Origin of the sequence: Actinopolyspora mortivallis, assembly GCF_003001495.1 — a bacterium.
In the GTDB taxonomy this organism is placed as follows: Bacteria; Actinomycetota; Actinomycetes; order Mycobacteriales; family Pseudonocardiaceae; genus Actinopolyspora; species Actinopolyspora mortivallis_A.
Window position 1 is genome coordinate 114597 of record NZ_PVSR01000003.1, and the last position, 56695, is coordinate 171291.

Consider the following 56695-nt stretch of genomic DNA (forward strand, 5'->3'; position numbering starts at 1 on the left):
GCCGTCCAGCGAACAGGCCCAGCAGGTGGCCGCGGAACTGCTCTCCGAGGAGGAACTCGGCGGCACCGAACAGGCCCGCAGGCAGCTGGACGAGGACTGAAACGACCGGACCAGCACGCGGCAGACCTTCCTGAGCTGCGGATTCGATCATGCGGCTGCTGAAGGGGAACCCGCTGTCGGGCCGGATGAACGGCCACGCTAGGATGGGAGTCGTTGTTCCGGTGAACACCGGACAGCACGGTGGGTGTAGCTCAGTCGGTAGAGCACTGGGTTGTGGTCCCAGGAGTCGCGGGTTCGAATCCCGTCACTCACCCGGCCGAAAGCGGCCCGAGGTCGATCCTCGGGCCGCTTTTTCGTCGGGGAGCCGCGTGCCCCGCACGGGGCACGACGGTCCGGAACGAGGCCCGCCCCGTTCAGTTCTCCAGAGTGTCCTCCCGGAGCATCCTGCCCAGTTCCCGGCTCAGTTCCAACGCCCTCCGCGCCCACCGGGGGGAACTGCCGGCCAAACCGCAGGCGGGAGCGGGCAGCACCTGCTCGGCCAGGATCCGTTCGGGAAAGCCGAGTTTGCGCACGAAGTCGCGGGCGGGTTCGGCGAGTTCCCGAACCCCCGGCGTTGCGCTCGGCTCCGTGGTGGGCACCATCCCGAGCATCAGGGTCAGGCCCCGGTCCCAGGCCTCGCCGAGCTCCTCCACCAACCCACCGGAGGCCGAGCCGAGCACGGCGGCGTCCACGCCGATCACCCCGGCACCGGCCCGGTGCAGCAGTCGCACCGGTGGACGCCGGGCGCAGCAGTGCACGAACACCGGCCCGGGCCGGTCCTCGCCCAGTCTCCGGATCACCTCGGTCAGCACCCGCTCCGCCTCCGGCTCCGGCACGGCGGGCACGTTCTCGTAGCCGGAAGGGGTGGGCAGGTCCCCGGCCAGCACGGCGGGCAACGTCGGCTCGTCGAGCTGGACGAGCACCCGGGCACCGGTGCGGGAGGCCAGTTGCGCGACGTGCTCGCGCACCCCCTCCACCAGCGACTCGGTGAAGTCGCGCAGCGCGCCGTGGTCGGTCATCACGCGGTGGCCGCGTTCGAGCTCGATTCCCGCCGCCAGCGTCCAGGGGCCCGCCACCTGCACCTTCACCAGACGGGACTCGGCCTCCGCCGAGATCACCGCCTCCATGGCGTCCAGGTCCCACCGCAGCAGGTCCACCGCACGTCGGTGGTCCCGCCCGGCCGCCCGCGCCACGCGGTAGCCGGAGGGGACCACGTCCACCGCCAGGTCACGCAGCATCCCCGCCGTGTGTCCGATCACGTCGGCACCGACCCCCCTGGAAGGCAGCTCCGGCACCGGGGTCAGCTCGGGCAGTTCCCCCGCCACGATGCGAGCGGCTTCCAGCGAGTCGGTACCGGGCATGGAACCGACAGCGGTGGCAGTACCGGGTTTCCAAGGCTGTTGCGTCACGAGGTCATTCTCGCAACCGGCACACGCCGTCCACGAACACGTGGCGACCGACCCCACGGCGGAGGAACGGATCCGCGCCCGCCCACGACGGCATGGTCGCGGGCGAGCCCCCACTCACCGGGTCGCGGAGATCTTGGCGCTGCCCAACACCAGGTCCCCCTCGTCCTCCGGGCGGTAGAGCACCACGGACTGACCGGGGGCCACACCGCGCATCGGCTCGTGCAGCCGCACCCGGAAGCCGTCCTCGGTCATCTCGGCCACGGCACGTCCGGTCTCCCCGTGCGCGCGGATCTGTGCCACGCACTCGGTGGGTCCGTCCAGTGCCCGTTCCGAGGGCCACACCGGTCGGGTCGCCTCGATCTCGGTGACACCCAACCGGTCCGCCGAACCCACCGTCACCGTCCCGGAAACCGGCTCCAGGGACAGCACGTAACGCGGGCGCCCGTCGGCAGCGGGCTTGTCGATCCCGAGCCCCTTGCGCTGCCCCACGGTGAAACCGTGCACCCCGGAGTGCTGTGCGAGCACCTCGCCGGAGTCGGCGTCGACCATGTCACCGGGCCGCTGCCCCAACCGGGACTCCAGGAAGCTCCTGGTGTCACCGTCGGGGATGAAACAGATGTCGTGGCTGTCCGGTTTGCGCGCCACCGCCAGGTCCCGCCGTTCGGCCTCCTCGCGCACCTCGGACTTCAGCGAGTCCCCCAGCGGGAACATCGCGTGCCGCAGCTGTTGCGGGGTCAACGAGGCGAGCACGTAGGACTGGTCCTTGCTCTCGTCCCTGCTGCGCCGCAGCTCGGGAACACCGGACTCGTGCGAGAGCCGGGCGTAGTGGCCCGTGGAGACGGCGTCGAAGCCCAGGGCCACGGCCTTCTCCAGCAGCGCCTCGAACTTGATCTTCTCGTTGCAGGTCATGCACGGGTTCGGGGTCCGTCCCGCCGCGTACTCGCCGACGAAGGTCTCGATGACCTCCTCGTTGAACCGCTCGGCGAAGTCCCAGACGTAGAACGGGATCCCCAGCATGTCGGCGGCCCGGCGCGCGTCCCTGGAGTCCTCCACCGTGCAGCAGCCCCGTGCTCCCTTGCGCAGGGTTCCCGGTTTCGCGGACAGCGCCAGATGCACCCCGGTCACGTCGTGGCCCGCCTCGACCGCTCGTGCGGCCGCCACGGCCGAATCCACCCCGCCGCTCATCGCCGCGAGTACTCGCACCCTCACACCTCCGTAGGCGCGGTGGCCGTTCCCACCGAACTCTTGCTCAGACCGGAAAGGCCGGCGCTGCGGGCACGCCGCACTGCCGGTTCCAGCGCCTCCAGAAACGCCCGCACGTCCTCGGCCGTCGAGTCGTGTCCGAGGGTCAGCCGCAACGACCCGCGGGCCACCCGCACGTCCGTTCCCATGGCCAGCAGCACGTGACTCGGTTCGGCCACCCCGGCGGTGCACGCCGAACCCGTCGAGCACTCGATGCCCTGGGCGTCGAGCAGCATCAGCAGACTGTCACCCTCGCATCCGGGAAAGGTGAAATGCGCGTTTCCGGGCAGACGCCCGCCCTCGACGGTACCCGGGTCCCCGTTGAGCACCGCCTCGGGCACGGCGGCACGCACTCCCTCGACCAGCTGGTCCCGCAGCCGCGTCAGTTCGGCGGCGTGCCGCTGTCGGTGGTCCACCGCCTCCCGCAGGGCGCTGGCCAGGCCGAGCACCGCGGGAACGTCGAGGGTGCCGGACCGCACCTCGCGCTCCTGTCCCCCACCGTGCAGCAGCGGGGTACAGGAGACCTCGCGGGACAGCACCAGCACGCCCACTCCGTAGGGACCGCCGATCTTGTGACCGGTCATGGTCAGCGCCGAGACGCCGCTGTCCTCGAAGTCCACCGGCAGCGTGTCGACCGCCTGGACCGCGTCCGTGTGCAGCGGGATGCCGTACCGCTCGGCGATGCCGGCGATCTCGGAGACCGGATTGACCGTGCCGACCTCGTTGTTGGCCCACATCACCGTGGCCAGCGCCACGTCCTCCGGCGCCTGGAGGACGGCCCGTTCGAAGGTCTCGGGGCTCACCCTGCCGTGGGAGTCGACCTCCAGCCAGGTGACCTCGGCCCCCTCATGCTCGGCCAGCCACTCCACGGTGTCCAGCACCGCGTGGTGCTCCACGGAGGAGGCCAGCACGCGGCGACGTCTCCCGTCCGCGTCCCGGCGGGCCCAGAAGATGCCCTTGACCGCGAGGTTGTCGCTTTCGGTGCCTCCCGCCGTGAAAAGCACCTCGGAGGGGCGGGCCCCGAGCGCGTCGGCGATGTCCTCCCGCGCCTCCTCCACGGCGCGCCGTGCTCGCCGCCCGGAGGTGTGCAGGGAGGAGGCATTGCCGAGCGTGCCCAGCGCCTCGCTCATCGCCGCGATCGCGCGGGCCCGCATCGGGGTCGTTGCCGCATGGTCCAGGTACGTCATCGCCCGTCCAGGATAGTCCTTCACCGACGGCTGGTGACCAGGTGCGCACCCGACAGCCCCACGGCGATCAGCACGACCGCCAGCACGAGCACCCCCGAAGTGGGTTCGCGGGTGTCGGCCACGAGGTTGACCAGCGCGCCTCCCAGGCCGATCAGCAGTGCCTGCCCGAGCATGTCCGAGATCTGTAGCGCGGCCGAGTTGAATCCGCGTTCGGTGGTCTCCGAGCGGTCGAGCACCCCCACGGCGGTGCTGGTCACGGCTATGCCCATTCCCGCCCCGGCCAACGACCACAGGAACAGGATCGTCCACCCCGGCGACCAGACCGGAGCGATCGCGCCGACCCCGAACACACCGGCGGTGACCAGCAGGAAACCCCGCGAGATCAGCGTGTGCCTGCCGACGTCCACCCAGCGGCTCTGCAACCAGGCCCCCAGGCTCCACCCCAGGGAGGCCAGCGTGAGAGGGATACCGGCCAGCGCGGGCGAGTAGCCGTGCACCACGGTCAGCACCAGCGGCACGAACGCCTCGGCGGTGAAGAACACTCCGGCCAGCAGGCCGCGCGCCAGTACCAGCACCGGGATCCCGCCACGGGCACGCAGGGTGCCCCTGGGCAGCAGCACCAGGAAACACCGCCACAGCACCACCACGGAAACCGCCCCGAGCACCAGGGCCGGAACACCGGGGTGCTGCGCGGCCCAGTTCACGCCCACCGTGGCCGCCCCGGCCCCCAGGGCGGCGGGCACGAGCCCGGGTCTGCCCGCAGGCTGCCCGGACGTGACTCCGCCCGAGCGCAGTACCGTGGAGGCCAGAAACACCGCAGCCAGCAGCACCAGCGGCACCAGCCCGAGGAACACCCACCGCCAGTGCAGGTACTCGGTGACCGTTCCCGAGACGGCGGGCCCGAGCAGCGAGGGCAGCACCCACGAGGCCGACATCAGCCCGAACGCCCTCGGCCGGTGGCTCTCCGGGTAGACCCGGGCGATCAGCACGTAGAGCGGGACGGCCACACTGCCCCCGCCCAACCCCTGCACCGCCCGGGCCACCAGCAGCACGGCCATGTTGGGAGCCGTTCCCGCGAGCACCAGCCCGAGCGCGAACAACGGGAGGGAGACCAGCAGCGGCAACACCGGCCCCCGCCGGTCGGAGACTCTGCCCGCGAAGACGGTTCCGACGGCGCTGGCGGCCATGAACAGTGTGAAGGACCACGAGTACCAACGCTGGCCGTCCAATGAGGAGGCTATGGTCGGCAGCGCCGTGGCCACCCCCATCGCCTCGAAGGCGACGAGGGTGACCACGATGACCATGCCGCTCGTGAAACTAAGGTAGCGTCGACTCCACAACGACTCCCGTGGTTCCGGCGTCGGTGTCGCGTCGGTCGCGGGGGGTTCGCTCGATGCGCTCACCCGACGATCCTGCGATTTCGAGTCCGCTACAAGTCCAGCCTCCCCCGAGGGGCGGTTCGTGCGCCGCGAGCGACTCCGTCACCGCCGCGCACCGCGCGGCCAGCCGCCGACGCGGACCGGCGCGCCCCTCCCCGAATCCCCGCTCGTCCGCGCGGCCCTCCTGCGCGACGCTTCGCGCGGTCAAGGGAGCGCCCAGGAACAGTTCGACGACCAGTCCGTGCACCGCGAGTACGCGACACAGCGAACGCAGCAGGGTCTCCTCGCCGACGAAGGCGGCGACGGTCGTCGGTTCCGGGCCCAGCCGGTACCGCAGCGTCACGGGACGGATCTCCGCGTCGGCCTCCAGCGCCGCCTGGAACAGCGCCGGGCGGTACCGCCCCGGGGCACGTCCACACCGGGTGGTGCCCTCCGGGAAGACCCCGACGGTCGCGCCCGAGCGCAGCGCGTCCGCGACTCCGTCCACCACTTCCGGGAGAAGGCGCAGTCGTGCCCGGTCGACGAACAGGGTGCCGCAGCGGGCCGCGAGGCTGCCCAGCAGCGGCCATTCGCGTACCTGGGCCTTGGCGAGCATGCGCACGGGCCCCATCGCCTGCAGTGCCACCACGTCCAGCCAGGAGACGTGGTTGCTCACCACCAGGCTTCCTCGCCCACGCGGGGCGAGGTTCCCTCGGACCCGCAGCCGCACACCGAGTGCGGTGAGCAAGCCGTGGCACCAGATCCGGCCGAGGTACCCACGGGAGGGGGCGGGCAGTAGCGGGAACGCCCCTGCCAACAGAACTCCGCAGCCGAGCAGGGCCGCCACCACCGCCAGTCGTCGTATCCGGCACAGCGGTCCCGCCCGTGGCAGGTTGCCGAGGTGGGGCAGGCAGTGTGTTCCGCACGGCGAGGCGGGGAACCACGCTCCGAGCTCGCTCATCCGTGCGACCCCAGGAACCGTTCGAGGTAGCGGTGGTCCATCCGCGCGGTGTCGAGCAGGACGAAGAAGTCGGCGACGTCGAACTCACGGTCGTGGGCGGGAGGGCCGCACACCCACGCCCCCAGCCGCAGATACCCCCGTAGCAGCGGGGGGAACCGGACGCGTTCGTCGTGCTCGGCCGAATCCGGCGCCCACCGTTCGTGGGGGGTGACCCGACGGTTCTCCGGGGCGTAGCAGCGCCGCCGCACGTTCCGCCACACTCCGGCGGCGGTACGGCCCCCGTCCCGGAGCGGCACCGAGGCGCACCCGCCCAGCCAGCGGTAGCCGTGCACCAGCATGTACCGCGCGATGCCCGCCCACATCAGACCGACGACCGCCCCGTTGCGGTGCTCCGGATGCACGCAGGAGCGTCCGGCCTCGACGAGGTCGGCGAGCAGGGGTCGCAGCCGGGCGAGGTCGAACTCGCCGTCGGCGTAGAGCCCGCCCACGGCCCGCGCCCGGCACGGGGGCAGCATCCGGTAGGTGCCCACCAGTTCTCCCGAGACGTCGTCGCGGACGAGCAGGTGGTCGCAGAACTCGTCGAAGAGGTCGCTGTCCGTTCCGGCGGACCCACCACGCACCGTGGCGCCCATCTCCATGGCGAAAACACGGTGCCGCAACCGTTGTGCCGAGTTGATGTCGACGGTTTCCCTGCTCAGCCGCAACGAGTAGCGGCCGTTTCCCAGCCGGGTCGCCGCGCCCGCCGGCAACTCCGAGTCGGATCGCCCTGTTTCGACCATGCCCGAGGTGTAACCGCTGCCGCACCACGGCTGGTAGGCACGCCGGTGGACCGGGTCGGGAACTTTCGATGAATACCCGCTGTACGCCTCGTCCCCGCGCACGGGACTCCCGCGACCTCGGGACGGGGCTCTTCCGCGTCCACGAAAAGGGCGGGCCGGACGTGACGCCGACCCGCCCCGGGGGAGACCCCGTCTCACCCCTTGCGCTTGCCGACCTCCTCGGTCAGCTGCGGGGCCACCTTGAACAGGTCGCCGACGACCCCGAAGTCGGCGATCTCGAAGATCGGCGCCTCGGGGTCCTTGTTGACCGCCACGATGGTCTTGGAGGTCTGCATCCCGGCGCGGTGCTGGATCGCACCGGAGATTCCCAGCGCGATGTACAGCTGCGGCGAGACCGTCTTACCGGTCTGACCGACCTGGAACTGGGCGGGGTAGTAGCCGGAGTCGACGGCGGCGCGCGAGGCGCCGACGGCGGCACCGAGCGAGTCGGCCAGCTTCTCGACCACCTCGAAGCTCTCGGCGCTGCCGACGCCGCGACCCCCGGAGACCACCACGTTGGCCTCGGTCAGCTCGGGACGGTCCCCGGACTCGGCGGGCTGCCTGCCGGTGATCGCACCGCTCTTGGCCGTGTCGGTGCCCGGCACCTCCACCGCCTCGGTGGTCGCCGTGCCCTGGGCCTGTTCCGGCTCGACGCTGCCAGGCAGCATCGAGATCACCGGCATCCCGGAGGCGGCCTTGGCGGAGGCCTGGTACGAACCGCCGAACAGGGAGTGGGAGGCCACTCCGTCGGCGTCGACGTCGACGGCCTCGGAGAGCAGTCCGGAACCGGTGCGTACGGCCAGCCTGCCCGCGATCTCCTTGCCGTCCACGCTCGCCGAGGTCAGCACCGCGGCGGGGGAGACCCGCTCGACCAGACTCGCCAGCACGTCCACCTGGGGAGTGACCAGGTAGTTGTCGATGTCGGCGGACTCGGCCGTGTAGATTTTCGTCGCCCCGGAGGAGGCCAGCGCCTCGGCCACCTTGTCGGTGGATCCGGGCCCGCCGGTCACCACGGCGGCGGGTTCGCCCAGCCGGCCGGCGGCCGTGAGCATCTCGTACGTGACCTTTTTGACCTCGCCACCCGCGTGGTCGACGAGGACCAACACCTCAGACATGGATTAAGCCCCTTCTCAAACGCGACCCGAACGAAGCCGGGTGAAGACCACACCCGAAACGACTCAGACGAGGTTCTTTCCGGCCAGGAACTCCACGATCCGCACGCCACCCTCGCCTTCGTCGGTGACCTGCTGGCCCGCTTCCTTCGGCGGGGCGGGCGCGGACGAGACCATCTGGGTGGCCGCACCGGACAGGCCCACCTCGCTCGGGTCGATGCCCGCGTCGGCCAGGGTCAGGGTGGTGACGGGCTTCTTCTTCGCGGCCATGATCCCCTTGAAGGAGGGGTACCTGGGCTCGTTGATCTTCTCCGTCACCGAGACCACCACGGGCAGCTCGGCACGGACACTGGTCACTCCGGCGTCGGTCTCGCGCTCGATGGACGCGGTCGACCCGTCGACCGACAGCGAACGGGCGTAGGTCAGCTGCGGCCAGCCGAGCAGCTCGGCCAGCATCGCGGGCACCGCACCGCTGCGTCCGTCGGTGGACTCGTTGCCGGCGATCACCATGTCCACCGACTCCAGGGTGCCGATCACCTTGGACAGGGCCTTGGCCGTGGACACCGCGTCCGTTCCGTGCAGTGCCTCGTCGGACAGGTGGACGGCCTTGTCGGCCCCCATCGAGAGCGCCTTGCGGATCGCGTCGGTCGCGCGCTCGGGGCCCATGCAGACCACGGTCACCTCTCCACCGTGGGCTTCCTTGGCCAGCAACGCCTCCTCAACGGCCCGCTCGTTGATCTCATCCAGCACCGCATCCGCGGACGCCCGGTCCAGGGTGTGGTCCGAGTCGGACAGCTTGCGCTCGGACCACGTGTCGGGCACCTGCTTCACCAGGACGGCAATATTCATGGGTCCTCTCCGACCTCCTGCGGACTGTTGACGGCTTCCCGGCTGGGTCATCCCGGCGCGGCATGTCCCCGGGAAGGTTGACCTTGCCACGTGGCCCCGTGGAAAGCACAGTGACACCAACCACCAAGGATGTTACCGACCGGTAGCCCCAGCGTAACCCGGGCACAGGAGTGACGGTACTCACTTCGCGCCGACGGGGGGACAACCACTCCGAATTTTTCGCCCGTCAGCGACACAGCTCACTCTCTCCGGGGTGATCATCCGGAAGAATGAGTATGATTAATCTGAAAGTATGAAGCCACGCGTCGCCATCGTCACCGACTCGACCGCCTCGGTACCCGACCACATCGCCGAGAGGCTCAACATCTCGGTCGTGCAGCTGGAACTCACCGTCGACGGGCAGAGCAACGACGAGCGACGCGTGCCGCGCAGCGAACTCGGCGAGGCCATGAACGCCGGCACGGAGGTGAGCACGGCCGCTCCCCCCGCCCCCGCGTTCTTCTGGAACTACTCGGACGCGGTCAACGAGGGAGCCGAGGAGATCGTCTCGGTGCACATCTCCTCGGAACTGTCCGAGACCTGCGAGTCGGCGCGCGCCGCGGCCGCGGAGTTCGAAACCCCCGTCCACGTGGTGGACTCCCGCACCTGCTGCCTCGGACTCGGCTACGCGGTGATGGCCGCGGCCGAGACGGCCGCCGCCGGCGCGGACGTGCGGACCGTGCTGGACGTGCTGCACCACCGGCTGGACGGAAGCAGCGAAACGGTCTACGTGGACACCCTGGAACACCTCCGCCGCAGCGGACGGATCGGCTCCGCCCAGGCCACCCTGGGAAGCGCCCTGTCCCTGAAACCCGTGCTGGGGCTGCACGAGGGCGTGCTCACCCAGCTCACCAGAGGGGTCGGCGCGGAACGCGCCCTGCGCAAGGCCGTGGACCACGCCGCCGAGACAGCCGGAACACGGCGGGTCAACATCGCCGCCGAGCACTTCCTCGCCGAGCGGCGGGCCCGTGAGGCCCTCGACGCGCTGAAGGGCAGAGTGGAGCTGGCCAACGAACCGCTGCTCGCCGAGACCAGCGCGATCATCGGCGCGCACACCGGCCCCGGCTCGGTCGTGCTCTCGGTGGCCCCGGCCTGAGACGGGCCGGGAACCAGCCCGAACGACGGAAGGGTCAGCCGCCGACCGCGTCCATGGCGCGGTGGATCCGCTTCTCCGAGACCGGGTGGGGTGTGCCCAGTTCCTGCGCGAAATAGCTCACCCGCAGTTCCTCCAGCATCCAGCCGATGGACCAGAGCCGCTCCCCCACCGGTTTTCCGGGGGGCACCGAGTCCAACAGCTCCTGGTAACGCTGTTCGACCATCCCCACCCGGTCCATCAACTCCCGGTCCCGGCCAGGCCGGTGCGGAACCTTGCTCAGCCGGTAGGAGATCGCGCGCAGGTACCGCTGGAGATCGGGCAGTCTCCGCGCGCCGGTGGCCGTCACGAAACCCGGGTAGACCAGATTGGACAACTGCGTGCGGATGTCCTCGGCGGCCTCGCCGGACAGGGCGCGGGTCTCGGCCATCTCGGCCTCGACGTCCTGTTGGGCGCTCAGCACCTGTTCCACCCGGGAGACAACCTGCGCCGAGGTCGCGTTCAACCCCGCACGCACCCGCTCCACCAGGCGGTCGAACCCGGCCCGCTCGGTCACCGGTCCCCCGGACTGCCGGATCAGTTCGTCGGCGGCGCAGGTGACACAGTCCTCGAACAGCTCCTCCTGTCCGCCGTGCGGGCTGCTGGCGAAGACCACTCTGGCCCTGGTGCTCACCTGTTTCCGCAGGGACTTCACCGGGGAGGAGACGTTGAGCAGCACCAGTCTGCGGATGCCGCGCCACTGTTGGCGACGCTGTTCCTCGGCCGAGTCGAAGGCGCGGATGCCCACGCTGTCGCCCTCGTCCACCAGGGCGGGATAGGCCTTGACCACCTGGCCGTTGCTCCGCTGCTCGAAAGTGCCCGGCAGCTCGCCGAAGTCCCACTGCCGCAGCCCGTGCCGTTCGATGGTCTCGGCCGCCGCCGAGATCTCGGCACGCAGCTTGGGACGCAGCCGCTCGGCCAGCTCGGCGAGGTCCTTGCTCTCGGCGAGGACGTGCTCGTCCCCCGAGGAGTCCCGGCCCTGCACCACACGGAAGGTCATTCTCAGGTGGTCGGGAACGCGCTGGAGGTCCCAGGAGTCCCGCGGTACGGTCACCCCCGTCATCCGCCGCAGTTCCTCCGAGAGCGCCTCCAACAACGGCTTCTCCCTGGGGCGCAGCCGAGCCAGCACGGCCCTGGCGTGGTCCGGGACCGGGACGAACTCGCGTCGCAGCTGCTTGGGCAGCGTTTTCAGCAGCGCGGTCACCAGCTCCTCGCGCAGCCCCGGGATCTGCCACTCGAATCCCTCCGGGTCGAGCTGGTTGAGGGCCGCCACCGGGACGTGCACGGTGACCCCGTCGGCGTCCGTGCCGGGCTCGAACTGGTAGCTGAGCGGCAGACGGTGCCCGTCCTGCTCCCAGAAGTCCGGGTAGTCGCTGTCGCTGACCGAGGTCGAGGTCTCGTTGAACAGCAACGACCGGGGGAAGGTCAACAGGTCGGGCTGGCTGCGGCGGACCTTCTTCCACCAGCTGTCGAAGTGCCGGGCCGAGACCACCTCGGAACCGACCCGCTGGTCGTAGAACTCGAACAGTGTCTCGTCGTCGACGAGGATGTCCCTGCGCCGTGCCCGCTGTTCCAGTTCCTCCACCTCGGCCAGCAGCGCGCGGTTGGTGTGGAAGAACTCGTGGCGGGTGTCCCAGTCCCCCTCCACCAGGGCGTGTCGGATGAACAGCTCGCGACACAGCTCGGGCTCGATCCGCCCGTAGTTGACCTTGCGGCCCGCGACCAGGGGGACGCCGTACAACGTCACCCGCTCGTAGGCCATGACCGCGCCCTTGTCCTTCTCCCAGTGCGGCTCGCTGTAGTGGCGTTTGACCAGATGGCCGGCGAGGCGCTCGATCCACGAGGGCTCCACCCGGGCCACGGTGCGGGCGAAGAGCCTCGACGTCTCCACCAGTTCCGCCGCCATCACCCACTGGGGCGGCTTCCTGGCCAGCGCCGAACCGGGGAACACGGCGAACCTGGTCCCACGCGCCCCCAGGTACTCCGTGGGACCGCGCCGTCCCGAGTCCGACCTGCGCTCGGCGTCCTTCAGTCCGATGTGCGACAGCAGCCCCGCCAGCAGGGACTGGTGTATCCGGTCGCCGTCGGCGGGCTGGTCGTTGATCGGGATCTCCAGGGTGTTGACCATCTGCCGCAGCTGGGAGTAGAGGTCCTGCCACTCCCGGATCCTGAGGTGGTTCAGGTACTCGTTGCGGCACATCCGACGGAACTGGTTGGAGGACAGTTCCGCCCTGCGGTCGCGCAGGTACTGCCACAGGTTCAGGTAGGAGAGGAAGTCCGAGCTCCTGTCGGTGAACCTGGCGTGCTGCTGGTCGGCGGCCTGCTGGTGTTCGACGGGCCGTTCCCTGGGGTCCTGGATGGACAGCGCGGCGGCGATGACCATCGTCTCGTGCACGCAACCGTTGCTCTCGGCCTCGACGATCATGCGCCCCAGCCGGGGGTCGATGGGCAGCCGTGCGAGCTTCTGCCCCACCCCGGTCAGTCGCCGGTTGCCCTTGCGGTCGGTGCCGTCCAGCGCGCCGAGCTCGTGCAACAGGTTCACCCCGTCGGTGATCTGCCGCTTGTCGGGGGGCTGGACGAAGGGGAAGGAGGCCACCTCCCCCAGGCCGAGCGAGGTCATCCGCAGGATGACCGAGGCCAGGTTCGTCCGCAGGATCTCCGGGTCGGTGAACTCCTGCCGGGCCAGGAAGTCCTGCTCCGAGTACAGCCGGATGCAGATCCCCGGTGCCTCCCGGCCGCAGCGGCCCTTCCGCTGGTCGGCCGAGGCCCGCGAGACGGGTTCGATGGGCAGCCGCTGCACCTTGGTGCGGTAGCTGTACCGCGAGATCCGTGCCGTGCCCGGATCGACGACGTACCTGATCCCCGGGACGGTCAGCGAGGTCTCGGCCACGTTCGTGGCGAGCACCACACGACGTGTGGAGTGGCGTTGGAAGACCCGCTGTTGCTCGGCGGAGGAGAGCCGGGCGTACAGCGGCAGGATCTCGGTGTTCGGGGGTTTGCGCTGTTCCAGCGCCTCGGCGGTGTCCCGGATCTCGCGTTCCCCGCTGAGGAAGACGAGGATGTCGCCGGGTCCCTCCGCGCACAGCTCGTCCACCGCGTCGGCGATGGCCGTGGTCTGGTCGCGCTCGACGTCCTCCTCCTCGTCGGAGGTGTCCACCAGTGGGCGGTAACGCACCTCCACCGGGTAGGTGCGCCCGGACACCTCGATGATCGGGGCCCCACCGAAGTGCTCGGAGAACCGCTCCGGGTCGATGGTGGCCGAGGTGATGATCACCTTGAGGTCCGGGCGCTTGGGCAGGATCCTCTTGAGGTAGCCGAGCAGGAAGTCGATGTTGAGGCTGCGTTCGTGCGCCTCGTCGATGATCAGCGTGTCGTAGCGCCGCAGCAGCGCGTCCCGCTGGATCTCGGCGAGCAGGATCCCGTCGGTCATCTGCTTGACCAGGGTGTCGTCGTCCGCCCGGTCGGTGAACCGCACCTGGTAGCCCACCGGTCCGCCGACCTCGGTGCCCAGTTCGGCCGCGATGCGTTCGGCCACCGTGCGCGCCGCCAACCTGCGCGGCTGGGTGTGGCCGATCGAGCCGAACACCCCGCGTCCCAGCTCCAGGCACATCTTCGGCAGCTGCGTCGTCTTGCCGGAGCCGGTCTCGCCGGCGACCACGACCACCTGGTTGTCCCGGATCGCGGCGAGCAGGTCCTCGCGGCGCCCGGTGACGGGCAGCTCCTCCGGGTAGCTGACCTCGGGAACCCGCTCGCGGCGCCGGACGACGCGTTCCCGCGAGGCCGCGACGTCCGCGGAGATCTCCTCGACGACCGAACGCAGCGCCTCGGGGTCACTGATCTTGCGGGCACCGTCGATGCGACGACGCAACCGGTTCCGGTCCCGCGTCATCAGCTCGGACAGGCTCTCGCGCAGTTCGGACAGGGTGGGCGAAACGGGTGCAGTGGCCATACGTCCCCCAAGCATAGATATCCCGGCCTCGTCCACGCCTCCGTGTTTCGCCGGATTCACATCGACCGCCCGCCGGAGAACCAGCGGGGCACCGGCCCCGCCCCGGCCACGGCGGAAGTCCGTGGGCGGCCAACGGCCCGACCCGGGCAGGAAGCCCCGCCGTCGACTCAGGTGAGCTCCGCCCGGCACAGCAGCGCCGTGGGCGCGTCCCCAATCCGGGTGAGCACCAGCGTGGCCTCCTCGGTACCGGAGAGCTTCATCCGCCGGCGCAGCGCGTCCGGGTCCACATCCAACCCGCGCACCAGGATCTCCAGTCTTCCCACCTCGTGGCGACGAAGCAGGGTCCGCAGGTTCTTCTCGCCGTAGCCGGACTGTTCGAGCACCCGGAAGGCCCGCACTCCCGGAGGGGGAGCGTCACCGGTCAGATAGGCGATGCGGTGGTCGAGCTGGCCCAGACCGTGCCGCGCGGCGTACTGCCGGACCAGCCCGGCCCGGACCACGGCCCCGTCCGGGTCCACCAGCCACCGCCCCGGAGCCCGCACCGGGCAGTCGTCGGGCTCGGCGTCGGTGACCCGCAGCACGGGAACACCGTCCACGCCCAGCACGGTGGCGGCTCTGCCGACCCCGGGTGTGGCCAGTCCGCCCAACCACACCGAGGCCTCCCGCACCTGCCCGCCCAGCGAGACCAGCTCGACCTCAGCCGTGTCCGGGAGCGCGTCGAAGTCCAGCCCCGGGGCGCACTTGACCACCAGGTCACGCCCCCGGTACGTGGCGAGCAGCTCCCGCAGGGGAGGCTCCAGCGCCTCGGGGTCCCACCGCCTGCGTCCGGAGTCGTCCCGCCTGCCCGGATCGGCGACCACGGCTGCCGTCGTGGTGACCGGGTGCAACGCGTCGGCCCGCACCAACCCGGCCTCGGTACCCCGGGCCTCCAGGTTGGCGCGAGCCATCAACAACCGAACCCCGTCACGGTCCGAACCGAGACAACGCCCGGCGACCGGGGCCAGTTCCACCAGGTCCGCTCCGATCGAGCAGGTGACGTCGTGCACGTCCCGCCCCGCCAACCGGACCGCACGGTGCCGGGCCACCGGTGTCGCCGTGGCCTGCTGCAACGCCGAGTCGGTGAACAACCACCGCCCCGCGTCCTCCAGCTTCGCCGCGGCACGACGTCGCAGCGCCACCGTCTCCAGCACCGCCGGAGCGAAACGCCGCCCCGCGACAGCACGGGCCGTGCCCGTGTCCGCCAACCTGGACGAGGAGGTCAACGGAAGCTCGGCCACCTCGTCCAGCGCACGGACCCCCTCCGGGGAACGCAGGAAGGCGACGTCCTCGGCGTCGAACGCGTAAGCCACGGTGCACCAGCCGGATCAGTTTCCGGTGAACTCGGCCTTGCCCGGCCCGTTCTCGATGAACGAACGCATCCCGATCTTCTGGTCCTCGGTGGCGAACAGGGAGGTGAACAGGTGGGTCTCGATGCGCAGTCCGGTGTTCAGGTCCGTCTCGAGTCCCTCGTCGATCGCCTGCTTGGCCGCCGCCAGGGCGTGGGCCGGGCCGTTGACGAACTGCTCGGCCCAGCGGCGCGCGGTGTCGTAGACCTCCTCCGTGGCGACCACCTCGTCGACCATGCCCAGGGAAAGCGCCTCGTCGGAGTCCACGAAACGACCGCTGAAGACGATGTCCTTGGCCTTGCTCGGGCCGACCAGCCGCGCCAGGCGCTGGGTACCGCCCGCGCCGGGAATGACCCCGAGCAGGATCTCCGGCTGTCCGACCTTCAGCCCGTCGGCAGCCACCCGCCGGTCGCAGGCCAGCGCCAGCTCGAACCCGCCCCCCAGCGCGTAACCGGTCAGAGCGGCCACCGTGGGTTTCGGGATCGCGGCCACCGCGCTCAACGCGGCCGAGAGCCCGTCGCGCTCCTTGGCCGCCATCTCGGGAGCGGAGCGCTCGGCCATCTCCTTGATGTCGGCACCGGCGGCGAAGACCTTCTCCCCGCCGTAGACGATCACGGCCCGCACGTCCGCCCGTTCGGCCGCCTCCTCGGCGGCGGCCCGGATCTCCCGCTCGACCTGACTGTTGAGCGCGTTCATCTTGGGCCGATCCAGCCTGATCGTCCCGATCCTGTTCTCGACCTCGAGTCTGACGAACTCACCCACGCCGCAACCTCCTCGTCGCATCACGAACGGTGCCGCACACTATCGTGCACGGCCGCCCGCGGAACCTGTGGCACTGATCTCACCGACGGGGATTCCCGCCGCCACGGGCTCGCCCACGAGGGCAGCCACCTCGTCGGCACCGGCCGGAGCCCCCGGATTCAGCGTCTGCGCTGGGCGAAGTAGCGCCCGCCGTCGCTGTGCAGCTCCAGGTCCTGGTCGAAGGTCTTGGACAGGTTGTCGGCGGTGAGCACGTCGTCGAGCAGTCCCTGGGCGACCACTCCGCCCTCACGCAACAGCAGGGCGTGGGTGAACCCCGGCGGGATCTCCTCGACGTGGTGGGTCACCAACGTCATGGCGGGCGCGTCGGGGTCCATGGCCAGATCCGACAACCTGGCCACCAGGTCCTCGCGTCCACCGAGATCCAACCCCGCGGCGGGTTCGTCCAGCAGCAGCAACTCGGGGTCGGTCATCAGCGCCCGGGCCAGCAGCGCCCGCTTGCGCTCCCCCTCGGAGAGGGTGCCGAAGGAACGGTCGGCGAGGTCGGCGATCCCCATGGCCGCGAGCAGCTCCTCGGCCCGCTCGGTGTCCATGCGCTCGTACTCCTCGCGCCACCTGCCGACAACGGCGTAGCCAGCGCTGACGACGGCGTCCCGCACGAGCTCGTCCTCCGGCATCCGCCCGGCCAACGCCGCCGAGCAGAGACCGATGCGGGGTCGCAGCTCGAACACGTTGGTGTTGCCCAGCCGCTCCCCCAGCACGTCGACGGTGCCGGTGCTCGGGTACAGCTCGGCCCCGGCGAGTTTGAGCAGGGTGGTCTTGCCCGCGCCGTTCGGGCCGAGCACCACCCAGCGCTCGTCCAGCTCCACCGACCAGTTCACGTCGGTCACGAGCGTGTTCGACGCCCGCCGGACACCGACGCCATCCATGCGGATGACCAGGTCGTCCACGTCTACCTCCCAGCCGGACCGGCCCTCGTTGGCGTGCCGGTCGGCACGCTGTCGCCTCCTCGTGGATCCCGGACTCGAACGATCCACACCTGTCATTCTCCCGACCCGCGCGGCGGGCTCGTCGCCGGGACGGGCCGCCGGCGGGCCACACCGGGACGACGCCGGCAACACCTCCCACCGCCGTCCTTCCCTCGTGGAGAACCCCGGGTCCGCGCGGCCGGGAGAGGAGCCCGCCCGACTCCCGCCGTGGCCGGTTCCGGCGGAGGCTATCCCGCCAGCACCACCCTGCCCAGTTCCGCCGGAGTGGACAACAGACGATGCTTCGGCAGCACACGCACGGTGTATCCGGCGGGGCCGGTGTGCGGCAGGGTCACCGTGGCCTGGTATCCGCCGTCGGCGACGCAGCGCATCGAGGTGGTGACGAAGTCGCGCAGCTCGTCCGCGTCGTCCACCCGCCCGACGACCACCTCGACGTCCACGTCGGAGTCGTCCAGACCGGCGAGCTCGACGAGCGCCCGCACCGTCACCTTTCCCCCCAGCAGCGGGGTCGTGCCGTCCTCGACGGACATGTAGGTGTCCGTGATCCGCACCTGATCCCAGGCCTCGTCCAGCCGCCTGCGGTAGGCGGCCATCTCCTTCGCGCCACGGTAGTCGTCGGCGGCCGCCGCGTGCACCGAGCGCACCGCCGGGGAGTAGAAGTGGTCCACGTACTCGCGCACCATGCGGGAGGACTGCACCTTCGGTCCCAGGGTGGCCAGGGTGTGGCGCACCATCGCCATCCAGCGGGTCGGCACGCCGTCGCGGTCGCGGTCGTAGAACAGGGGGGCGACGTGCTCGCCGATCAGCTCGTACAGCGCCCCGGCCTCCAAGTCGTCCCTGCGTTCCGGATCGCTCACCCCGTCGGCGTTGGGGATGGCCCAACCGTTGTGGCCGTCGTACATCTCGTCCCACCAGCCGTCCCGCACCGACAGGTTCAGCCCCCCGTTGAGCGCGGACTTCATTCCCGAGGTGCCACAGGCCTCCAACGGCCGGACCGGGTTGTTCAGCCAGACGTCGCAGCCCGCGTAGAGGTAGCGTGCCAGCGACATGTCGTAGTCCGGCAGGAAGACGATGCGGTGGCGGACCTCGGGATCGTCGGCGAAACGCGCGATGCGCTGGATCATCGCCTTGCCGCCCTCGTCGGCGGGGTGCGACTTGCCCGCCACCACCACCTGCACCGGGTGGTGCGGATCGAGCAGCAGGGAACGCAGCCGCTCGGGATCGCGCAGCATGAGGGTCAGCCGCTTGTAGGTGGGGACGCGCCGCGCGAAGCCGATGGTGAGCACGTCCGGGTCGAAAACCGAGTCGCACCAGCCCAGTTCGAGTTCGGAGGCCCCGCGTTGCAGCCAGGCGTGTCGCAGCCGCCGACGCACCTCCTCCACCAGGCGCTGGCGCAGCGAGCTGCGCAGTTCCCACAGCAGCGAGTCGCTGACCGGCTCCACCCCGCGCAGCCCCGCTCCCTGGTCCATCTCGGACTCGCCGAGCAGCTTGCCCAGTTCCCGGGCCGACCAGGTCGGCCCGTGCACCCCGTTGGTGACCGAGGAGATGGGGATCTCGGCGATGTCGAACCCGGGCCACAGCCCGCTGAACATCTCACGGCTGACGGTCCCGTGGAGTTCGGAGACGCCGTTGGCCCGTTGGGCGAGCCGCAGCCCCATGTTGGCCATGTTGAAGGTTCCCGGCTTCTTCTCCACCCCGAGTTCCAGGATCCGGTCGGTCGGCACTCCCGGAAGCAGGTCCCGGCTGGTGCCCTCGCCGAAGTAGTGCCGCACCAGGTGCGTGGGGAAACGGTCCAGCCCTGCGGGCACCGGGGTGTGGGTGGTGAAGACCGTTCCGGCACGCACGGCCGCCACCGCCTCGTCGAACTCCAGTCCGGGATCGGCCAGCAGCTCCCGGATGCGTTCCAGCCCCAGGAAACCCGCGTGCCCCTCGTTGGTGTGAAACACCTCGGGCGAGGCCATGCCGGTCAGTTCGCAGTAGGCCCGCACGGCGCGGACACCGCCGATGCCGGCGAGGATCTCCTGCCGGATCCGGTGACTGGAGTCCCCGCCGTAGAGCCGGTCGGTGACACCGCGCAGGTCCTCGTCGTTGTCCTCCACGTCACTGTCCATCAGCAACAGCGGAACCCGCCCCACCTGGGCCTTCCAGATCCGTGCCCGCAGAGTCCGCCCCTCCGGCACGGCCACGTGCACCAGCACCGGATCCCCCGAGGGGCGGGTCACCAGCTCCAGGGGCAGGCCCCGGGGGTCGAGCACCGGGTACTGCTCGACCTGCCAGCCCTCCCCGGACAGCGACTGTCGGAAATAGCCCGAACGGTAGAACAGGCCCACCCCCACCAGGGGGACACCGAGGTCGGAGGCGGACTTGAGGTGGTCCCCCGCCAGGACACCGAGCCCGCCCGAGTAGTTCGGCAACGCCTCGGTCAGTCCGAACTCCATGGAGAAGTAGGCCACGGAGGCCGGAAGCGGTGTTCCCTCGTCCCGGCGCTGCTGGTACCAGCGCGGAACGGTGAGGTACCGGCGCAGGTCGTCGTCCACGGCCCGGGTGCGGGCCAGGAAGTCCTCGTCGGCGGCGAGCCGGTCCAACCGTTCCGCCGGAACCTCGGCCAGCAGACGCAGCGGGTCCCCTCCGACGGCCGACCACACGTCCGGTTCGACGGAGGCGAACAGGTCCTGGGTGGGCGGGTGCCAGCTCCAGCGCAGGTTCATGGCCAGCCTGCCGAGTGCCTGCAACGAGTCGGGAAGGTGGGCGCTGACGGTGAAGCGACGGACTGCTCTCACGACCGGCGAGGGTATCTCGCCGCGGAACGTTTCCGCAGGAGCCCACGAACCACCGTGCCGTGCGAGTCTGGGGAGGTGGTTTCACCGAGAGGGACGCTGGCGCTCGTGCTGGGACTGCTGCTCGTGGGCTCCTCGGGATGCGCGGCCGTGGGGGGCACACCGGTACCGGCGGACACGGTGGTCCGCGAGACGGTCGACCCGTCCTTCGTGTTCGGCACCGACTCCTCGTCGGTGGACCAACTGGCGGCCACGGCGGTCACCGACGTGCGGCACTACTGGGAACGGACCATGCCACGCGTGTTCGGGCGCGAGTGGACCGACCTCGACGGCGGGTTCTTCTCCGTGGACACGGCGGATCCCGCGAACAGCTCCCCACCCTGCGCGGACGAGGTCACCGAACTGTCCGGCAACGCGTACTACTGCGCCGCCGTGGACGCGGTCGTCTGGGACCGCGCCGCGCTGCTTCCGGTGCTGCGGGCCCACTACGGCCAGTCCGCCGTGGTGCTGGTACTGGCCCACGAACTGGGACACGCGGTCGAACAGCGGCTCGACGGCTCCCTCCCCACCAGGCCGGACCCCGTGTTCGTGGAGACCACGGCGGACTGCTTCGCCGGTTCCTACTTCCGCTGGGTGGTCGACGGCGGCTCCGCCCGACTCGCCATGGACGGCGAGGACGTCGAGGACGCGTTGCGGGCGTTGCGCGCCTTCGCCGACCTGCCGGAACAGCACGGCTCCGACCCCCACGGAAACGCCCGGGACAGGACCGGGGCCTTCCGGCGGGGCTACACGGCCGGTCCCGGCGAGTGCGTGTCGTGACACACCCGGGAGGTGTGTGAACGACCACCGGAGCAGCACCCGCTTCCTGGGAAGTGGGCGGCACGCGCACCGAGAAGGCCCGGCTTTCCGGGCAACGGGGTCATCTCGGGCGTCGGACGGATCCACACCGGATCCGGGCGAGATCCGTTCGTTAGGCTTCGCCGGGTGTTCCTCCCGGCGCCCATGAGGGGACGCACACATCCGAGGGTTCCGGACGTGGGAGTACGCGACAGCACGATTCGAGGATGGGGCAGTGGCGAAAAGCTCGACAACACGACGACTGATCGCTGCCTCGGCGGCGGCCACGGCACTGTGCCTGGGAGTGACCGGATGTTCCCGGCCGATCAACGGGACCCCGATCGCCAGTGGCAGTCCCGCCGCCGACACGGTGGCGGGGTTGCCGGTCAGTGACGGCCCCAGTGGTCTCAAACCGGGGGCTGACCCCGCCGAGCTGCCGGTGGAGGGAGGCACGGACGGCGACGTCGACAGGCTCGCGGTCGACACCGTGGCCGACGTCCAGCAGTACTGGCGGCAGGCCTACCCGAAGACGTTCGACAAGGGGCGTTTCCGTCCCGTCTCCCGACTGGTCTCCTACGACTCCGGCGGGCAGGGCGGACGTCTCTGCGGGCGGAACACCTCGGGGATGGTGAACGCCTTCTACTGCCCCGAACAGGACACCATCGCCTGGGACCGCGGGAGGCTCCTGCCGGAGCTGCGGAACACCTTCGGGCCCATGGCTCCGGTCACGGTGCTGGCCCACGAGATGGGACACGCGGTGCAGCACCGGGCCGGTCTGCTCGACGGGGACACCCCGCCCCTGGTCGTCGAACAGCAGGCGGACTGTCTGACTGGCTCCTTCTTCCGCCACGTGGCCGAGGGCTCGGCCGAGCACATCCGGGTCTCCACCGGGGACGGGCTCAACAGCGTGCTGGGTGTGCTCAGCTACATCAGGGACGCCCCCGGCGAGACCGGTTTCGCCGATCCCAGCGCGCACGGCAGCGCCTTCGACCGCATCTCGGCGTTCCAGTACGGCTTCAACGACGGCCCGAAGCGGTGCACGGAGATGACCGCCTCCTCCGTGCTCGAACGAACGACCCAGTTCCGTTTCTGGAAGAAGGCCCAGGAGTCGGACCTGCCGATCGACGAGGACAGCATCGAGCGTGTCGAACGGAGTCTGCGCCGGGTCTTCGCCGACACCGGGGTCGCTCCCCCGCGGATCAGTATCGAGCGGGGGGCCTGCCAGGACGGGACGAGCACCGAACCGGCCACCTACTGCGCCGAGACCAACACCGTCTCCCTGGACCGGAAGCGACTGGAGGAGATGGCCACTCCCCCTCGGGGCGGAGACGAACCGTCCGGCTACGGGGACTTCGCCGCCTACGCGCAGGTCGCCTCGCGGTACGTGCTGGCGGTGCAGCGGGCGGCGGGACTACGCCTCACCGGCGACGCCGCCGGGTTGCGCACCGCATGCCTGGTCGGGGCTTGGAGCGGCCTGTTGGTGGAGGATCCCATCGGGCGGCGGAACCCGGTGGGGAAGCTGCGCCTGGCCCCCGGCGACATCGACGAGGGGGTGGCCGCGCTGCTCGACGAGAACGGGCTGATCGCCGCCGACGTGCGGGGCGAGCAGGTCTCGGCGGGATTCGCGCGGGTGGAGGCCTTCCGCCTCGGGTTCCGGCAGGGGATCACTCCCTGCGCCTCCGAGTACCACTCCTGAGCCGGAAGACCGCGGTCCCGACCGGGCACGGGAACCCAACATCGGACGCGACGACGGCGCGGCGGTTCCGACGTGGACTCGCCGCGCCGTCCGGGTGGAGTCCTCAGAACAGGGCGCTGGCCAGGGCGCGCCGCGCGTCGGCCACCCGCTTGTCCCCGTCCGGGAACAGGCCGAACATCTCCAGCAGTTCCTCGCGAACCCGGTCGCGCTCGTCACCGGAGGTGCGCTTGACCGTGCCGATCAACCGGTTGAAGGCCTCCTCCACCCGCTGCTGCGCCAGTTCGGCGTCGGCGGCGGCCAGTTGGGCGTCCACGTCGTCCGGGTTCTCCTCGGCCCGGCTGATGGCCGCCGGATCGGCGTTCTCGGCCCGCGCGGTGAACCGCACCTGCGCCAGGGCCGCCTTGGCCTGCTCGTTGTCCGGTTCGGCGTCCAGGATGCGCTGGTAGGCCTGTTCGGCCGCCGCGTACTCACCCCGTTCCAACGCCTGCTCGGCCTCGGTGAAGCGCGGGTCCTCGGGGCTCTCCGCCCCGCCGCCCTCCTCGGCCGCGCGGATTCCCGGAAGTTGGTCACGCTGGGCGTCCAGGATCGCGTTGATCCACTGCCTGATCTGTTCCTCCGGCTGGGCCCCCGCGAACGCCTCCACGGGTTGCCCGCCCGCGATGGCGATGACCGTGGGGATGGACTGCGCCCCGAACAGCTGCGCGATCCGCTGGTTGGCGTCCACGTCGATCTTGGCGAGCACCCAGGTGCCGCCGCCCTCCCGGGCGAGCTTCTCCAGCACGGGGGAGAGCTGCTTGCACGGCTGGCACCAACTGGCCCACAGGTCCACCACGACCGGGACCTGCATGGACCGCTCGACCACCTCGGCCTGGAAGTTGGATTCGGTGACCTCGACGATCGGGGAGTAGTCACCGGCCGAGGAGCCCGTGCCCGCGGAGGACTGCGCACTGTTCCGGGCCTCCGCCCGGTTCTTCAACGCCGACAGGTCCACGGCCCCCGCCATGGAGGCCGCTCCGCTCTGCTGTGCGTCAGGATTCTGCCGTGGATAAGGCCGTGTCACGCCCCCATCGTGACACGCCGCGCACCGTCCGTCCCACTCCGCCCCACCACGGAACCGCGCTTCGTCCTCCGGCGGGAGTGCATCCGCGCACCGGGAACAACCGGTCTTCGCACGACCGAGCGACTGCGATCACTCGTTCAGGTGGCTTTATCGGATTTCCCTCATCTTTCACGGGAAGGGCGACGAAACTGCACACGAGTCCACGGCGCGGAGAGCGTGTTCGTGCGTGCCGTGCCACGACTCAGTAGGGACTCGATCGGGAACTCTTCCCTACCCGCAAATGTGACGAGAGGTACTGAATAGTGCGTACTGCAACCCGTGTTGCCGGCGCTGCCGGTGTCGCCGCCATGGGCATGATGACCCTGGGCACGTCCGCGTTCGCCGATTCCAAGGACAACGACGGCATCAACGCGCTCGACGACAACAACATCAGCGCCGTGCCGATCCAGGCCTGCGGCAACGACATCGGCGCCGTGATCGGTCTGGTCATTCCGATCCTGTCGCCGGAGAGCTCCGAGTGCGTCAACGCGCCCGTGGTCGACCACCCCATGTCCAAGTGAGCGTGTGAGGCAGTCGACACCCTTCCTCCCGGGTGGTGTCGGACCCTGTCCGGCACCACCCTCGGGTGATCACCACCGGTGATCGCACACCGCATCACCCGCTCCGGGAGAGGCTCACTCCGGACCGAGCTGCTGTTCGATCCGGTCCACCTTCTCCCGGAGTTGGTTGGTGTGTCCCGGACGGATGTCCGCCTTGAGCACCAGACTCGTCCGGGGAGCGCGGGCCGACACGGCCTCGGTCGCCCGCCGTACCACGTCCATCACCTCGTCCCACTCACCTTCCACAGTGGTGAACATGGCGTTCGTCTCGTGCGGAAGACCGGACTCCCGCACGACGCGCACGGCCTCGGCCACCGCGGCACTCACACTGTCGGAGTCACCCGCCCCGGAAGGGGCCACGCTGAATGCGACCAACATCTCCCGTCCTCCTTCCCGCGAGAGGAACCCGCCGTCGGGATCGTGGAACCACCGCCCACGGGAACCTACCGGTGTCCCGCCGCGAGAACATCCCCCACGCCGGAGGCGGGGGCGACCAACTCCCCGTGTCGCCCGTCGGGGCAAGTATCCGCTGCTAGCGTCGGATGCCATGAGTCCCCGTCAACCGCTGCCGTTCGATCCGATAGCACGCGCGGCCGAAACCTGGTCCCAACGTATCGGCCCTTCCTCGACCATGGCCGCGGTCACCAGCATCATGCGGGTGCAGCAGATACTGCAGTCGGCGGTCGACACCGCGCTGCGCCCGCACAACCTGACCTTCGCCCGCTACGAGGCCCTCGTGTTGCTGAGCTTCTCCCGACAGGGAAGCCTTCCGATGCGCGTCATGGGGGACCGGCTGCAACTGCACCCGACCAGCGTCACCAACATCGTCGACAGACTGGAGGCCGACGAACTCGTCCGCCGCCTTCCCCACCCGACCGATCGCCGCACCACTCTCGTGGAGATCACGGAGAACGGCCGCGAGGTGACCGAGAAGGCCACCGAGTCGGTGACCGCGGTGAACTTCGGACTCACCGGCATCACCGAACGACAGACCCGGCAGCTCACCGAACTGCTCAGCAAGGTGCGCCAGGCCGCGGGCGACTTCTAGCGGGAGCTCGTTGCCGCGCGGCCCGCGCGTCGTGGTCACGCGGCCCGGCGGCGGTGGTGGCTTCCGGCCCCGGTCGGTGTCCTCCGAACGGCGGCGGGAGGGGTCAGTTCAGCGCGCGCAGGGCTCCGACCAGGCGGGACCACGAGGTCGGCCCCTTCTCCTCCGGCATCGTCAGCGAACCCCGCCGCAGGGCCCAGCGTTCGAACACCACGGACCCGAACGGCGGGACCGAGGCGATCAGCGCGAGCAGCAGCACACGGAAACTCCAACGCAGCGGGCCGTACACCACCAGGCTCAGCACGACATAGGCCGTGAAGACGAGTCCGTGCACCCAGCCGGCCACGGTCACGGCCTCCGGGTGACCGAACCCGTACTTGACCACCATCGCGATGAGCAGGGCCGCCCACGACACCGCTTCGGCGAACGCGACCACACGGAACCAACCGACACACGTCCTGAACACGAGCTCACCGTACCGTGTGATTCCCCGCACCCGGCTCGCGGTGTGTCGGACACCGCCTCGCCCGTGGTCCCTCACCACGGACCGGATCCCGCGACGCGCCCGAACAGGTCCCCGTCGCGGCCTGTCGGTGGTCTACCGTTCAATGACGGCATGAACCGCTGGGTGCTGCACTTGGACATGGACGCCTTCTACGCGTCCGTGGAACAGTTCACCCGCCCCACGCTCCGTGGTCGTCCAGTACTCGTCGGCGGCACCGGCCCCCGGGGCACGGTGGCCGGAGCCAGCTATCCCGCCCGGGAGTTCGGAGCTCGTTCGGCCATGCCGATGTGGGAGGCACGGAAACGCTGCCGCTCGGCGGTGGTGCTGCCCCCGCGCTTCCGGGTCTACCGCGCGGTGAGTTCCCGGGTTTTCGCCCTGGTCCGCCAGGCGGCGGGGCGCTTCGAACAGGTCTCGATCGACGAGGCGTTCCTGGAGCCCCACGACCTGGCCGGAGCCGATGCCGAGACGGTGCGCGGATTCGCGGAGTCCCTGCGCGCCCAGGTGCGGCGGGAGGTCGGTGTGCCCTCCTCCATCGGAGGGGGTTCGGGCAAGCAACTGGCCAAGATCTCCTCCGGAATGGCCAAACCCGACGGTTCGTTCATCGTCGCTCCGGAGGAGGAGGCCGAACTGCTCGCGGCGCTGCCGGTGCGCAAGCTGTGGGGCATCGGCCCCATCGGGGAGTCGAAACTGCACCGCATCGGGGTGCACACCATCGGCGAGCTCGCGGCGCTGCGCCTGGGGGACGTGACCGCGCTGCTCGGGCAGGCACACGGCACGGAGCTGCACAGGCTCGCCCACGGGGTGGACGAACGTCCGGTCGCCGAACGGGCCGAGGCCAAACAGGTGGGAGCGGAGACGACCTTCGACACCGACCGCACCGACGTCGACGAACTGGCCGGGGAGATCGCCGCCATGGCCGAGTCCGCCCACCGCAGGCTGGTCGCCTCCGAACGGGCGGCACGTACGGTCACCCTCAAGATCCGGGACGCGAGTTTCAGCACGATCAGCCGCTCCGAGACACTGGCCTCCCCCACGGCGGACCGGGAGGAACTGGCCGCGGCGGCCCGCCGGTTGACCTCGGCCGCGGTCGAGCCGGGAGTTCCCGTGAGGCTGGTCGGGGTCTCCTACTCGGGGCTGGCCACGGCGGAGCAGGGGGCACTGTTTCCCACTCCCGCGGAGACCACCGGGCAGGAGCCCGGAACGCCCGGACAGCAACAACCCCCGGCAACCACTCCCCCGCCTACCCATCGGCCGGAGCACCGCGCGTGGCGGCAGGGGGACGACGTGCACCACCCCGTGTGGGGACACGGTTGGGTTCAGGGAGCCGGGCACGGCAGGGTGTCCGTGCGCTTCGAGACCGCCGCCACCGGGCCGGGGCCGATGCGCACCCTGGCCGTCGACGATCCTGAGCTGGGGGCCGCCGACCCCTTGGACAGCCTCGGGCCGGAACTGGCCCGGCAACTCGGGGACACCGAGGAGCCACCCGTCGAGGAGGCTCCCCTCCCGGATCACTGAGACGGGGTGGGTGGCTTCCTCCGGTACTGTCCCACCCAGACACGCGGGGCCGCCGCCTGGACGGCCTTCTCCAGGCGCTTGGGCAGCCTGTTCAGCGCGGGCAGGTGGAAGCGGTACCGCGTCCCGGGCAACCCCTGCATGGGTGGTGCCTCCTCCACCCGCCAACGGTCCAGCTCGGGATACCGCGCGACGAAACCGGGATCGGCGGGAAAGATCTCCAGGGCCCGCCTGCGTTCCGGGTGCACGAGTTTGCGGCTCTCGACCGGGCGTAACGAACCGACACCGACGGCGGTGATCTCGCTCCAGGGGACGGCGAACACCTCTCCGCTGGTGCGGGGGTAGATGCCCCTGTTGTCCACCAGGAACCCCCGGCCGCTCATCGCCCCCTTGGCCGAGGCGAGGAACCACAGGAAGACCACCCCGAACACGATCTGCCAGCACCACAGCCAGAACCCGTTGCCCGATCCGGCCAGGGCCGCCGCGCACAGCACGGTCAGGAAGCCGCTGGTTCCCCCTCCGATCACCAGGTTGCGGAAGGCGGCCCCGCTCACGTCGACGTCACGGGCGTGTTCTCCCAGCAGCGGAGCGGGCTCCGACCACTGTCCCGCCTTCGGGGCCACCCGGGTCGGTGACGGCGTGTCGGCCCGGCGGGAGGTGGTGCGTTGGGGAACGGTTCCGGTGTCGTCCGGTGGGACGTTGCGCCGCTCGACCACGGTCTCGTGCTGGGCGAGCGTGCTGTAGGGGGCCGTACCGCCCTTCGGGTTCGCACGGTCGGCGCGCTGCCATCCACCGGGGAGCCACTTCATAGGGCCAGAATATCCGCACGCTGCGCCGTCGGACCGGACGGTGAGGCACGCTCCGGGTTGTTGCCGGGCAGGCCCCGGCCAGGACGGGGTGTGGGACCGGTCGCGACGGCGTGTGTCTCGGCGCCGGGGGTCCCGGCCGAGGACGGCCGGGGCCCGTGAGCCACCGCCTGAGGAAACTCAGCCGCGCGGGACGTGCAGCAACAGCGCGTCGCCCTGACCGCCACCGCCGCACAGGGCGGCCGCACCGTCACCGCCCCCGCGCCGCCGCAGTTCCAGCGCCAGGTGCAGGGCCAACCGCGCCCCGGACATCCCGATCGGATGTCCCAGCGCGATGGCACCTCCGTTGACGTTCACCCTCTCCTCGTCCAGACCGAGCGCCCTGGTGGAGGCGATGCCGACGGCGGCGAAGGCCTCGTTGATCTCCACGAGGTCCAGCTCGGACGGATCGGAACCGGCCCGGGCGCAGGCGGCCTTGATCGCGTTGGAGGGCTGCTCGTGCAGACTCGCGTCCGGACCCGCCACCACGCCGTGCCTGCCGATCTCGGCGATCCAGTCCAGTCCCAGCTGCTGGGCCCTGGACTTGCGCATCACGACCACGGCGGCGGCCCCGTCCGAGATCTGCGAGGCGGAACCGGCCGTGATCGTGCCCTCGGCGTCGAAGGCGGGACGCAGCGTGCCCAGCCCTTCGATCGTGGTGTCCTCCCGGATCCCCTCGTCTTCCCGGACGAGAAGCGGTTCGCCCTTGCGGCGCGGCACGGTGACCGGGGTGATCTCCTCGGCGAACACCCCGCGCCACGCGGCGGCCGCGGCACGATGGTGCGAACGGGCGGCGAAGGCGTCCTGTTCGGCCCGGGTCAGCCCGTAGTAGGAGTTGTACTTCTCGGTGGAGGCCCCCATGGCCATCTGGTCGAAGGCGCAGAACAGCCCGTCGTGGGCCATGTGGTCGAGCATGTTCACGTCGCCGTACTTGAATCCCTCACGGGACTTGCCCAGCAGATGCGGCGCCCGGGTCATCGACTCCTGACCACCGGCCACGACCACGTCGAACTCCCCCGCCCGGATCTGCTGGTCGGCGAGCGCGATGGCGTCCAGCCCGGACAGGCAGACCTTGTTCACCGTCAGCGCGGGCACGTCCATTCCGATGCCCGCCTCCACGGCGGCCTGCCGCGCGGGAATCTGGCCCGCCCCGGCCGTGAGAACCTGCCCCATGATCGTGTACTCCACCAGGCCCGGTTCCACGCCGGCGCGTTCCAGCGCCGCCCTGATGGCCATCCCTCCGAGCTGCGCCCCGGAAAAATCCTTCAACGAGCCGAGCAGTCGTCCCATGGGCGTACGGGCCCCGGCCACGATCACGGAACTTTCCACGACTACCTCCCGCTGCGGTCACACTGGCGTGTTCGACGACGAACCGGAAACGAGCACCATCATGGCCCCGTCCCAGGGGGCGGGACCATACCTGTGCCCAGCGGGGCCGGGATCTGTGAGTCGCCACACAGCCGTCCGGTCCCCGTGTCCCTCCCGACCGACGCGAGCACGAGGATCCCGCTTCCGCACCGGGGGAACACGGCGTTAGGCTGCGAGCCCATGCGGGAGGAACTCGGCGAGCTGGTGACCGGTATCGACCACGTCGGCATCGCGGTGGCCGATCTCGACGAAGCGGTGCGCTTCCACAACGACACCTTCGGCCTGGTGCTCACCCACCAGGAGGTCAACGAGGAGCAGGGCGTGCGGGAGGCGATGCTCGCCGCCGGGGACGACACCACCGGAAGCACACGGATCCAGCTGCTCGCCCCCGCCCGACAGGACTCGACCATCGCCAGGTTCCTGGACCGCAACGGCCCGGGCCTGCAACAGCTGGCCCTGCGGGTGACCGACATCGAGGCCGCCTGCTCCCGCCTGCGGGACAAGGGACTGCGGCTGCTCTTCGACACCCCCCGACCGGGGACGGCGAACAGCCGGGTGAACTTCGTCCACCCGAAGGACGCCGGTGGTGTGCTGGTCGAACTCGTCCAGCCCGCCGAGTGACCCCCGGGCCGGCCGCACCTCGAACCGTCCTCGGGTGAGGTCACCACACTCCGCCCCGGGACCGTGATCCGGTGGGATCAGTGCTGCCGTGCGGTGCGGGAACGATGGGCGGAACTCGCCTCGGGCAGGGCCGCCACGCCCACGACCACGGCGAGCACACCGACCACCCAGCTCGTCCACGCCGCCCCGCCGGAGCCCGCGTACCCGAACATCCACGGCGAGAGCACCAGCAGAATGCCGAGCACCACGTGGGCGTACTCGCTGGCCACGGATCCGGGCATCGCCAACGACCAGACTCCGGAGACGGCCAGCAGGGCCCCGAGCAGGATCATCGCGGTCAGCGCGGCGGGACCCGTCACGGTCCACAGCGTCGCGAGGATCAGGTAGACACCGAGCAGCAGCGCTCCCCAGTCCTGCCAGCGCGTCCACGGACGCGCCCCGGATCCGTCCGAACCACGAGCCATGTCGACCACCCCCCGTTTTCCGCTGTTTCCACTCCGATGCTCCTCCCGGCTCGGCGTCCGGTCAACGAACGCCCGGAACCGGTGGCACTGTGATTTCGGCACGTGTTCGGGCCCGGAACCACGCACCGGACAACATCACCAGCCGTTCGGAGGTAGCGTTGTGCCATGGGTCTTGCCGACGATCGTGATCTGCTACCGCTGGGCTCGGGCTTCGACATCGTCCGGAAGGGCGGCTACGACAGAGCTCAGGTGGACGAGCACCTGGAACGCATCGACGCGGACCTGCGTCTGATCGCCTCGGACCGGGACGCGGCCGTCTCCCAGGCCGCCGACCTGTCCAAGCAGCTCGAATCCGCCCGTTCCGAGATCGAGAACCTGCGGGGGCAGGTCGAACGTCTGGGCAAACCCCCGACCACGATGGAGGGCCTCAGCGAACGGTTGCAGCGGATGCTGCGGCTGGCCCAGGAGGAGGCCGGGGAGATCCGAGGCAAGGCGGAGAGCGACGCCGCCGCGATACGCGAGCGGGCCGAGCAGGAGGCCAGTGACCTGCGCACCCGCTACGAGAAGCTGATCGCGGAGCTGGACGCCCGGCGCAACGAGATGGAGGCCGAGCACCGCTCCGTGCTGGAGAACGCCAGGGCCGAGGCCGAGCGGATCACCACCGAGGCCGAGGAGAACCGCAAACGCGCCGACGAGGAGTCCGAGGCCAGGCGAGCCCAGATCGAGGAGGACTTCGAGATCGCCATGGCCGCCCGGCGCAGCGAGTCCATGCGGATGCTGGCCGACCAGGAGGCCGAGAGCAAGGCCGAGGCCGAGCGGCGGGTCGCCGAGGCCACCGAGGAGGCCGACCGCAGGCTGCGGGAGGGCACCAACGAGGCCCACCGGCTCGTCGCCGAGGCCACCGAGGAGGCGGAACGGCTGACCCGGGAGAGCACCGAGGCGGCCGAGCAGCGCGAACGGGAGAGCAGGCAGGAGGCCCAGCGGCTGGTCGCCGAGGCCGAGCAGAAGGCCGCGAACACGGTCGCCGAGGCCACCGAGGAGGCCACCCGGCTGCTGGAGGCGGCCGTGCTGGAGAGCAGGCGACTCCGCTCCCGTGCCCGCGCCGACGCCGAACAGCGGATCGCGGCCACCACCGCCGAGTGCGAGCGTCGGTTGGCCCGGGCCGACGAACAGGTCACCACGCTCACCGAGCTGCGGGACAACGTGGCGGCCAAGCTGCGGGACGCCGCGGAGATGATGGGCCAGACCACTCCGATCCTGCAACGGCTGGCGACCGACGACTCCGAGGAACAGCGGCTGCGCGAGGCCGCGGACGAGGCACGGCAGCGGGAGCTGCACTCCGCCCGGGCGGACCTGGACGCGGAGGACTCCGCCCCCTCTCCGGAGAAGGAGGAGGACTCGGACGGGGAGAGCACGGTCTCGGGGTCGGCGGAAGCCGGTGAGGAGTCCGGCGTCGACGGCACGGCCACGAACGGAACGTCCTCCACGACGGTGGACCAGCGGACGACCAGGATCGAGCTGTCCAGGCTGCCCAGGCAGACGGCGACCGAGGCCGAGGAGGAAGCCCCCACCAGGAAACTCCCGGTGCCCGAGGGGAACAGCGCGGCGCAGTCCCGGTCCGGCAGTGACACGGGGCAGCGGGCGGAACACGCCTGACCCCGCCCTCCTCGCCACGATCACCCGTTCAGGTGAGTTCGGCCAACCAGTCCCCCACGGCGGCGGCGAAGGCGCTCGGGTTCTCCAGCGGAGCCAGGTGCCCGGCCTCAGGCAGGGTCACCGAGCGGGCGTGCGGCATCAGCGCCGCCATGTCCCGGGCCACCTCGGCGGAACTGAGCGTGTCCTCCTCCCCGCGCAGCACCAGGGCGGGGCCCTCGTAGGTCCTCAACACCTCCGAACCGTCCGGCCGCGCGGCCATCGCCCGCTGGGCCCAGGCCACCCCCTCCGGGGGTTGTTCCTCGACCAGCGTCCGGGCCGTGCGCACCACCTCGGGGCGTTGTTCCCACGTCGTCCGCCCGAGCAGACCGGGCAGGCTGTTCTCGGCCAGCCAGCCGCGCACCCCTTCGCGCTCGGCACGCTCGGCGACCGACAGTCGGTTGCGGCGCTGTTCCTCCCCGTCGGCGTCCGGCCTGGTGTCGGCGAGCACGAGCCCGGCCACCCGCTCCGGGGCCCTGCGCAGCACCGACATGGCCACATAGCCGCCCATGGAGCACCCGCCCAGGTGAACCCGGGACAGCTCCAGGTGGTCGAGCAGCGCGAGCACGTCCTCGGCGGCCGAGTCCAGGCTCGGGGTGTCCGTCTCTTCCACACCGGCCCGCCGCTGGTTCTCCGGACCGGCGGACGGGGAGCCGTCCAACGTGCTGCGCCCCAGGCCGCGCTGGTCCGGTGTGACGACGCGGAACCGTCCCTCCAGTTCGGCACGCGCGTCCCGCCACATCCGTTCGTCCACCGGAAAGGCGTGCAGCAGCACCAGTGGTGGGCCCGCTCCCGATTCGACGTAGTGCACGTCCCCATGGTGCCGGACGTGATCGCTTCCCGCCCGCCGTGGTGATCTTCGGGCCCTGCCGAAACCGGTCCGCGGTGGATACGGTTCCTCGGGTGGACCCGAAGGAGAAACGCACGGAGCGGTTGACGTTGCGTCCGGTACGTCCGGAGGACGAGCCGGCGATGGTGGCCGTGCACACCGATCCCGGGACGAATCTCCACCGCCCCGACGGAGCTCCCGCCCCGGAACGAGTGAAATCCGATCTGGAGGAATGGATCAGGCAGTGGCGGGAGCACGGCATCGGGTACTGGGCGGTGGAAGCCACCGCCGAGGCCCGTCTCGTCGGCTTCGGGGGGCTGCGCCGCGACGAACTCGCCGGGAGTTCCGCACTCAATCTCTACTACCGCTTCCGCCCGGAGGCCTGGGGACGGGGATACGCGGTCGAGCTGGGGACAGCGGCGGTCGAGCTGGCACGCACCCGCTTTCCAGGCACACCGGTGGTGATCCGCACCCGTCCGAACAACGCACCGGCACGACGCGTGGCCGAGCGGCTCGGATTCGAACGCCGCGTTGACCACGAGCCGAGCCCGCCAAAGCACGTGGTTTACCTGCTGCCCGACAACACGCCGTAGTCGCGCGCTCAGGAGTCCACGATGGTGACCTGGTGGGTCTCCGCACGCCCTTCCCAGTGCCGCGGAAGCGGCGTGGGCACCTCGGGGGCCACGATCCGCACGATGGCGTCGAGTGCCTGTTCGGCCTTGCCCACCCACAGGTGCTTGGTGTCGGGGAAGGAGGTCACCTCCGCCTGGGGGATCGGGGCGAACCCTCGCTCGGCCTCCGCCGGCGGGAGGAAGTCGTCGTGCTCGGGAACGAGAGCGTGCACCGGTTTGCCCGACTCCGCCCAGGCCCGCAGGTCCTCCTGCCGGCTCCACCGCAACGGTGGGGAGAGCAGCACCGCTCCCCGCACCAGCGGGTCGAGCCCGTGCACCAGGGTCAGGTCGGTGCCGAAGGACCATCCCACCAGCCACACCTCGGGCAGGTCGTGGAACTCGGCGTACTCCAGGGCCGCCGCCACGTCGAAGCGCTCCGAGTTCCCGTTGTCGAAGCTGCCCTCGCTGCGTCCGGCCTCGCTCGCCGTCCCCCGGGTGTTGAACCGGAGCACGGCCAGGTCGGCCAGGGCGGGAAGTCGCCAGGCCGCCTTGCGGAAGAGGTGGGAGTCCATCATCCCGCCGTGGGTGGGCAGCGGGTGCAGGCACACGAGGGTGGCTCGGGGCTCGGTGCGTTCGGGCAGGGCCAGTTCACCGACGAGCCGCAGCCCGTCGGCGGTGTGCAGCGTGATGCCCTCCCTGCGTCCGGGCAGCACGGTGTTCGCGCGAATCTCGGTGCTCATCGCCGAGATAATCCCACGGGAGAGTGAAACGAGGCGGCGTGGCCCGAACCGCGCCGGGAAAGGTCACACCGTGCCGAAACCGCGTCCGCTGCGTTTGCGGGAGTGCCAACAGCCGGTGTGCCAGTGCCTGCGGTCCCGCACCGTGCCGTACTCGTCGGCCGGCCAGATCACCACGTGCCCGACCCCGGGTCTGATCTCGTGGTCGCACCCCGGGCAGCGGTAGGTCTTCCTGGCCTGCGCCGCGGGAACGGTTCGGACGATCCATTCCCCGTCCGGGGCCGTCTCGGTACGCGCGAAGCCGAAACCGGAGCCGAGTGGGCGGGACGCGGAGGCCTCCGGCTTCGCTGAACGCTTGGGGCGGTTTCGACGAGGCACGCCGCCCACGTTAACCGGGCCCAGGTCGGCACGGGCCGCTCCCCGTGTGGGAACGGTGCTCAGGCGTGCGGAAGACGTGGCCAGACGCGCTCGGCCAGCCCCCGCGCGAACTCGCACGCCCGCGTCCCGTCGGCCTGGGGCAGGAAAACCACCAGCATGGCGACCTCGACCTGCCCGGACCGGGAGGGACCGAACGGGATGTGGGCGGTTTCCGCCGAGCACAGCCCCACTCGGGGGTCGTCACCGACGATGTCCACCACGGTGCGGCGTCCCGCCGTGCGCTCCACCACGGAGGTGGCGTCCTTCCGCCGTGGCGGGGCCCCGGCCGTGTGGGTCAGCTCCACGCTGGGATCCCGGATCGTCCGCCCGCCCCACCGGCACGTGTGTCCGGACAGGACTCCTTCCGCCTCGGCTTCCTCCAGTCCGGGGACACGATTCACCACATCCGTGGACAGCAGCGCGCAGGGGTCCACGAAGGCCAAGGAGTTTTCCGGGAACCGCCGGTGCTCGACCTCCCCCGCGTCGATGATCCCGGCCGCCTGCCGCGCCCCGGCCTCGGCCAGGGAACACAGCCCCACCGACACCTCACCGGACAGGGAGTCCGCATCCACCCGCAGGGCCACCCCGTCCGCGAACAGGATCCGCCACGTGCAGTGCTCGGGCACCGGAGGCTCGCGCACCAGCCGGAGCCCGCCCTGGCGGAACACGGGGTTGTCCTCGGTCAGCCGCCGTTCCTCCACCCGGCGCGGTCGGCCCACCGACAGCTGGACCAGTTGCCCCGGTCGGGGGCGCACGTGCGCCAAGCAGTACTCCAGCGAAACCGTCTCGGCCTGTTCCGCGCGCCCGAACTCCTCCAGGGACCGCGGCCTGAGGAGACTGCACGGGTCGAGGGTGCGCGGATCACCGAGTGCCGCCTCGGAGGACACTCCGTCCGCGGAGTCGTCGCGGGGACTCCGCTGCGGGGAGGACACGCATCCGGACAACCCGGCCACCACCATCAGCAGCACCACGAACCGGCTGACGGAACGGCACGAGCGCACGGCCACCAACCTACCTCCGAGATCCCGCCTGCCAGGACTTCGGTGACTCACCCTCGACGGAGACCGCCGAGCGGAACGCCCCGCCCGCCGGGGTCACTCGTCGAAGTTCCGTTCGACCAGTTCGGTGATACGACGCAGTGCGAGTTCGGCCTCCGGCCCCGTGGCCCGCAGCGAGATCCGGTCCCCCTTGCGGGCTCCCAGTCCCATGACACCGAGCACGCTCCGCGCGTCGGCGCTGTTCTCCCCGCAGGACACCGTCACCGCCGCTTCCACCCCCGTCAGCGTCCGCGCGAGCAACGCGGCGGGACGAGCGTGCAGCCCCACCTCGTTGGCGAGGATCAACTCGCTCTCGGCACGGTAGGCCTCCGGGGACAGTCCCTCGGTGGAGACCGCCTCCCCACCCTCCGGTTCCTCGGCCCCCGTGGCTCGTTCGGCGGCCTCAACCACCGCCTCCAGACCCTGCCCGCCCTGTGCCGCCACGGCGGCGGCGACGGCCCCCTCCACGAGAGGGGCCTCGGCCACCACTGCGGTGTTCGGGTCCGCCAGCGCCTCCACCGCCAGCTCCGCCGTCATCCGGGCGCTTCCCAGGTCGTAGAGCAGCACCACCCCGGATCCCGTGTCCGAGGCGGCCAGTGCCGCCGAGGTCGCCTCGAAGTCGGTGCCGGTCCCTCCTCCGGGAAGTCCTCCCGCCGCGTTGACCCGGACGTCCGGGGCCATCTGACCCACCACCTCGACGACCCCCTCGGAGAGGGAGGCGCTGTGGGAAACGACCACCAAACCGACCCGCATCACCGGTCTCCTCCCGTCTCGGCGAAGGCGTGCAACAACAGGGCCACACTGCGCGCCCCGGGATCGAGGTGACCGGCGCTGCGCTCCCCCAGGTAGGAGGCCCGTCCCTTCCTCGCCACCAGCGGGATCGTCTCCCGCGCCCCGGAGTCGGCGGCCGTGGCCGCCGAGCGCAGCACCCCGATGGGACCCGTCCCCTCGTCCGCGGTCCGCTCGGCGGCCTCCACGGCGACGGCGAGCGCGTCGACCATGGTCTTGTCCCCCCGTTCGGCCCTGCCCCGCGCCGTCACGCCGTCCAGCGCGGCCCGCAGCAGCGCGGCCACGGCGGCACCGTCGAGCGTCTCCCGTTCACCGGCGGCGGTCGCCGCCCGCAGGAAGGCGGTGCCGAAGAGCGGACCGGCGGCGCCTCCCACCGAGGAGATCAGACTCGTCGCCGTCGTCTTCAACACGGCCGCCGGAGTCCCCGGGCTGACGAGCCGGAGCTGGGTGTCCACGGCCAGGAAGCCACGCTCCATGTTCTCGCCGTGGTCACCGTCGCCGATGGCCCGGTCCAGTTCCACCAGCTCGTCCCGGTTCTCGGAGACCGCGCGGACGGCCGCGCGCATCGCCGCGATCACGTGCTGCGTCGTACAGACCATGGGCTGTGCCACCAATCTGATCGGTCCGCCGGTCGGAAAAGGGTCACCAGGTCAGCGCGGGAGTCCGCACCGGATCGTCCCACAGGCGCGTGAGTTCCTCGTCCAGTTTGAGCAGGGTGAGACTCATCCCCCGCATCTCCAGGCTCGTGACGTAGGGGCCGACGAGTCGGCGCGTGACCCGGACCCCCCGGTCCGCGAGCATCCGCTCCGCGATGCCGTGGGCCAGGTACAGCTCGCTGAGCGGCGTAGCTCCCATCGAGTTGGTGAACAGCAGCACCTGGTCCCCCTCCCGGAAGGGGAGGTCCTCCAGCACGGGTTCCAGCAGCCGTCGGACGATGCCGTCGGCGGACTCCAGGCCGACCCGTTCCCGACCCGGCTCACCGTGGATACCGATCCCGATCTCCATCTCCTCCTCGGCGAGGGTGAAGCTCGGTTCTCCGAGGTGGGGAACGGTCGGCGCGCTCAGCGCCACCCCCATCGAACGCACGTTCTCCGCGACCCGCTGGGCCGTGGCGTGGCAGTCGGCGAGGTCACGACCGCGTTCGGCGGCGGCCCCGATGATCTTCTCCAGCAGCACGGTTCCTCCGACCCCCCGGCGTCCCGCCGTGTCGGTCGAGTCCCGCACCGCCACGTCGTCCCGCACCACCACGGTGCGCACCCCGACGTCCTCGGCCTGCACCAGCTCGGCCGCCGTCTCGAAGTTCAGCACGTCGCCGGTGTAGTTCTTGACCACCAGCAGTGTTCCGGCGCCTCCGTCCGCCTCCCGCACGGCGGTCTGCACCGCATCCGGCGTGGGGGAGGTGAAAACCGGTCCGGGCACGGCCGCGTCCAGCATCCCGGTGCCGACGAAACCGACGTGGAGCGGCTCGTGACCCGACCCCCCTCCGGAGACCAGGGCCACCTTGTCCCGCACCGGGGAGTCGGACCGGGTCACGAAAGCCGGGTCGGTCCGCACCCAGAGCAGGTCGGGGTGGGCGGCCGCCATCCCGCGCAACGCGTCCACCACGACGTCGGCCGGATCGTTGATGATCTTCTTCACGGATGACCTCCTCGACGGCGAGACCACGGCAGCCGGATTCGGTGGGGCCGGTCCCGCACCGGAACGGCGGTCCGCGCGGGGCTCACCGAAAGCATTCCAGGGGAAGACCCCGCGCGAAACCGGCACGCCGGTCCACCGGAGACCGGATCCCGCCGACTCCGCGCGTCCGCCCCGGGGAGATCACCCGGGTGTCACCGCACAGCCGGGGCGCGACCCCGCTCAGCGGCGTCCCCGCAGCAGCCGCATCAACGCCACGAGACGCCGCACGGTCCGGGGGGAACGGCCGAAGCTCATCGGATTGAGCGGCATCCGGAAGCGGGCCCGCGTCACCGCCTGGGGTCTGCCGAACTCACGCAGCCCCTCGGCACCGTGGATACGTCCGAAGCCGGAGTCGCCCACCCCGCCGAACGGCAGGGCGGGGACCGCGGCGAAGGCGATCACCGAGTTCACCGCCACCATCCCGCTGCGCATCCTGCGGGCGAGTTCCAGCCCGCGCGCCCGGGAGAACACGGTTCCGCCCAGCCCGTACCTGCCGGCGTTGGCCCGGGCTATCCCCTCGTCGGCGGTGCGCACTCTGTTGATCACGATCGTGGGGCCGAAGGTCTCCTCGGTCACCGCCGGGGAGTCCTCGGGGACGTCGGTCAGCACCACGGGATCGACGAAGGGCGGACGCACCGAGTCGGTGCCGCCGACGACGGCGGTTCCTCCCCTCCGGACGGCGTCGGCGATGTGCTCGCGGATCACCTCGACCTGGGAACCCATCGTGATCGGCCCCAGGTCGGCCGTGGGCTGCCCGCCGGGACGCAACCGTTCCGCACGGTCGGCGACCAACTGGACGAACCTGTCGGCCACCGAGTCGACGACGTAGACCCGTTCCACACCGATGCAGGTCTGTCCCGCGTTGGACACCGCGCCCCACAGTGCCGCCTCAGCGGCGGCGTGCAGGTCGGCGTCCGAGTCGACGATCAGCGCGTCCTTGCCCCCGCACTCCACCAGCACCGGGGTCAACGACTCGGAACAGGCCGCCATGACCCGCTTCCCGGTCTCGGTGGAGCCGGTGAAGGCCACCTTGTCCACGTGGGCACGGCACAGCGCCGCCCCCGTGTCCCCGAATCCGGTGACCACCTGGAACAGGGGGTGTTCCGGAACCACCTCGGCGAAGGTCCGCCGCAGCCACTCCCCCACACCGGGGGTCAGCTCACTGGGTTTGAAGACCACCGCGTTGCCGGCGGCCAGGGCGTAGGCGATCGAACCCATGGGGGTGAACGCCGGGTAGTTCCAGGGGCCGATGACCCCGACGACGCCGAAGGGGCGGTACTCCACCGAAGCGGCCTGGTTGGCCATGAGCACCCCGGAGGACACGCCGCGTCGACCGAGGACCTTGGCGGCGTTGGCCGCCGCCCAGTGGAGGTGGTCGACGACCAGCACCAGTTCCAGGCGGGCGTCGTCGAGCGGCTTGCCGGTCTCGGCCGAGACCAGCTCCGCCCCCTCGTCCAGGCGGGAGACCAGCACTCTGCGCCAGGCGTCCAGACGTCGCTTCCTGCCCGCGAAACCCAGCTCGTCCCACCACTGCTGTCCGGAACGGGCCAGGCGCACCGCCTCCCGGACGGCGGACTCGTCGTGGATCGGGTGAGTACCGACCACCTCCCCCGTTCTCGGGTCGAGCGAGTCGAAACTGCCCGTGGTCGGCGTCACCTCCGACGTGGCCGTCACGTCGACGGACGTCTCGGCACCGCCACTGGCGGTCTGGGTCATGCTGCCTCCCCGGATGCTGGTTCACCGGTCGCGATCACACCGGCACGCGGCCAGCGCCCGCTTCCGCGTGCCGACACTGCTGACCTCCGCGTGGTACACACACAGGTCTCACGGAGGCCAACGAGTCACCGGTCGCACGGTTGCGCCCCGCCGGGAACCGGTCCTCCTCCATCGTCCCCCGCTCCGGTGGCAGACGGTACTCCCCGCCGGGCTCAGGGTTCCGGTGTCCCGGTCTCGGTGGGCACCACGATCGGACGGAGCCTGGCCCAGGCCGCGAACGCCGCGGAGAACACGAGCATGCCCACACCGCTCCACAGGTTGATGTTGATCCCGGCCGCGCGGTCGATCTCCTCCGCGCTGGTCCCGAACAGCCCCATCAGCGTGCAGACCACGCCGTAGAGCACGAACAGGGCCGCGATGACCAGGCGGACGTCGAACGCCGCCGCACGGCGCCCCCCGGTGTCCTTGTCTTGGCTCATGACTGCCTCCAGGATGCGGTGAACACGGGTCATCCGAACACGATGTTGAGGAGCACGACCATCACCAGCACGATTCCCGCGAGCACGCCGGGCCTGCGGTACCAGCCCGCGTCCTCACCGGTGGTGGAGGCGGTGCGGTCCTCCTTCGGGGTCAGCCCGTAGACCAGCCCGACCAGCTCGGCGGCCGGCTTGGGACGGGTGACCGTGCTGACGGCGACGCTGACCGCGATGTCGACCACGAACGCCGCACCGGCTCCGAGGAAGCTTGCTCCCTGGCCGGGCAGTTCGAGCACGCCGTTCTCGGCGAGCAGGAACACGGTCAACGAGGCGCCCGTGCCGGTCACGAGGCCGAGCCATCCCGCCGTGGGGGTCATGCGCCTCCAGAACATGCCCAGGATGAAGGTCGCGAACAGCGGGGCGTTGAACAGTGAGAACAACTGTTGCAGGTAGTCCATCAGGTTCGAGTACCCCGAGGCGATGAAGGCCGTGCCCACGGCGGCGGCCGTCGCCCCGAGGGTCACCCACCGCCCCATCCGCAGGTAGTAGCCGTCCGAACGTCCGGGGACCACATAGGACTGCCAGATGTCGTAGGTGAACACGGTGTTGAACGAGCTCAGGTTGGCCGCCATCCCGGCCATGAAGGAGGCCAGCAGACCGGCGAGGGCGATCCCCAGCATCCCGTTCGGCAGCAGGTCGCGCATCAACAGCAGCAGGGCGTCGTTGTAGTCCACATCGCCCGTGCCCCGCTGCTTGAACACCGTCATCTCCTGCACCGAGACGGCGGCGATCATGCCGGGGATGATGACCAGGAACGGAATCAGCATCTTCGGGAAGGCACCGATGATCGGTGTCCGTTGGGCCGCCGACATGCTCTTGGAGGCCATGGCGCGTTGGACCTCCACGAAGTTGGTGGTCCAGTAGCCGAAGGCGAGCACGAAGCCGAGACCGAACACGATGCCCAGCACGGACAGGAAGTTGCTGCCGAAACCGGTGAGTTCGTTGCCGGGCCAGGCCGAGAGCTCGTTGGCCCCGGACTGGGTGGTGACCTTGTCCACCAGACCGCTCCAGCCGCCGACCTTGGCCAGTCCCACCACGGTCAGCGGCAGCAGGGCGGCCACGATGACGAAGAACTGCAACACCTCGTTGTAGATGGCCGCCGAGAGCCCGCCGAGTCCCGTGTAGCTGAGCACGATCGCCGCGGCGACGATGACCGAGACCCACAGTGGCCAGCCGAGCAGCACGTTGACGATGCTGGCCAGCAGGAAGAGGTTGACTCCGGCGATCAGCAGCTGCGCGGCCGCGAAACTGAGGGCGTTGACCAGGTGCGCCGGTTTGCCGAACCGACGCAGCATGAACTCGGGGACGCTGCGCACCTTGGAGCCGTAGTAGAACGGCATCATCACCACGCCGAGGAACAGCATCGCCGGAATGGCGCCGATCCAGAAGTAGTGCATGGTCGGCATCCCGTACTGGGCTCCGTTGGCGGACATCCCGATGATCTCGATCGCCCCCAGGTTGGCGGCGATGAACGCCAGGCCGGTCACCCAGGCGGGCAGCGAACGTCCCGACAGGAAGAAGTCCAGGCTGGTCGAGACAGAGCGGCGCGCCAGGTAGCCGATGCCGAGCACGAACACGAAGTAGAGCGCGAGCAGCAGGTAGTCGACCGGCCCTGCGTCCAGTCGCAGCTGCTCCTGGGCTAACGCGTGCACGTCGGCCCCACCTCCAAGTCAACAATCCCAAACGGTAATCACCAGCTGCAAAAGCAAGCGAACAATACCGCACAGTGGGACGAGTCACACAGGGCCGATATCACTTCGTTGAACTCGCGGGTGGGAGCGATTAAGCGTGCTCGCCGCCCCGGCACGACTTCCTCGTTCCCGGGACGGACCACCTGCCGCCGCGTCCTCCGCCTCGCCTCTCCGCGGCACGACACGGCCAGTAGCGGAGGCCTCCGCCACAACCGCCGAACGAGCCTCTTTCGGTGCGATCTCTTCACCCGAAAGGTGCAGCGATTCGCTCACTTCTATCGCCGGGCCGATCAACACGCATAGCATTCGAACGAACACGGGAGGTGATGACATGGACGTGGCGGAAATACTGGCACTGCTCGCGGCGAGCCTGTTCGTGGGGCCGTGGCTGCTGGCACGCAGACTCGCGAACCCGAACCGCGGAAACGTGTCCCGTGGCTGACCGACCGGGGACCGCCGCACACGACCGTTCGGAACGCACTGCGGCACGTCCCACCGGTGACCACGGTTCGAAGGCAGGAGACAAGCCCGTGAACGGACGGAGTTCCCGACTGGCCGTACTGCTGATCCTCTGCCCGTGGACGCTGGAGGTGGCCGCCCACGAACCCGGATCCGGCCGACTGTCCACATCCGAACGTCGCGAGCCGGCCACGGCCCCGACCGAACTGGCGCGGGCTCCGCACGAACCCGGCGGGACACGGCAATCACAGGAGGACTCCACCCGCACCGAGGGTGAACGCGACCGCATCAGGGAGGGAGTGCACGCGTGACCGCTCCACCGCTTCCCCGCACGGCTCCATCGCGCAGGCCGTCCCCCAGGTCGGGCAACTACCTGCTCGCCTTCAGTGGCGAACTCGGCAGGCCCCTCGGCAGTGACAGCGGCACGGGCCTCGCCGCGACGGCGGCCACCTGGCCAAGCCCCGACCTGACCCTGCTCACCCGCGTGTTGGAAGGGCTGCGCAGAAGCAGGGACTCCCACTGCCGCGCGGAGAACCGCTGCCCCGGTCCTCGCCCCCGAGGACGCGGCAGTCGCTGAACCACGTCCCCCGAGGACTCCGGGAACTCGGGGGCCGGTCGGGAGACCCGCCCCGGAGGTTGCGTCACCGGGTCGAAAAGCGGTTCAGAACAGCCGGTACTCGTCCGGATCGATACCGCGCAGCTGCTCGTAGTCCAGGGTCACGCACCGGATCCCGCGGTCCTCGGCCAGGGTACGTGCCTGTTGTTTGATCTGCTGGGCAGCGAACACCCCGCTCACCGGAGCCAACAGCGGGTCCCGGTTGAGCAGGTCGAGATAGCGGGTCAGCTGCTCGACGCCGTCGATCTCGCCGCGACGTTTGATCTCGACCGCGACGTTCGCTCCGTCGGCGTCCCGACACATCAGGTCCACCGGCCCGATCGGAGTCGGATACTCACGGCGCACCAGTGTCCACCCTTCACCCAGAGTGGTGACGTGTTCGGCCAGCAGCTGTTGCAGATGCGACTCCACGCCGTCCTTGACCAGCCCGGGCTCCGGGCCCAACTCGTAGTGGGAGTCGTGCACGATCTCCTTGAGGGAAATGATCAGCTTCTCCCCCGACTTGTTCTGCACCGTCCACACGTCGGGGTCCTCTATCAACCAGCAGGGCGGGCTCATCCAGTTCAACGGCTTGTACGCCCTGTCGTCGGAGTGCACCGAGACCGAACCGTCGGCCTTGATCAACAAAAGCCTGGTGGCCAGCGGCAGATGGGCGTTCAGCCTGCCGATGTAGTCGACCTTGCAGGTAGCGATTACGAGACGCACCCGACAGAGCGTAAACGCACGTCCCACCGATATCGACAACCGCCTGCCGGAAGTGTCGCACCCCGCCCCTGGAGCCACCGGCCGCCCCGGCCGCGCGCACCGGAACCGCCCCCACGGGTATACCCTGCCGTTCCGGCAGGCCGCCCACCACCCCGTCCGAAAGAAAACCGAACCACCATGGAAACGATCGACAGCAGAGAGGTCTACCGGAACCCGTGGATGAGGGTCCGGGAGGACGCGATCCGCCGAGCCGACGGGTCGGACGGAGTCTACGGAGTGGTGGACAAACCGGACTACGCGCTGATCATCCCCGTGGAGGGGGCCGACGGTTCCCCGCGGAACCAACGGGTCCGACTCGTGGAGCAGTACCGGTATCCGCTGGGTATGCGACGCTGGGAGTTCCCCCAGGGCACCGCTCCGGACGGGGAGACGGCGGACCCGCTGGCGCTGGCCGGGCGGGAGCTCCGGGAGGAGACCGGGCTGCGTGCCGCGCGGATGACCGAGCTGGGCGTGCTCGACGTGGCCGCGGGAGTGTCCAGCCAACGGGGACGTGTTTTCCTCGCCACCGGGCTCACCTCCGGCCTCCCCGAACGGGAACCCGAAGAACAGGACATGCGCTCGGCCTGGTTCGACCGTGTCGAGGTCGAGGGCATGATCGAACGCGGCGAGATGACCGACGCGCAGTCCCTCGCCGCCTACGCGCTGCTGCTGGTGCACGAACGCCGCGGCGGACGGGCGGAGTGACCCCGGCCGGAGCCCCGCCCGCCCCGTGCCCGAGCGTCCCCGGAAACGAGTGCGTCGACCACGTCGCTAGGACCGGGCTCCCGTCGCGAGCAGTCCCAGGGCGGCCACCACCGTCACCACTTCGGCCGCCCCGGCCAGTAACTGCGGCACCCCGGCCGCGACCTCGTGCGAGCCGAACAGACCGACCGTGACCGCCAACACGAACGCCAGCAGGGTCAGCACACCGAATCCCACGGCCCCGAGCGGGGGCAACCAGTGCTTCCAGCTGAGCAGCACCAACGCCAGCACCAGACCGGCCACCGCGTTGAGCAGGAAGAGCGGCCCGATGACGGGCACTCCGCTCACGCCCTGGGCCCACAGGTCGAGGTGCACCACAGCGGACAGGAGCAGGCCCGCCGCCGTCAGCCCGCGGAGCAGCTCGGCGGCGACGTGCCTTCCCCCACCCGAAAGGTTCGTACTCATCCGTCCTCTCCTTGGCCTCGTGTCGACCGAAGGCCGGCGGAACCGGCCACGAACGAACGTCGGGAGACTTCCGTGTCGGTATTGTCCGAGAATGCGGAGTCCTGGTGGAACGACCTGCCCGGCCCGATCCGGGGCGGAACACCACAGCCGGCGCGGGCCGGCCGTTCCTGCGACCGTCAGGACCCCGAACCAACAACCACGTGATCCGCCCGGGAGGACATCATGAGTGCCGAGCCACCGGTGACCCGACGACACGCCCTGGCCGTGGGAGGAGTCGGAGTGGGTGCCGCGATGCTGTCCGGATGTTCCGACGGGTCGTACCAGGGTTCGGAACTGACCTCCGAGGAGCGCCCCTCGGACGGCGACACCCCACGGGAGGGGGAACGGCTGGCCGCGTTGACGGAGGTGCCGGTGGGCGGTTCACTCGTCGTCGACGGCCCGGAGGGGGAGAAGATCGCCCTGAGTCGCCCGAACGAGGACGAGGTGACGGCACACAGCGCTGTGTGCACCCACATGCGGTGCACGGTGCGCGCGGCGGGGAACGAACTGCGGTGTCCCTGCCACGGTTCGGTGTTCGAATCGGCCTCCGGCGAGGTGGTCAGCGGCCCGGCCCGGAAACCACTGCCGTCCGTGGCGGTCCGCGTCGAGTCCGGTGAGATCGTCACCGGCGGTTCCTGACACACCTCACCGGGAGGTTTGCCGGTGGGGAGGCCGCACACCGCGCGGGCACTGTCCGCCGAGAACTCCCTTCGGACCTCCCCAGCCGGGAAACGACTCCTCAGATCCCGAATTCGCCCTGACGTACTCCGTCGGCGAAGGCCTCCATCTCGGCACGCGTGAACTCGAGCACGGGACCGTGCGGATCCCGCGAGTTCCGCACGCCGAAGGTGTCGCCTATACGCGCCACCTCCACGCACTCCGTGCCCTCGACGCTGGAGGCGTTCGCCTTGCGAAACGTGGTCTGGGACCAGTCCAGGGACATACTCCACTCCTCACGATCGGCGGCGGTGCGGACACGGCGACCGCACCGCCGCAACGTCCGCGGACCCGCTTGCCCGAGGGGAGGAACGCCGTGCCGGGGAACACGGTGTTGCCTGCGCACACTCGCGGGACTTCGGGTCCGTCCACGTGGTTGTCCCACCCCGGGAGAACACGGGCGAGGAGGGCGCTCCGGAGGAACACCGGGCACGGCAGGGGTCCGTACGCCGTGCCCACCCGCCTCACCGCCTTCGGAGGGGCGGCGACAGCCACCTCGTGATCATCAACCACACGAGGTCGCACACTCAACGGGTTCGGTCGAGCACCACACGTAAGTGTGGCGCACCGAATCCGGGCGAAGAGGACGCCGTCTCCACCTGCGGGGAGACCGCCGGAGCGCTCAGTCGGACACGCGCTCGATCTCCGCTCCCAGCCCGCGCAGCTGCTCCACGAAGTCCGGGTAGCCGCGATCGATGTGGAAGACATCCCACACCTCGGTGACACCGTCCGCGCACAACCCGGCCAGGACAAGCCCCACACCGGCCCGGATGTCCGAGGCCCAGACGGGAGCGCTGGACAGGCGTTCCTGCCCCCGAACCACGGCGTGGTGACCGTCGGTGCGCGCGTCGGCCCCCATGCGGACCAGTTCCTCGATGAAGCGGAACCGCGACTCGAAGAGGTTCTCGGTGATCATCGAGGTTCCGTCGGCGACGGCCGACAGCGCCAGGGCCATCGGTTGGAGATCGGTGGGAAACCCCGGGTAGGGAAGTGTCACGTAGTCGATCGCGCTGGGACGCGCACGCATCACCACCCGGAAGTTGTCCTCGCCGGTGGAGATCTCGGCGCCCGCGCCGCGCAGTTTCTCCAGCACGAGATTGACGTGCTGCGGATCCACCCCGTGCACCGTCACGTCCCCCCGGGTGGCCGCCGCGGCGAACGCCCAGGTGGCGGCGACGATCCGGTCGCCGATCACCTGGTGACGCACCGGTTCGAGCGAGCAGACCCCGTGGACGGTCAGCGTGGAGGTCCCCGCCCCCTCGATCTTGGCCCCCATCTGCTGCAACATCACGCACAGGTCGACGATCTCCGGCTCGCGCGCGGCGTTGTCGATGACGGTGGTTCCGTCGGCCAGTACCGAGGCCATCAGGATGTTCTCGGTGGCGCCGACACTCGGGAAGTCCAGCCAGATCTGCGCCCCGTGCAGGTTCTCCGCCTCCGCCACCACGGCACCGTGCTCGATGTGGCTGTGAGCACCCAGCTGACGCAGCCCGCTCTGGTGCATGTCCAACGGGCGGGAGCCGATGGCGTCACCACCGGGCAGCGTCACCACCGCCCGGCGACAACGGGCCACCAGCGGCCCGAGCACGCACACCGAGGCACGCAGCCTGCCCATGTGGGCGGAGACCGCCTCGTGGCTGATCTCGGAGGGTGTGGTGATCGTGGTCGTCGCTCCGTCGATCTCGACGGAGCAGCCGAGACTGCGCAGCACGTCGGCCATCAACGGGACGTCCAGGATCTCCGGGCAGTTCGTGATGGTCGTGGTGCCCTCGGTCAGCAGGGAGGCAGCCATCAACTTCAACACGCTGTTCTTCGCGCCGACCACGCCGACCTCGCCGACGAGACGGGCGCCGCCGTGTACCCGGAAATGTTCACTCACGGACAGCCAGGTTACGGCTGCGGTGCGATTGCTCTCCGGGTGGGGCTCGTCGGGAGCCCTCCGGGTTCCGGCACCACGGCCCCCGCCGGGGCCCCACTCCCCGGAGTCCCGGGAAGGAGACACCGGACGTGCTCACCGTCACGACACCGCCCCGCGAGCCGACGGAGGAGGCATAGGGTTGTGGTCATGAGCGTGCATCTGACCAAGATCTACACCCGCACCGGGGACGGCGGGACCACTCGCCTGTCGGACAACTCCGTGGTGCACAAGTCCGACGCCAGGATCGGCGCCTACGCCGACGTGGACGAGACGAACTCGGTGATCGGCGTCGCCCTGGCCACGGCGAACCTCGACGCCGACGTCCACGACGTCCTGCGTTCGGTGCAGAACGACCTGTTCGACGTCGGTGCCGACCTGGCCACCCCGGTGGTCGAGGCTCCGGAGTACCCCCCGCTGCGGGTGACCCAGGACTACGTCGACCAGCTCGAAAGCTGGTGCGACGAGTACAACGAGCGGTTGGGGAAGCTGAACTCGTTCATCCTGCCCGGCGGGACTCCTGGCGGAGCGTTGTTGCACCAGGCGCGTTGTGTCGCCCGACGCGCCGAACGTTCGGCATGGGCGCTGATCGACGAGGACCCCGACAACACCAACGAGCTGCCGGCCAAGTACCTGAACCGACTGTCCGACCTGCTGTTCATCCTCGCCCGGATCGCCAATCCGAACGGTGACGTGCTCTGGCGGCCGGGTGAGCGTTCCTGAGTCGAGCCCGCCGGACTCACGCGTGGGCGGTTTCCCGGCGACACGACGACGCGCGGGAAACCGGCGCCCGTGTTCCCGTCGCCGCTCCGGCGGGGTTCACCAGTACGTCGAATCCACCAGTTCCTTGGCGAAACACCTGCTGTCCGGTTCGTCGGCGAAGACCCCGAACTTCGGTATCTCGCGGTAACCGGCGCTCTCGTAGAGTCCGATCGCCTCGGGCTGGCGCAGACCGGTTTCCAACACCATGCGCTTGCGTCCGGCCTGGGCGGCCCGCCTTTCCAGTTCCCCCAGTATCGCGCGTGCGCAGCCGAGCCCCCGGGCCGCGGGCACCACGTACATCCGTTTGATCTCGGCGTCGCCGTCCTCCAGCCCGACCACGTCGGAGTCCCGTGCCCGCCAGCCTCCCGTGGCCACCGGAGAACCGTCGCGGTAGCCCAGCAGGAAGACCCCGTGGGGCGGCAGGAACTCGGAGGCACTCAACGGGGTGACGTCCGGTCCGCCGTAGCGGACGACGTACTCCTGCTGCACCTGCTCGATCAGGTCGGCGGCATCCGGATGGTCGTAAGCGACTGCCTCGATACGCACCCGATCATTCTAGAAAAGCCCCGACGGCCCCCTCGTCCGCACACCGGTTGGCGGGGCGTGCGCCGTCATCGGGCCCACGGGGCGACACTGCTCGGCGGGGAGGACTCCAGCCAGGACAGGAAACCCGTCAGCGCGTCGCTTCCCATGGCCACCTCGATGTCCTCCTCCGGTCTGCCGAGATGCAGCACCAGAGATCCGGCGGGCATCGTGTAGGCCTCCGCCGTGGTGGGACGACGTCGGTCGGTGATCGCTATGGTGCTCCGGTTGAGTATCCAGTCGGGTCCGGAACGCAGACTCAGTGCCCGGTACCAGACGAACTCCTCACCCTGGTAGCGGGCCACTCCCAGATGCCAGCCCCGGCCGGGTTCGCTCCGGTGCACCCGGAGAGCCACCTCGATCCCCCCGGCCCGGAGCCTGCGCAGCCGTCGACGCGCGAGCAGCATGCCGCCGAGCACGAGGAGCACGGCGACGACTGCCAGCACGAGCAGGGCGGCGATCACCACGACCGAGGCGCTCATCGACGACCTGTGTCAGACGGAGTACCCTGCCACTCGCAGTCGCGACCGGGCACGGACCCTGGCCTGTTCATCATCCCCCTCGGCATCGCGCCGCGCCGCGGCGACGTCGATCTCCTGGGCCAGTTCGGCGGACTCCGCGAGAACGCTGACCACACCGTCGGAGACCGAGAGGAACCCGCCGTGCACGGCGGCCGTGACGGTCTCGTGCTCCGGCGTCGAGATCTTGACGACACCCCCCTCGACCAGCTGGCCGAGCATCGGCTCGTGCCTGGGCATAATGCCGATTACACCTTCGGTCGTCTGGGCCACCACGCTGGTCGCCTTACCGGACCACAAGCGGCGCTCCACGGCGACCAGCTCGACGGACATCTCGGCCACGCGTGTCTCCTTTGTCGGTGTGTCGTCGTAGTCTATCCGATGGATCGGGCACGTCCGAATTCCGGCACACGGGCGAACCGGCGTTCACCACTGAAGCGGGTGCCGGAATCCTTGCCGAATTCCGGCACCCGTGTCCACCCGCTTCGGGCGAAATCACTCCTGCGTGTACTTCTCGTAGGCCTGCTGCAGGTCCTCGAGACCACCGATGGACAGGAACGCCTGCTCGGGGTAGTGGTCGAACTCGCCGTTGCAGAGCTTGTCGAAGGCCTCGATGGTCTCCTTCAGGGGGACGAAGGAGCCCTCCTGGCCGGTGAACTGCTTGGCGACGAAGAAGTTCTGCGACAGGTAACGCTCGATCCGGCGGGCCCGGTTGACCGTGACCTTGTCCTCCTCGGACAGCTCGTCCATACCCAGGATGGCGATGATGTCCTGCAGCTCCTTGTACTTCTGCAGGATCTGCTTGACCTGCTGGGCGACCCGGTAGTGCTCCTCGCCGACGATCCTGGGCTCCAGGATGTTGGAGGTGGACGTCAGCGGGTCCACCGCCGGGTAGATCCCCTTCTGCGCGATGGAACGAGCCATCTCCGTGGTCGCGTCCAGGTGGGCGAAGGTGGTCGCCGGCGCCGGGTCGGTGTAGTCGTCGGCGGGCACGTAGACCGCCTGCATGGAGGTGATCGAACGCCCCCGCGTGGAGGTGATCCGCTCCTGCAGCGCACCCATCTCGTCGGCCAACGTCGGCTGGTAACCGACGGCGGAGGGCATCCGGCCCAGCAGGGTGGAGACCTCCTGACCGGCCTGGGTGAACCGGAAGACGTTGTCGACGAACAGCAGCACGTCCTGGTTCTGCACGTCGCGGAAGTACTCCGCCATCGTCAACGCCGACAGCCCGACCCGCATACGGGTCCCCGGCGGCTCGTCCATCTGGCCGAACACGAGGGCGGTGTTGTCCAGCGCGCCGGACTCCGCCATCTCCACCCAGAGGTCGTTGCCCTCACGGGTACGCTCGCCCACACCGGCGAAGACCGAGGTGCCGCCGAAGTTCCTGGCGACACGGCGGATCATCTCCTGGATGAGCACCGTCTTGCCCACACCGGCACCGGCGAAGAGACCGATCTTGCCGCCCTGCACGTAGGGCGTGAGCAGGTCGATGACCTTGATGCCGGTCTCCAGCATCTGGGTCTTGCCCTCGAGCTGGTCGAAGGACGGCGGGTTGCGGTGGATGCTCCACCGCTCCGCGTCGGCGGCGTGGCCCGGCTCGTCCAGGCAGTGGCCGAGCGCGTTGAACACGTGTCCCTTGACCTCGTCACCGACGGGCACGGAGATCGGTGCTCCGCTGTCGGTGACCGGGGCGCCGCGTACGAGGCCTTGGGTGGGCTGCATCGAGATGGCACGTACCACGTTGTCACCGAGGTGCTGGGCCACCTCCAGGGTGACGGTGTTGCTCATCCCCGTGACCGTGATCTCCACGGACAGCGCGTTGTTCAGGTCCGGCACGTGGTCGCGGGGGAACTCGACGTCCACCACCGGGCCGAGGACCCGGACGACGCGACCGGTGCCAGTAGCAGTGCTAGTGGCAGTTGCAGTCATGTCACTCACTTCCCGCAGACGAGAGCGCCTCGACACCGCCGACGATCTCGCTGATTTCCTGGGTGATCTGGGCCTGGCGAGCACGGTTGGCCTCGCGGCTGAGGTTCTGCACGATCTCGTCCGCGTTGTCCGTGGCCGACTTCATCGCGGTTCGGCGTGCCGCGTGCTCGGACGCCGCCGAATCCAACAGTCCGGCGAACAGGCGAGTGTTGATGTACTTCGGCAGCAGTGCCCGGAACAGGGTCTCGGCGTCCGGCTCGAAGTCGTAGGCCGGACGCAGCCCCTCGGACTCGGTGTACTCCACTTCCAGCGGAGCGACCCGCCTGATGACCGGCTTCTGGGAGAGCATCGAGACGAACTCGGTGTGCACGAGATGGATCTCGTCCACGGCCAGCGTGTGCTCGTCCGTGCTGCCCTCCCGCTTGGCCTCCTCGGTGCCCTGCATGAACGCCTTCACCAGGGTCTCGCCCACCTCCGCCGCGTTGGCGTAGTCCGGGCGGTCGGTGAAACCGCTCCAGCTCTGCGTGATTTCCCGGTTACGGAACCGATAGTACGCCTCACCCTTGCGGCCGATCACGTACAGCAACGGGGTCTTGCCCTGCTGCCGCAGCGTGTTCTGCAGTTCCTCGGCCGCGCGGATCACGTTGGCGTTGTAGGCGCCGCAGAAACCGCGATCACTGGTCACCACGAGCACCGCGGAGCGCTTGGAGTTGTCCCGCTCGGTCAGCAGTGGGTGATCGAGCGGACTGGCATCGGCCAGTGCGGTCAGCACCCTGGTGATCTCCTCGGCGTACGGCCTGGAGGCCTCGACCCTCGCCTGCGCCTTCATGATGCGCGAGGTGGCGATGAGCTCCTGCGCCTTGGTGATCTTCCGGGTCGACTGCACCGACCGGATGCGGTTGCGTAGTTCGCGAAGCTGTGCCATGGCTATCCGGTCACTTCTCGCTGTCCCCGGAGGCGGGGCGGTTGACCTTCACCGTCTCCTGCTCGACCTCGTCGGCACCGACGGTGCCCACTTCCTCGTGCTGCGGCAGCACCGTGCCGCCCTCGGAGGTGGTGAACTGCTTCTTGAACTCCGCGACGGCGTCCTCGATGGCCTGCGTACCGTCGTCGGAGAGCTTCCCGCTCTCGACGATGTCCTTGAGCACGGTGCTCTGGTTGCGCCGCATGTGCGCCAGGAACTCCGACTCGAAGCGACGGACGTCGTTGGTGGGCACGTCGTCCAGGTGGCCCTTGGTGCCCAGGTAGAGCGAGATCACCTCCTCCTCGACGGGGAACGGCACTCCCTCGCCCTGCTTGAGGACCTCCATCAGGCGGGCACCGCGGTCCAGCTGCGCCTTGGAGGCGGCGTCCAGGTCCGAGGCGAACGCGGAGAAGGCCTCCAGCTCACGGTACTGCGCCAGCTCGATCTTCAACGAACCGGTGACGCTCTTCATGGCCTTGATCTGGGCCGAACCACCGACACGGGAGACCGAGGTACCGACGTCGATGGCGGGGCGCTGCCCGGAGTTGAACAGGTCGGACTGCAGGAAGCACTGCCCGTCGGTGATGGAGATGACGTTGGTGGGGATGTAGGCCGAGACGTCGTTGGCCTTGGTCTCGATGATCGGAAGACCGGTCATCGAACCGCCACCCTGGTCGTCGGAGAGCTTCGCGCAACGCTCCAACAGGCGGGAGTGCAGGTAGAAGACGTCACCCGGGTAGGCCTCACGCCCCGGGGGACGCCGCAACAGCAGCGAGAGGGCGCGGTAGGCCTCGGCCTGCTTGGTCAGGTCGTCGAAGACGATGAGCACGTGCTTGCCCTGCCACATCCAGTGCTGGCCGAGGGCGGAACCGGCGTAGGGGGCCAGCCACTTCAGACCGGGCGAGTCCGCCGCCGGAGCGGCCACGATGGTGGTGTACTCCATCGCCCCGGCCTCCTCGAGGGCACGCTGCGTGCCCGCGATGGTGGAGCCCTTCTGGCCGATGGCAACGTAGATGCAGCGCACCTGCTTGTTCGGGTCGCCGCTGTCCCAGTTGCTCTTCTGGTTGATGATCGTGTCAGTGGCGATCGTGGTCTTGCCGGTCTTGCGGTCCCCGATGATCAGCTGCCGCTGGCCACGACCGATCGGCGTCATCGAGTCGATGGCCTTGATACCGGTCTGCAACGGCTCGCTCACGCCCTGGCGCTGCACGACCGAGGCGGCCTGCAACTCCAGCTCACGCTGTGTCTCCGGCTCGATGTCACCGAGGCCGTCGAGGGGCTCGCCCACCGGGTTGACCACGCGGCCGAGGAAGTTGTCGCCGACCGGCACGGACATCACCTTGCCGGTGCGCCTGACCTCCTGGCCCTCCTCGATCTGGTCGGCTTGACCGAGGATGACAGCACCGATCGACTGAGCCTCAAGGTTCATCGCGACGCCGTAGACGCCGCCGGGGAACTCCAGCAGTTCCTCGGTCATGACCGAAGGCAGACCCTCGACATGGGCGATGCCGTCACCGGTGTCCGTGACGACCCCGACCTCCTCGCGGCTGACCTCGGGGGAGTAGCTGGAGACGTACTTCTCGATCGCACTGCGGATCTCGTCCGACGAGATCGTCAGCTCCGCCATGTCTCGTTCCTGCTCTCGCTTGGTTCTGTGGAAAAAGGGTCCGGCCTCGTCCGTTCGGCGGGTGCGCCCGCACCCGTCAGTCGGAGAGGTCGCGCCGCAATGCCTGCAGCCGTCCGGACGTGCTGCCGTCGATGACTTCCTCACCGACCCGAATGACCAGTCCGCCACCGATGTCGGGGTCCACCTCCAGGTGTACCGCGATCGGTCGTGCGTAGATGCGCTGCAGCGTGTTGGCCAACCGCTCCTGTTGCTGCTCATTGAGCGCGACCGCCGAACGAACGTGGGCGACCGAGCGTTCCCTGCGCTTGGCGGAGAGCTCGGCCAGTTCCTCCAGCGCCTCACTGAGGTGCCGGCCCGGCGACCTTTCGACCAACTGCCGCACCAGGCGTTCGGTCACGTCCTCGACCTTGCCGCCAACAAGCTGTCCGATGACGGCTCCCTTACCGGCGGCATCGGCCGTGGGATCCGACAGCAACCGCTCCAGCTCGGGTTGACCGCCGATGATGCGGCCCAGCCGGAACAGCTCGTCCTCCACCGCGTCCAGCCTGCCCGCCCGTTCCGCCTGGACCAGCAGCGCGATACGGGCGAGCCGTTCGAGGCCGTGCACCAGATCGCTCGGGTGCGACCAGCGAACTCCAGCCGCTTCGAGCACCACCGGCAGGCAGCGGGCGCCGATACGGTCACCCAGCAACTCACGAACCAGGCTCTGCCTGGATTCCGCCGGGGTGGCGGCGTCGGCGAGAGCGCGCCGGAGAACGGACTCGCCGCGCAACAGCGCGGCGACCCCGAACAACTCGTCGGCGAGCCCGGTGATCTCCGCGGGTCCGGCCCCGTCAGTGGCCTGCAACAACTGCAGCTCACTGGCGGCCAGTGCATCGCGACTCGCGGCGTTCACGAGGGTGCTCAAGTCTGCACGCCTTTCTCTCCTGGGCCCATCACTGAAATCCCTTCGACCTGAGGCCGACCGGTGCGAACCGTTCAGCTGCTGGTCGACGTCGACGGTGCGGAGGTGGACTCCAGCTCGTCGAGGAAGCGGTCCACGGTGCGTTGGGTCCGTTCCTCGTTCTCGAGGGACTCACCGACGACCTTGCTGGCCAGATCCACGGCCTGCCGACCGAGATCGGCACGCAGCTCGGCGACGACCTGCGCCTTCTGCGCGGCCAGCTGGGCCTGTCCCTGACTGATGATCCGGTCGCTCTCGGCCTGGGCCTGCGACCGCATCTCGTCGAGGATCTGCTGCCCCTCGGCCCTGGCGTCGTCCCTGATGCGCGCGGCTTCGGCACGGGCCTCGGCAAGCTGGGCCTTGTACTGTTCCAGGGTCCGCTGAGCTTCGGCCTGCGCCTCCTCCGCCCGGGCTATGCCGCCCTCGATCCGGTCGCTGCGTTCCTTGTAGAGCTTCTCGAAGCGCGGAACCGCGTACCGGTGGAGGACGAAAAGCAGCAGGGCGAAGGCGACGAAACCGACGATGATCTCGGCAGGCTCCGGCAGGATCGGGTTGTGCTCCCCCTCCGCCGCCAGCACCACGTGTGTCTTCATCAGGACCTCTCCCAACGCGTCAAGTCGTCAAACTCAAGCGGCGGAGGCGATGAAGTAGACAACCAGACCGATCAGCGCCAGCACCTCGACGAGCACGAAGGAGATCCAGGCGATTCCCATCAGCTGGCCCTGGGCCTCCGGCTGGCGGGCGGTGCCGTTGATGACCGACGCCCAGATGAGGCCGACGCCGATGCCGGGGCCGACGGCACCGACACCGTAGCCGATGGCGGCGAGACCCGGGTTGATGTTGGCGGCGGTTTCCGCGGCCTGTGCAAGAACGATGTTGCTCACTGTTACTACCTTTCAACTCGGTCCGCTTGCGCGGATCGGAGGTCTCGATCTGCCCTCAGTGCTCTTGCGCGAGTGCGGCGCCGATGAAGTTGGCGCTGAGCACCGCGAAGATGTACGCCTGCAAGACCTGAATCAAGGCCTCGGCGAAGGTCAGGATGATCGCGAAGGCGAAGCTGATGATGGAAACCGGCTTGAACAGGGCACTCGCCTCGAGCAGCAGGTACTGCCCCCCGAGCGTGAACACCAGCAGGATGAGGTGTCCGGCGAACATCGCCGCGAAGACTCGGATGGCCAGCGCCACCGGCTGGAACAGGAACTTCTGCAGGAACTCGATCGGAGCCAGCAGGATGTAGACCGGCTTGGGCACTCCCGGAGGGAACATCACGTGCTTGAAGTAGCCCAAGAAGCCGTGGCGTCTGAACCCGACCGTGTGGATCACCACGTAGACCATGATGAACAGGGCGATCGGGAACCCGATCTTGGCCATCGTGGGGAACTGGATCAACGGGACGATCCCGAAGATGTTGTTCACCAGGATGA

The 56695-nt window shown here is 69.9% G+C and carries 58 protein-coding genes and 1 tRNA gene (2 of these 59 only partly in view); 16 read left to right on the plus strand and 43 right to left on the minus strand.

The window, feature by feature from the left end:
* Positions 1 to 100, plus strand: partial view of an oligoribonuclease gene (gene orn / locus CEP50_RS04300; RefSeq protein WP_106112618.1) — the end only. It extends 548 nt beyond the left edge of the window; 100 of the gene's 648 nt are visible here — the last part of the coding sequence; the start codon falls outside the window, past its left edge; it ends in the stop codon at positions 98 to 100.
* Between the two features lie 140 nt (positions 101 to 240).
* Positions 241 to 313, plus strand: a tRNA-His gene (locus tag CEP50_RS04305).
* Between the two features lie 100 nt (positions 314 to 413).
* On the opposite strand, the gene CEP50_RS04310 is transcribed toward CEP50_RS04305, so the two are convergent.
* The 8 genes from CEP50_RS04310 to CEP50_RS04345 form a co-directional block, all read right to left on the minus strand.
* Positions 414 to 1448, minus strand: a complete 1035-nt coding sequence (locus CEP50_RS04310) for a methionine synthase (protein ID WP_106112619.1) — start codon at positions 1446 to 1448, stop codon at positions 414 to 416.
* A gap of 114 nt (positions 1449 to 1562) precedes the next feature.
* Positions 1563 to 2651, minus strand: a complete 1089-nt coding sequence (mnmA, locus tag CEP50_RS04315; protein ID WP_106112620.1) for a tRNA 2-thiouridine(34) synthase MnmA — start codon at positions 2649 to 2651, stop codon at positions 1563 to 1565.
* A gap of 2 nt (positions 2652 to 2653) precedes the next feature.
* On the minus strand, positions 2654 to 3877 hold the full coding sequence (locus tag CEP50_RS04320; protein ID WP_106112621.1) for a cysteine desulfurase family protein: 1224 nt from the start codon (positions 3875 to 3877) through the stop codon (positions 2654 to 2656).
* A gap of 20 nt (positions 3878 to 3897) precedes the next feature.
* Positions 3898 to 5280, minus strand: coding sequence for an MFS transporter (locus tag CEP50_RS04325; RefSeq protein ID WP_106112622.1), 1383 nt, complete (start codon positions 5278 to 5280; stop codon positions 3898 to 3900).
* Positions 5195 to 6196 carry a lysophospholipid acyltransferase family protein gene (locus CEP50_RS04330; protein WP_106112623.1) on the minus strand — a complete coding sequence of 334 codons (1002 nt, stop codon included), beginning with the start codon at positions 6194 to 6196 and terminating at the stop codon, positions 5195 to 5197. The genes CEP50_RS04325 and CEP50_RS04330 overlap by 86 nt, the downstream gene beginning before the upstream one ends.
* Positions 6193 to 6975, minus strand: a complete 783-nt coding sequence (locus CEP50_RS04335; protein WP_106112733.1) for a GNAT family N-acetyltransferase — start codon at positions 6973 to 6975, stop codon at positions 6193 to 6195. The genes CEP50_RS04330 and CEP50_RS04335 overlap by 4 nt, the downstream gene beginning before the upstream one ends.
* A gap of 194 nt (positions 6976 to 7169) precedes the next feature.
* Positions 7170 to 8129 carry an electron transfer flavoprotein subunit alpha/FixB family protein gene (locus CEP50_RS04340; RefSeq protein WP_106112624.1) on the minus strand — a complete coding sequence of 320 codons (960 nt, stop codon included), beginning with the start codon at positions 8127 to 8129 and terminating at the stop codon, positions 7170 to 7172.
* 63 nt (positions 8130 to 8192) lie between these two features.
* Positions 8193 to 8975 carry an electron transfer flavoprotein subunit beta/FixA family protein gene (locus CEP50_RS04345; RefSeq protein ID WP_026449205.1) on the minus strand — a complete coding sequence of 261 codons (783 nt, stop codon included), beginning with the start codon at positions 8973 to 8975 and terminating at the stop codon, positions 8193 to 8195.
* A gap of 292 nt (positions 8976 to 9267) precedes the next feature.
* Between CEP50_RS04345 and CEP50_RS04350 the strand changes: the two genes are divergently transcribed.
* The gene (locus CEP50_RS04350; RefSeq protein WP_106112625.1) at positions 9268 to 10110 is read left to right on the plus strand and encodes a DegV family protein; all 843 of its coding nucleotides are present in this window, start codon (positions 9268 to 9270) and stop codon (positions 10108 to 10110) included.
* A 34-nt stretch (positions 10111 to 10144) separates the two neighbouring features.
* Here the strand turns inward: CEP50_RS04350 and hrpA are convergent, their stop codons facing one another.
* The 5 genes from hrpA to glgP form a co-directional block, all read right to left on the minus strand.
* The gene (hrpA, locus tag CEP50_RS04355) at positions 10145 to 14095 is read right to left on the minus strand and encodes an ATP-dependent RNA helicase HrpA (protein WP_106112626.1); all 3951 of its coding nucleotides are present in this window, start codon (positions 14093 to 14095) and stop codon (positions 10145 to 10147) included.
* Positions 14096 to 14262: 167 nt separating this feature from the next.
* Complete coding sequence (locus CEP50_RS04360) at positions 14263 to 15444, minus strand: class I SAM-dependent methyltransferase (protein WP_106112627.1); 1182 nt, start codon at positions 15442 to 15444, stop codon at positions 14263 to 14265.
* A gap of 15 nt (positions 15445 to 15459) precedes the next feature.
* Positions 15460 to 16242: an enoyl-CoA hydratase/isomerase family protein gene (locus tag CEP50_RS04365; RefSeq protein ID WP_106112628.1), complete on the minus strand. Its 783-nt coding sequence runs from the start codon at positions 16240 to 16242 to the stop codon at positions 15460 to 15462.
* Positions 16243 to 16400: 158 nt separating this feature from the next.
* Positions 16401 to 17168, minus strand: coding sequence for an ABC transporter ATP-binding protein (locus CEP50_RS04370; protein ID WP_106112734.1), 768 nt, complete (start codon positions 17166 to 17168; stop codon positions 16401 to 16403).
* Between the two features lie 287 nt (positions 17169 to 17455).
* Entirely contained in the window at positions 17456 to 20008 is a 2553-nt protein-coding gene (gene glgP, locus CEP50_RS04375; RefSeq protein ID WP_106112629.1) for an alpha-glucan family phosphorylase, read from the minus strand.
* Between the two features lie 75 nt (positions 20009 to 20083).
* On the opposite strand from glgP, the gene CEP50_RS04380 reads away from it, so the two are divergent.
* Complete coding sequence (locus CEP50_RS04380) at positions 20084 to 20824, plus strand: hypothetical protein (RefSeq protein WP_146134735.1); 741 nt, start codon at positions 20084 to 20086, stop codon at positions 20822 to 20824.
* Positions 20825 to 21077: 253 nt separating this feature from the next.
* Positions 21078 to 22538 (plus strand): neutral zinc metallopeptidase, encoded by a 1461-nt coding sequence (locus tag CEP50_RS04385; protein WP_106112631.1) that lies wholly within the window; start codon positions 21078 to 21080, stop codon positions 22536 to 22538.
* A gap of 103 nt (positions 22539 to 22641) precedes the next feature.
* Here the strand turns inward: CEP50_RS04385 and CEP50_RS04390 are convergent, their stop codons facing one another.
* Positions 22642 to 23541 (minus strand): tetratricopeptide repeat protein, encoded by a 900-nt coding sequence (locus CEP50_RS04390; RefSeq protein ID WP_106112632.1) that lies wholly within the window; start codon positions 23539 to 23541, stop codon positions 22642 to 22644.
* 359 nt (positions 23542 to 23900) lie between these two features.
* Between CEP50_RS04390 and CEP50_RS04395 the strand changes: the two genes are divergently transcribed.
* Complete coding sequence (locus tag CEP50_RS04395) at positions 23901 to 24158, plus strand: hypothetical protein (RefSeq protein ID WP_245556169.1); 258 nt, start codon at positions 23901 to 23903, stop codon at positions 24156 to 24158.
* Positions 24159 to 24272: 114 nt separating this feature from the next.
* Here the strand turns inward: CEP50_RS04395 and CEP50_RS04400 are convergent, their stop codons facing one another.
* Complete coding sequence (locus CEP50_RS04400; protein ID WP_106112633.1) at positions 24273 to 24575, minus strand: MTH1187 family thiamine-binding protein; 303 nt, start codon at positions 24573 to 24575, stop codon at positions 24273 to 24275.
* Between the two features lie 169 nt (positions 24576 to 24744).
* On the opposite strand from CEP50_RS04400, the gene CEP50_RS04405 reads away from it, so the two are divergent.
* Positions 24745 to 25245, plus strand: a complete 501-nt coding sequence (locus CEP50_RS04405) for a MarR family winged helix-turn-helix transcriptional regulator (RefSeq protein ID WP_019855182.1) — start codon at positions 24745 to 24747, stop codon at positions 25243 to 25245.
* Positions 25246 to 25348: 103 nt separating this feature from the next.
* Here the strand turns inward: CEP50_RS04405 and CEP50_RS04410 are convergent, their stop codons facing one another.
* The gene (locus CEP50_RS04410; protein WP_181188207.1) at positions 25349 to 25708 is read right to left on the minus strand and encodes a DUF3817 domain-containing protein; all 360 of its coding nucleotides are present in this window, start codon (positions 25706 to 25708) and stop codon (positions 25349 to 25351) included.
* A gap of 150 nt (positions 25709 to 25858) precedes the next feature.
* Between CEP50_RS04410 and CEP50_RS04415 the strand changes: the two genes are divergently transcribed.
* Complete coding sequence (locus CEP50_RS04415; protein ID WP_106112634.1) at positions 25859 to 27262, plus strand: DNA polymerase IV; 1404 nt, start codon at positions 25859 to 25861, stop codon at positions 27260 to 27262.
* Here CEP50_RS04415 and CEP50_RS04420 read toward each other — a convergent pair.
* The gene (locus tag CEP50_RS04420; protein WP_106112635.1) at positions 27256 to 28068 is read right to left on the minus strand and encodes a hypothetical protein; all 813 of its coding nucleotides are present in this window, start codon (positions 28066 to 28068) and stop codon (positions 27256 to 27258) included. The two genes, CEP50_RS04415 and CEP50_RS04420, sit on opposite strands and share 7 nt — an antisense overlap.
* A 177-nt stretch (positions 28069 to 28245) precedes the next feature.
* Positions 28246 to 29433 carry an acetyl-CoA C-acetyltransferase gene (locus CEP50_RS04425; RefSeq protein ID WP_106112636.1) on the minus strand — a complete coding sequence of 396 codons (1188 nt, stop codon included), beginning with the start codon at positions 29431 to 29433 and terminating at the stop codon, positions 28246 to 28248.
* A 219-nt stretch (positions 29434 to 29652) separates the two neighbouring features.
* Here CEP50_RS04425 and mce point away from each other — a divergent pair, with 219 nt between their 5' ends.
* Positions 29653 to 30093: a methylmalonyl-CoA epimerase gene (gene mce, locus CEP50_RS04430; protein WP_106112637.1), complete on the plus strand. Its 441-nt coding sequence runs from the start codon at positions 29653 to 29655 to the stop codon at positions 30091 to 30093.
* Positions 30094 to 30170: 77 nt separating this feature from the next.
* Here the strand turns inward: mce and CEP50_RS04435 are convergent, their stop codons facing one another.
* Positions 30171 to 30557 (minus strand): SPW repeat domain-containing protein, encoded by a 387-nt coding sequence (locus CEP50_RS04435; protein WP_181188208.1) that lies wholly within the window; start codon positions 30555 to 30557, stop codon positions 30171 to 30173.
* A 165-nt stretch (positions 30558 to 30722) separates the two neighbouring features.
* Here CEP50_RS04435 and CEP50_RS04440 point away from each other — a divergent pair, with 165 nt between their 5' ends.
* On the plus strand, positions 30723 to 32213 hold the full coding sequence (locus CEP50_RS04440) for a M protein (protein ID WP_106112639.1): 1491 nt from the start codon (positions 30723 to 30725) through the stop codon (positions 32211 to 32213).
* A 28-nt stretch (positions 32214 to 32241) separates the two neighbouring features.
* Here CEP50_RS04440 and CEP50_RS04445 read toward each other — a convergent pair whose 3' ends face one another.
* Positions 32242 to 33060 carry an alpha/beta fold hydrolase gene (locus CEP50_RS04445; RefSeq protein WP_106112640.1) on the minus strand — a complete coding sequence of 273 codons (819 nt, stop codon included), beginning with the start codon at positions 33058 to 33060 and terminating at the stop codon, positions 32242 to 32244.
* A 92-nt stretch (positions 33061 to 33152) separates the two neighbouring features.
* On the opposite strand from CEP50_RS04445, the gene CEP50_RS04450 reads away from it, so the two are divergent.
* Positions 33153 to 33671 (plus strand): GNAT family N-acetyltransferase, encoded by a 519-nt coding sequence (locus CEP50_RS04450; protein ID WP_106112641.1) that lies wholly within the window; start codon positions 33153 to 33155, stop codon positions 33669 to 33671.
* An 8-nt stretch (positions 33672 to 33679) separates the two neighbouring features.
* Here CEP50_RS04450 and CEP50_RS04455 read toward each other — a convergent pair whose 3' ends face one another.
* The 9 genes from CEP50_RS04455 to CEP50_RS04495 form a co-directional block, all read right to left on the minus strand.
* Positions 33680 to 34429: an alpha/beta hydrolase gene (locus tag CEP50_RS04455; protein WP_106112642.1), complete on the minus strand. Its 750-nt coding sequence runs from the start codon at positions 34427 to 34429 to the stop codon at positions 33680 to 33682.
* A 63-nt stretch (positions 34430 to 34492) separates the two neighbouring features.
* Entirely contained in the window at positions 34493 to 34804 is a 312-nt protein-coding gene (locus tag CEP50_RS04460; RefSeq protein WP_106112736.1) for a hypothetical protein, read from the minus strand.
* 59 nt (positions 34805 to 34863) lie between these two features.
* Complete coding sequence (locus CEP50_RS04465) at positions 34864 to 35850, minus strand: DUF3558 family protein (RefSeq protein ID WP_106112643.1); 987 nt, start codon at positions 35848 to 35850, stop codon at positions 34864 to 34866.
* Between the two features lie 87 nt (positions 35851 to 35937).
* On the minus strand, positions 35938 to 36633 hold the full coding sequence (gene dhaM, locus CEP50_RS04470) for a dihydroxyacetone kinase phosphoryl donor subunit DhaM (RefSeq protein ID WP_106112644.1): 696 nt from the start codon (positions 36631 to 36633) through the stop codon (positions 35938 to 35940).
* Positions 36633 to 37268, minus strand: coding sequence for a dihydroxyacetone kinase subunit DhaL (gene dhaL / locus CEP50_RS04475; protein WP_106112645.1), 636 nt, complete (start codon positions 37266 to 37268; stop codon positions 36633 to 36635). The genes dhaM and dhaL overlap by 1 nt, the downstream gene beginning before the upstream one ends.
* Positions 37269 to 37311: 43 nt before the next feature.
* Positions 37312 to 38307, minus strand: a complete 996-nt coding sequence (dhaK, locus tag CEP50_RS04480) for a dihydroxyacetone kinase subunit DhaK (protein ID WP_106112646.1) — start codon at positions 38305 to 38307, stop codon at positions 37312 to 37314.
* A 219-nt stretch (positions 38308 to 38526) separates the two neighbouring features.
* A complete protein-coding gene (locus CEP50_RS04485) occupies positions 38527 to 40062 on the minus strand; it encodes an aldehyde dehydrogenase family protein (protein WP_106112647.1) in 1536 nt (511 codons plus the stop codon).
* A 212-nt stretch (positions 40063 to 40274) separates the two neighbouring features.
* Positions 40275 to 40541: a hypothetical protein gene (locus CEP50_RS04490; protein WP_106112648.1), complete on the minus strand. Its 267-nt coding sequence runs from the start codon at positions 40539 to 40541 to the stop codon at positions 40275 to 40277.
* 29 nt (positions 40542 to 40570) lie between these two features.
* Positions 40571 to 42250 (minus strand): sodium:solute symporter family protein, encoded by a 1680-nt coding sequence (locus CEP50_RS04495; protein WP_106112649.1) that lies wholly within the window; start codon positions 42248 to 42250, stop codon positions 40571 to 40573.
* A gap of 569 nt (positions 42251 to 42819) precedes the next feature.
* Here CEP50_RS04495 and CEP50_RS04500 point away from each other — a divergent pair.
* On the plus strand, positions 42820 to 43059 hold the full coding sequence (locus CEP50_RS04500) for a hypothetical protein (RefSeq protein WP_146134736.1): 240 nt from the start codon (positions 42820 to 42822) through the stop codon (positions 43057 to 43059).
* The gene (locus tag CEP50_RS19775) at positions 43056 to 43325 is read left to right on the plus strand and encodes a hypothetical protein (RefSeq protein WP_146134737.1); all 270 of its coding nucleotides are present in this window, start codon (positions 43056 to 43058) and stop codon (positions 43323 to 43325) included. The genes CEP50_RS04500 and CEP50_RS19775 overlap by 4 nt, the downstream gene beginning before the upstream one ends.
* 84 nt (positions 43326 to 43409) lie before the next feature.
* On the opposite strand, the gene nucS is transcribed toward CEP50_RS19775, so the two are convergent.
* Positions 43410 to 44069, minus strand: coding sequence for an endonuclease NucS (nucS, locus tag CEP50_RS04505; RefSeq protein ID WP_106112651.1), 660 nt, complete (start codon positions 44067 to 44069; stop codon positions 43410 to 43412).
* Positions 44070 to 44246: 177 nt separating this feature from the next.
* On the opposite strand from nucS, the gene CEP50_RS04510 reads away from it, so the two are divergent.
* Positions 44247 to 44813 (plus strand): NUDIX domain-containing protein, encoded by a 567-nt coding sequence (locus CEP50_RS04510; protein WP_106112652.1) that lies wholly within the window; start codon positions 44247 to 44249, stop codon positions 44811 to 44813.
* 66 nt (positions 44814 to 44879) lie between these two features.
* Here CEP50_RS04510 and CEP50_RS04515 read toward each other — a convergent pair whose 3' ends face one another.
* Entirely contained in the window at positions 44880 to 45275 is a 396-nt protein-coding gene (locus CEP50_RS04515) for a hypothetical protein (protein WP_106112653.1), read from the minus strand.
* A 222-nt stretch (positions 45276 to 45497) separates the two neighbouring features.
* Between CEP50_RS04515 and CEP50_RS04520 the strand changes: the two genes are divergently transcribed.
* Positions 45498 to 45953 carry a Rieske (2Fe-2S) protein gene (locus CEP50_RS04520; RefSeq protein ID WP_106112654.1) on the plus strand — a complete coding sequence of 152 codons (456 nt, stop codon included), beginning with the start codon at positions 45498 to 45500 and terminating at the stop codon, positions 45951 to 45953.
* A 100-nt stretch (positions 45954 to 46053) separates the two neighbouring features.
* Here the strand turns inward: CEP50_RS04520 and CEP50_RS04525 are convergent, their stop codons facing one another.
* Positions 46054 to 46257, minus strand: a complete 204-nt coding sequence (locus CEP50_RS04525; protein WP_106112655.1) for a DUF397 domain-containing protein — start codon at positions 46255 to 46257, stop codon at positions 46054 to 46056.
* 396 nt (positions 46258 to 46653) lie between these two features.
* Positions 46654 to 47910 carry a UDP-N-acetylglucosamine 1-carboxyvinyltransferase gene (gene murA / locus CEP50_RS04530; RefSeq protein ID WP_106112656.1) on the minus strand — a complete coding sequence of 419 codons (1257 nt, stop codon included), beginning with the start codon at positions 47908 to 47910 and terminating at the stop codon, positions 46654 to 46656.
* 186 nt (positions 47911 to 48096) lie between these two features.
* Here murA and CEP50_RS04535 point away from each other — a divergent pair, with 186 nt between their 5' ends.
* Positions 48097 to 48669, plus strand: coding sequence for a cob(I)yrinic acid a,c-diamide adenosyltransferase (locus CEP50_RS04535; protein WP_106112737.1), 573 nt, complete (start codon positions 48097 to 48099; stop codon positions 48667 to 48669).
* A 96-nt stretch (positions 48670 to 48765) separates the two neighbouring features.
* Here the strand turns inward: CEP50_RS04535 and CEP50_RS04540 are convergent, their stop codons facing one another.
* The 10 genes from CEP50_RS04540 to atpB form a co-directional block, all read right to left on the minus strand.
* Positions 48766 to 49254 carry a GNAT family N-acetyltransferase gene (locus CEP50_RS04540; RefSeq protein ID WP_106112657.1) on the minus strand — a complete coding sequence of 163 codons (489 nt, stop codon included), beginning with the start codon at positions 49252 to 49254 and terminating at the stop codon, positions 48766 to 48768.
* A gap of 65 nt (positions 49255 to 49319) precedes the next feature.
* The gene (locus CEP50_RS04545) at positions 49320 to 49772 is read right to left on the minus strand and encodes a DUF2550 domain-containing protein (RefSeq protein WP_106112658.1); all 453 of its coding nucleotides are present in this window, start codon (positions 49770 to 49772) and stop codon (positions 49320 to 49322) included.
* Between the two features lie 12 nt (positions 49773 to 49784).
* A complete protein-coding gene (locus CEP50_RS04550; RefSeq protein ID WP_106112659.1) occupies positions 49785 to 50150 on the minus strand; it encodes a F0F1 ATP synthase subunit epsilon in 366 nt (121 codons plus the stop codon).
* Between the two features lie 153 nt (positions 50151 to 50303).
* Positions 50304 to 51737 (minus strand): F0F1 ATP synthase subunit beta, encoded by a 1434-nt coding sequence (atpD, locus tag CEP50_RS04555; protein ID WP_106112660.1) that lies wholly within the window; start codon positions 51735 to 51737, stop codon positions 50304 to 50306.
* 1 nt (position 51738) lies between these two features.
* On the minus strand, positions 51739 to 52662 hold the full coding sequence (locus tag CEP50_RS04560) for a F0F1 ATP synthase subunit gamma (protein WP_106112661.1): 924 nt from the start codon (positions 52660 to 52662) through the stop codon (positions 51739 to 51741).
* Positions 52663 to 52672: 10 nt separating this feature from the next.
* Positions 52673 to 54328: a F0F1 ATP synthase subunit alpha gene (gene atpA / locus CEP50_RS04565; RefSeq protein ID WP_106112662.1), complete on the minus strand. Its 1656-nt coding sequence runs from the start codon at positions 54326 to 54328 to the stop codon at positions 52673 to 52675.
* A 76-nt stretch (positions 54329 to 54404) separates the two neighbouring features.
* Positions 54405 to 55235 (minus strand): F0F1 ATP synthase subunit delta, encoded by an 831-nt coding sequence (locus tag CEP50_RS04570; protein ID WP_106112663.1) that lies wholly within the window; start codon positions 55233 to 55235, stop codon positions 54405 to 54407.
* A gap of 71 nt (positions 55236 to 55306) precedes the next feature.
* Positions 55307 to 55864: a F0F1 ATP synthase subunit B gene (locus CEP50_RS04575; RefSeq protein ID WP_106112664.1), complete on the minus strand. Its 558-nt coding sequence runs from the start codon at positions 55862 to 55864 to the stop codon at positions 55307 to 55309.
* A gap of 33 nt (positions 55865 to 55897) precedes the next feature.
* Positions 55898 to 56155: an ATP F0F1 synthase subunit C gene (locus tag CEP50_RS04580; RefSeq protein ID WP_106112665.1), complete on the minus strand. Its 258-nt coding sequence runs from the start codon at positions 56153 to 56155 to the stop codon at positions 55898 to 55900.
* A 55-nt stretch (positions 56156 to 56210) separates the two neighbouring features.
* Positions 56211 to 56695 carry the 3' portion of a F0F1 ATP synthase subunit A gene (gene atpB / locus CEP50_RS04585; protein WP_106112666.1) on the minus strand. The gene runs 295 nt beyond the window's last position, so only the last 485 of its 780 coding nucleotides appear in the window; its start codon lies beyond the right edge, outside the window — the gene reads right to left on this strand; the stop codon is at positions 56211 to 56213.

Coding starts and splice junctions, on each gene's coding strand:
- CEP50_RS04320 (WP_106112621.1), bottom strand. CDS start 3,877: ATGACGTACCTGGACCATGCGGCAACGACCCCGATGCGGGCCCGCGCG.
- CEP50_RS04330 (WP_106112623.1), bottom strand. CDS start 6,196: ATGAGCGAGCTCGGAGCGTGGTTCCCCGCCTCGCCGTGCGGAACACAC.
- CEP50_RS04335 (WP_106112733.1), bottom strand. CDS start 6,975: ATGGTCGAAACAGGGCGATCCGACTCGGAGTTGCCGGCGGGCGCGGCG.
- CEP50_RS04340 (WP_106112624.1), bottom strand. CDS start 8,129: ATGTCTGAGGTGTTGGTCCTCGTCGACCACGCGGGTGGCGAGGTCAAA.
- CEP50_RS04345 (WP_026449205.1), bottom strand. CDS start 8,975: ATGAATATTGCCGTCCTGGTGAAGCAGGTGCCCGACACGTGGTCCGAG.
- CEP50_RS04350 (WP_106112625.1), top strand. CDS start 9,268: ATGAAGCCACGCGTCGCCATCGTCACCGACTCGACCGCCTCGGTACCC.
- hrpA (WP_106112626.1), bottom strand. CDS start 14,095: ATGGCCACTGCACCCGTTTCGCCCACCCTGTCCGAACTGCGCGAGAGC.
- CEP50_RS04370 (WP_106112734.1), bottom strand. CDS start 17,168: ATGGATGGCGTCGGTGTCCGGCGGGCGTCGAACACGCTCGTGACCGAC.
- CEP50_RS04390 (WP_106112632.1), bottom strand. CDS start 23,541: ATGGCGGGGGCCGTGGACCTGTCGGCGTTGAAGAACCGGGCGGAGGCC.
- CEP50_RS04400 (WP_106112633.1), bottom strand. CDS start 24,575: ATGTTGGTCGCATTCAGCGTGGCCCCTTCCGGGGCGGGTGACTCCGAC.
- CEP50_RS04405 (WP_019855182.1), top strand. CDS start 24,745: ATGAGTCCCCGTCAACCGCTGCCGTTCGATCCGATAGCACGCGCGGCC.
- CEP50_RS04415 (WP_106112634.1), top strand. CDS start 25,859: ATGAACCGCTGGGTGCTGCACTTGGACATGGACGCCTTCTACGCGTCC.
- CEP50_RS04420 (WP_106112635.1), bottom strand. CDS start 28,068: ATGAAGTGGCTCCCCGGTGGATGGCAGCGCGCCGACCGTGCGAACCCG.
- mce (WP_106112637.1), top strand. CDS start 29,653: ATGCGGGAGGAACTCGGCGAGCTGGTGACCGGTATCGACCACGTCGGC.
- CEP50_RS04435 (WP_181188208.1), bottom strand. CDS start 30,557: ATGGCTCGTGGTTCGGACGGATCCGGGGCGCGTCCGTGGACGCGCTGG.
- CEP50_RS04440 (WP_106112639.1), top strand. CDS start 30,723: ATGGGTCTTGCCGACGATCGTGATCTGCTACCGCTGGGCTCGGGCTTC.
- CEP50_RS04455 (WP_106112642.1), bottom strand. CDS start 34,429: ATGAGCACCGAGATTCGCGCGAACACCGTGCTGCCCGGACGCAGGGAG.
- dhaM (WP_106112644.1), bottom strand. CDS start 36,633: ATGCGGGTCGGTTTGGTGGTCGTTTCCCACAGCGCCTCCCTCTCCGAG.
- dhaL (WP_106112645.1), bottom strand. CDS start 37,268: ATGGTCTGTACGACGCAGCACGTGATCGCGGCGATGCGCGCGGCCGTC.
- CEP50_RS04485 (WP_106112647.1), bottom strand. CDS start 40,062: ATGACCCAGACCGCCAGTGGCGGTGCCGAGACGTCCGTCGACGTGACG.
- CEP50_RS04490 (WP_106112648.1), bottom strand. CDS start 40,541: ATGAGCCAAGACAAGGACACCGGGGGGCGCCGTGCGGCGGCGTTCGAC.
- CEP50_RS04510 (WP_106112652.1), top strand. CDS start 44,247: ATGGAAACGATCGACAGCAGAGAGGTCTACCGGAACCCGTGGATGAGG.
- CEP50_RS04515 (WP_106112653.1), bottom strand. CDS start 45,275: ATGAGTACGAACCTTTCGGGTGGGGGAAGGCACGTCGCCGCCGAGCTG.
- CEP50_RS04520 (WP_106112654.1), top strand. CDS start 45,498: ATGAGTGCCGAGCCACCGGTGACCCGACGACACGCCCTGGCCGTGGGA.
- CEP50_RS04525 (WP_106112655.1), bottom strand. CDS start 46,257: ATGTCCCTGGACTGGTCCCAGACCACGTTTCGCAAGGCGAACGCCTCC.
- CEP50_RS04535 (WP_106112737.1), top strand. CDS start 48,097: ATGAGCGTGCATCTGACCAAGATCTACACCCGCACCGGGGACGGCGGG.
- CEP50_RS04545 (WP_106112658.1), bottom strand. CDS start 49,772: ATGAGCGCCTCGGTCGTGGTGATCGCCGCCCTGCTCGTGCTGGCAGTC.
- atpD (WP_106112660.1), bottom strand. CDS start 51,737: ATGACTGCAACTGCCACTAGCACTGCTACTGGCACCGGTCGCGTCGTC.
- CEP50_RS04560 (WP_106112661.1), bottom strand. CDS start 52,662: ATGGCACAGCTTCGCGAACTACGCAACCGCATCCGGTCGGTGCAGTCG.
- atpA (WP_106112662.1), bottom strand. CDS start 54,328: ATGGCGGAGCTGACGATCTCGTCGGACGAGATCCGCAGTGCGATCGAG.
- CEP50_RS04575 (WP_106112664.1), bottom strand. CDS start 55,864: ATGAAGACACACGTGGTGCTGGCGGCGGAGGGGGAGCACAACCCGATC.